General features: G+C 34.7%; 45 protein-coding genes and 10 pseudogenes (2 of these 55 running past the window's edge). 25 read left to right on the top strand and 30 right to left on the bottom strand.

Features of this window, described 5'->3' with window-relative positions:
* The 6 genes from hemH to ACZZ95_RS04845 all read left to right on the top strand — a co-directional run.
* Window positions 1–786: the 3' portion of a ferrochelatase gene (gene hemH / locus ACZZ95_RS04870; RefSeq protein ID WP_463468229.1), read on the top strand. It extends 228 nt beyond the left edge of the window; only the last 786 of its 1,014 coding nucleotides appear in the window; its start codon lies off the left edge, out of view; the stop codon is at window positions 784–786.
* A gap of 80 nt (window positions 787–866) precedes the next feature.
* The gene (locus ACZZ95_RS04865) at window positions 867–1,415 is read left to right on the top strand and encodes a CopD family protein (protein WP_463468228.1); all 549 of its coding nucleotides are present in this window, start codon (window positions 867–869) and stop codon (window positions 1,413–1,415) included.
* A 128-nt stretch (window positions 1,416–1,543) separates the two neighbouring features.
* Window positions 1,544–2,959, top strand: coding sequence for an ATP-binding protein (locus ACZZ95_RS04860; protein WP_463471625.1), 1,416 nt, complete (start codon window positions 1,544–1,546; stop codon window positions 2,957–2,959).
* A gap of 10 nt (window positions 2,960–2,969) precedes the next feature.
* Window positions 2,970–3,752, top strand: a complete 783-nt coding sequence (locus ACZZ95_RS04855) for an enoyl-CoA hydratase/isomerase family protein (protein ID WP_463468227.1) — start codon at window positions 2,970–2,972, stop codon at window positions 3,750–3,752.
* A gap of 116 nt (window positions 3,753–3,868) precedes the next feature.
* The gene (locus tag ACZZ95_RS04850; RefSeq protein WP_463468226.1) at window positions 3,869–4,270 is read left to right on the top strand and encodes a hypothetical protein; all 402 of its coding nucleotides are present in this window, start codon (window positions 3,869–3,871) and stop codon (window positions 4,268–4,270) included.
* A 203-nt stretch (window positions 4,271–4,473) separates the two neighbouring features.
* On the top strand, window positions 4,474–4,824 hold the full coding sequence (locus ACZZ95_RS04845) for a hypothetical protein (RefSeq protein WP_463468225.1): 351 nt from the start codon (window positions 4,474–4,476) through the stop codon (window positions 4,822–4,824).
* A gap of 60 nt (window positions 4,825–4,884) precedes the next feature.
* Here the strand turns inward: ACZZ95_RS04845 and ACZZ95_RS04840 are convergent, their stop codons facing one another.
* The 3 genes and pseudogenes from ACZZ95_RS04840 to ACZZ95_RS04830 form a co-directional block, all read right to left on the bottom strand.
* Entirely contained in the window at window positions 4,885–5,538 is a 654-nt protein-coding gene (locus tag ACZZ95_RS04840) for a metal-dependent transcriptional regulator (protein WP_463468224.1), read from the bottom strand.
* Window positions 5,539–5,631: 93 nt separating this feature from the next.
* A pseudogene (locus ACZZ95_RS04835) lies at window positions 5,632–7,499 on the bottom strand (Nramp family divalent metal transporter).
* Window positions 7,500–7,573: 74 nt separating this feature from the next.
* A complete protein-coding gene (locus ACZZ95_RS04830) occupies window positions 7,574–7,966 on the bottom strand; it encodes a Fur family transcriptional regulator (protein ID WP_463468223.1) in 393 nt (130 codons plus the stop codon).
* 93 nt (window positions 7,967–8,059) lie between these two features.
* On the opposite strand from ACZZ95_RS04830, the gene ACZZ95_RS04825 reads away from it, so the two are divergent.
* The 5 genes from ACZZ95_RS04825 to ACZZ95_RS04805 all read left to right on the top strand — a co-directional run bounded on the left by ACZZ95_RS04825 (window position 8,060) and on the right by ACZZ95_RS04805 (window position 13,914).
* Entirely contained in the window at window positions 8,060–8,413 is a 354-nt protein-coding gene (locus ACZZ95_RS04825; RefSeq protein ID WP_463468222.1) for a MerC domain-containing protein, read from the top strand.
* A gap of 10 nt (window positions 8,414–8,423) precedes the next feature.
* Window positions 8,424–9,329 (top strand): NAD(P)/FAD-dependent oxidoreductase, encoded by a 906-nt coding sequence (locus ACZZ95_RS04820; RefSeq protein WP_463468221.1) that lies wholly within the window; start codon window positions 8,424–8,426, stop codon window positions 9,327–9,329.
* Between the two features lie 259 nt (window positions 9,330–9,588).
* Window positions 9,589–11,850 carry a TonB-dependent receptor gene (locus ACZZ95_RS04815; protein WP_463468220.1) on the top strand — a complete coding sequence of 754 codons (2,262 nt, stop codon included), beginning with the start codon at window positions 9,589–9,591 and terminating at the stop codon, window positions 11,848–11,850.
* Between the two features lie 139 nt (window positions 11,851–11,989).
* Window positions 11,990–12,454: a thioredoxin family protein gene (locus tag ACZZ95_RS04810; RefSeq protein ID WP_463468219.1), complete on the top strand. Its 465-nt coding sequence runs from the start codon at window positions 11,990–11,992 to the stop codon at window positions 12,452–12,454.
* Window positions 12,455–12,771: 317 nt separating this feature from the next.
* Window positions 12,772–13,914, top strand: coding sequence for a glycosyltransferase (locus tag ACZZ95_RS04805; protein ID WP_463468218.1), 1,143 nt, complete (start codon window positions 12,772–12,774; stop codon window positions 13,912–13,914).
* 34 nt (window positions 13,915–13,948) lie between these two features.
* On the opposite strand, the gene ACZZ95_RS04800 is transcribed toward ACZZ95_RS04805, so the two are convergent.
* Genes ACZZ95_RS04800 through ACZZ95_RS04785 form a run of 4 tightly spaced genes read right to left on the bottom strand, consistent with a single transcriptional unit; the run spans window position 13,949 to window position 17,039 of the window.
* Entirely contained in the window at window positions 13,949–14,188 is a 240-nt protein-coding gene (locus tag ACZZ95_RS04800) for a glycosyltransferase (RefSeq protein WP_463471624.1), read from the bottom strand.
* A 31-nt stretch (window positions 14,189–14,219) separates the two neighbouring features.
* Window positions 14,220–15,101: a hypothetical protein gene (locus ACZZ95_RS04795; RefSeq protein WP_463468217.1), complete on the bottom strand. Its 882-nt coding sequence runs from the start codon at window positions 15,099–15,101 to the stop codon at window positions 14,220–14,222.
* A 12-nt stretch (window positions 15,102–15,113) separates the two neighbouring features.
* Window positions 15,114–16,190, bottom strand: a complete 1,077-nt coding sequence (locus tag ACZZ95_RS04790; RefSeq protein WP_463468216.1) for a glycosyltransferase family 4 protein — start codon at window positions 16,188–16,190, stop codon at window positions 15,114–15,116.
* Window positions 16,191–16,214: 24 nt separating this feature from the next.
* A complete protein-coding gene (locus ACZZ95_RS04785) occupies window positions 16,215–17,039 on the bottom strand; it encodes a DUF6492 family protein (RefSeq protein WP_463468215.1) in 825 nt (274 codons plus the stop codon).
* Window positions 17,040–17,163: 124 nt separating this feature from the next.
* Between ACZZ95_RS04785 and ACZZ95_RS04780 the strand changes: the two genes are divergently transcribed.
* Together ACZZ95_RS04780 and ACZZ95_RS04775 are read left to right on the top strand one after the other, a co-directional pair.
* A complete protein-coding gene (locus ACZZ95_RS04780) occupies window positions 17,164–18,330 on the top strand; it encodes a lycopene cyclase family protein (RefSeq protein ID WP_463468214.1) in 1,167 nt (388 codons plus the stop codon).
* A gap of 769 nt (window positions 18,331–19,099) precedes the next feature.
* Window positions 19,100–19,512, top strand: a pseudogene (locus ACZZ95_RS04775) (BrxA/BrxB family bacilliredoxin).
* Between the two features lie 353 nt (window positions 19,513–19,865).
* On the opposite strand, the gene ACZZ95_RS04770 reads toward ACZZ95_RS04775, so the two are convergent.
* The 4 genes and pseudogenes from ACZZ95_RS04770 to ACZZ95_RS04755 form a co-directional block, all read right to left on the bottom strand.
* Window positions 19,866–20,402, bottom strand: coding sequence for a TolC family protein (locus ACZZ95_RS04770; RefSeq protein WP_463468213.1), 537 nt, complete (start codon window positions 20,400–20,402; stop codon window positions 19,866–19,868).
* Window positions 20,362–21,171 carry a TolC family protein gene (locus ACZZ95_RS04765; protein WP_463471623.1) on the bottom strand — a complete coding sequence of 270 codons (810 nt, stop codon included), beginning with the start codon at window positions 21,169–21,171 and terminating at the stop codon, window positions 20,362–20,364. The genes ACZZ95_RS04770 and ACZZ95_RS04765 overlap by 41 nt, the downstream gene beginning before the upstream one ends.
* A gap of 120 nt (window positions 21,172–21,291) precedes the next feature.
* Window positions 21,292–24,374, bottom strand: a pseudogene (locus tag ACZZ95_RS04760) (efflux RND transporter permease subunit); the annotation flags it as partial.
* 3 nt (window positions 24,375–24,377) lie between these two features.
* The gene (locus ACZZ95_RS04755) at window positions 24,378–25,433 is read right to left on the bottom strand and encodes an efflux RND transporter periplasmic adaptor subunit (protein ID WP_463468212.1); all 1,056 of its coding nucleotides are present in this window, start codon (window positions 25,431–25,433) and stop codon (window positions 24,378–24,380) included.
* Window positions 25,434–25,776: 343 nt separating this feature from the next.
* Here ACZZ95_RS04755 and trhO point away from each other — a divergent pair, with 343 nt between their 5' ends.
* The 5 genes and pseudogenes from trhO to ACZZ95_RS04730 all read left to right on the top strand — a co-directional run bounded on the left by trhO (window position 25,777) and on the right by ACZZ95_RS04730 (window position 29,628).
* Window positions 25,777–27,135 carry an oxygen-dependent tRNA uridine(34) hydroxylase TrhO gene (trhO, locus tag ACZZ95_RS04750; protein ID WP_463468211.1) on the top strand — a complete coding sequence of 453 codons (1,359 nt, stop codon included), beginning with the start codon at window positions 25,777–25,779 and terminating at the stop codon, window positions 27,133–27,135.
* 24 nt (window positions 27,136–27,159) lie between these two features.
* Complete coding sequence (gene tnpA / locus ACZZ95_RS04745) at window positions 27,160–27,594, top strand: IS200/IS605 family transposase (RefSeq protein ID WP_463468210.1); 435 nt, start codon at window positions 27,160–27,162, stop codon at window positions 27,592–27,594.
* A gap of 562 nt (window positions 27,595–28,156) precedes the next feature.
* A complete protein-coding gene (locus tag ACZZ95_RS04740; protein WP_463468209.1) occupies window positions 28,157–28,390 on the top strand; it encodes a hypothetical protein in 234 nt (77 codons plus the stop codon).
* Window positions 28,391–28,400: 10 nt separating this feature from the next.
* Window positions 28,401–29,398, top strand: a pseudogene (locus tag ACZZ95_RS04735) (peptidase U32 family protein).
* Window positions 29,398–29,628: a ferredoxin gene (locus ACZZ95_RS04730; RefSeq protein WP_463468208.1), complete on the top strand. Its 231-nt coding sequence runs from the start codon at window positions 29,398–29,400 to the stop codon at window positions 29,626–29,628. The pseudogene ACZZ95_RS04735 and the gene ACZZ95_RS04730 overlap by 1 nt, the downstream one beginning before the upstream one ends.
* Before the next feature lie 76 nt (window positions 29,629–29,704).
* On the opposite strand, the gene ACZZ95_RS04725 is transcribed toward ACZZ95_RS04730, so the two are convergent.
* From ACZZ95_RS04725 to ACZZ95_RS04710, 4 genes are all read right to left on the bottom strand, one after another.
* A complete protein-coding gene (locus ACZZ95_RS04725; RefSeq protein ID WP_463468207.1) occupies window positions 29,705–30,247 on the bottom strand; it encodes a hypothetical protein in 543 nt (180 codons plus the stop codon).
* Window positions 30,248–30,266: 19 nt separating this feature from the next.
* Window positions 30,267–31,604 carry an ankyrin repeat domain-containing protein gene (locus tag ACZZ95_RS04720; RefSeq protein WP_463468206.1) on the bottom strand — a complete coding sequence of 446 codons (1,338 nt, stop codon included), beginning with the start codon at window positions 31,602–31,604 and terminating at the stop codon, window positions 30,267–30,269.
* A 35-nt stretch (window positions 31,605–31,639) separates the two neighbouring features.
* Window positions 31,640–32,821 carry an ankyrin repeat domain-containing protein gene (locus ACZZ95_RS04715; protein WP_463468205.1) on the bottom strand — a complete coding sequence of 394 codons (1,182 nt, stop codon included), beginning with the start codon at window positions 32,819–32,821 and terminating at the stop codon, window positions 31,640–31,642.
* A gap of 283 nt (window positions 32,822–33,104) precedes the next feature.
* Window positions 33,105–33,842 (bottom strand): hypothetical protein, encoded by a 738-nt coding sequence (locus tag ACZZ95_RS04710; RefSeq protein ID WP_463468204.1) that lies wholly within the window; start codon window positions 33,840–33,842, stop codon window positions 33,105–33,107.
* A gap of 344 nt (window positions 33,843–34,186) precedes the next feature.
* Here ACZZ95_RS04710 and ACZZ95_RS04705 point away from each other — a divergent pair.
* The 5 genes and pseudogenes from ACZZ95_RS04705 (at window position 34,187) to ACZZ95_RS04685 (ending at window position 39,989) form a co-directional block, all read left to right on the top strand.
* Window positions 34,187–35,579 (top strand): annotated as a pseudogene (locus tag ACZZ95_RS04705) (PSP1 domain-containing protein).
* On the top strand, window positions 35,563–36,042 hold the full coding sequence (locus ACZZ95_RS04700; protein ID WP_463468203.1) for a gliding motility lipoprotein GldH: 480 nt from the start codon (window positions 35,563–35,565) through the stop codon (window positions 36,040–36,042). The pseudogene ACZZ95_RS04705 and the gene ACZZ95_RS04700 overlap by 17 nt, the downstream one beginning before the upstream one ends.
* Window positions 36,043–36,051: 9 nt before the next feature.
* Window positions 36,052–38,356, top strand: a pseudogene (locus ACZZ95_RS04695) (penicillin-binding protein 1A).
* Window positions 38,357–38,516: 160 nt separating this feature from the next.
* A complete protein-coding gene (locus ACZZ95_RS04690; protein WP_463468202.1) occupies window positions 38,517–39,218 on the top strand; it encodes a CoA transferase subunit A in 702 nt (233 codons plus the stop codon).
* 114 nt (window positions 39,219–39,332) lie between these two features.
* Entirely contained in the window at window positions 39,333–39,989 is a 657-nt protein-coding gene (locus ACZZ95_RS04685) for a 3-oxoacid CoA-transferase subunit B (RefSeq protein ID WP_463468201.1), read from the top strand.
* A 172-nt stretch (window positions 39,990–40,161) separates the two neighbouring features.
* Here the strand turns inward: ACZZ95_RS04685 and ACZZ95_RS04680 are convergent, their stop codons facing one another.
* Both ACZZ95_RS04680 and ACZZ95_RS04675 read right to left on the bottom strand, forming a co-directional pair.
* The gene (locus ACZZ95_RS04680) at window positions 40,162–40,692 is read right to left on the bottom strand and encodes a DUF6646 family protein (protein ID WP_095952950.1); all 531 of its coding nucleotides are present in this window, start codon (window positions 40,690–40,692) and stop codon (window positions 40,162–40,164) included.
* A 51-nt stretch (window positions 40,693–40,743) separates the two neighbouring features.
* Window positions 40,744–41,478, bottom strand: a complete 735-nt coding sequence (locus ACZZ95_RS04675; RefSeq protein ID WP_463468200.1) for a metallophosphoesterase family protein — start codon at window positions 41,476–41,478, stop codon at window positions 40,744–40,746.
* Window positions 41,479–41,617: 139 nt separating this feature from the next.
* Between ACZZ95_RS04675 and dinB the strand changes: the two are divergent.
* Together dinB and ACZZ95_RS04665 are read left to right on the top strand one after the other, a co-directional pair.
* Window positions 41,618–42,700, top strand: a pseudogene (gene dinB / locus ACZZ95_RS04670) (DNA polymerase IV).
* Window positions 42,701–42,799: 99 nt separating this feature from the next.
* A complete protein-coding gene (locus ACZZ95_RS04665) occupies window positions 42,800–43,300 on the top strand; it encodes a PAS domain-containing protein (RefSeq protein WP_463468199.1) in 501 nt (166 codons plus the stop codon).
* A gap of 143 nt (window positions 43,301–43,443) precedes the next feature.
* Here ACZZ95_RS04665 and ACZZ95_RS04660 read toward each other — a convergent pair.
* From ACZZ95_RS04660 to ACZZ95_RS04600, 13 genes and pseudogenes are all read right to left on the bottom strand, one after another.
* Window positions 43,444–45,046 (bottom strand): annotated as a pseudogene (locus tag ACZZ95_RS04660) (fumarate hydratase).
* Window positions 45,047–45,122: 76 nt separating this feature from the next.
* Window positions 45,123–45,794, bottom strand: a complete 672-nt coding sequence (locus ACZZ95_RS04655; protein WP_463468198.1) for a hypothetical protein — start codon at window positions 45,792–45,794, stop codon at window positions 45,123–45,125.
* Between the two features lie 72 nt (window positions 45,795–45,866).
* The gene (locus tag ACZZ95_RS04650) at window positions 45,867–46,565 is read right to left on the bottom strand and encodes a hypothetical protein (RefSeq protein ID WP_463468197.1); all 699 of its coding nucleotides are present in this window, start codon (window positions 46,563–46,565) and stop codon (window positions 45,867–45,869) included.
* Between the two features lie 154 nt (window positions 46,566–46,719).
* Window positions 46,720–48,161 (bottom strand): annotated as a pseudogene (locus ACZZ95_RS04645) (nucleoside recognition domain-containing protein).
* Window positions 48,162–48,415: 254 nt separating this feature from the next.
* Window positions 48,416–49,489, bottom strand: a complete 1,074-nt coding sequence (locus ACZZ95_RS04640; protein WP_463468196.1) for a winged helix DNA-binding domain-containing protein — start codon at window positions 49,487–49,489, stop codon at window positions 48,416–48,418.
* Between the two features lie 72 nt (window positions 49,490–49,561).
* Window positions 49,562–50,275, bottom strand: a complete 714-nt coding sequence (locus tag ACZZ95_RS04635) for a 3'-5' exonuclease (protein ID WP_463468195.1) — start codon at window positions 50,273–50,275, stop codon at window positions 49,562–49,564.
* A gap of 153 nt (window positions 50,276–50,428) precedes the next feature.
* Window positions 50,429–50,944 (bottom strand): methylated-DNA--[protein]-cysteine S-methyltransferase, encoded by a 516-nt coding sequence (locus ACZZ95_RS04630; protein ID WP_463468194.1) that lies wholly within the window; start codon window positions 50,942–50,944, stop codon window positions 50,429–50,431.
* Window positions 50,945–51,049: 105 nt separating this feature from the next.
* Entirely contained in the window at window positions 51,050–52,942 is a 1,893-nt protein-coding gene (locus ACZZ95_RS04625; protein ID WP_463468193.1) for a DUF2207 domain-containing protein, read from the bottom strand.
* 110 nt (window positions 52,943–53,052) lie between these two features.
* Window positions 53,053–53,868 carry an NAD-dependent epimerase/dehydratase family protein gene (locus ACZZ95_RS04620; protein ID WP_463468192.1) on the bottom strand — a complete coding sequence of 272 codons (816 nt, stop codon included), beginning with the start codon at window positions 53,866–53,868 and terminating at the stop codon, window positions 53,053–53,055.
* Between the two features lie 129 nt (window positions 53,869–53,997).
* Window positions 53,998–56,316 (bottom strand): M28 family peptidase, encoded by a 2,319-nt coding sequence (locus ACZZ95_RS04615; RefSeq protein ID WP_463468191.1) that lies wholly within the window; start codon window positions 56,314–56,316, stop codon window positions 53,998–54,000.
* A gap of 88 nt (window positions 56,317–56,404) precedes the next feature.
* Entirely contained in the window at window positions 56,405–56,752 is a 348-nt protein-coding gene (locus tag ACZZ95_RS04610) for a hypothetical protein (RefSeq protein ID WP_095952963.1), read from the bottom strand.
* 18 nt (window positions 56,753–56,770) lie between these two features.
* Window positions 56,771–57,106 carry a hypothetical protein gene (locus ACZZ95_RS04605; protein WP_463468190.1) on the bottom strand — a complete coding sequence of 112 codons (336 nt, stop codon included), beginning with the start codon at window positions 57,104–57,106 and terminating at the stop codon, window positions 56,771–56,773.
* Window positions 57,107–57,129: 23 nt separating this feature from the next.
* A pseudogene (locus ACZZ95_RS04600) lies at window positions 57,130–57,671 on the bottom strand (GNAT family N-acetyltransferase); it runs 989 nt beyond the window's last position.

Genomic DNA, 57,671 nt, shown 5'->3' with positions numbered 1-57,671 from the left:
GAAAGAATGCAGAAAAAAGTGCGACCTTTGGTAAATATTCCAGTTGCATTAGCAATGCGTTATGGAAGCATGACCATCGAAAAAGGACTTCAGGAATTACACGATAAAGGGGTTACAGAAGTAATGCTTTTTCCATTATATCCGCAATATGCAATGGCTTCGACTTTGACAATCTTGGTTAAAGCAGAAGAAATCCGTAAAAAGAAATTTCCTCAAATGACTTTTACAGATGTTCCGGCGTTTTACAACAAACCAGATTATATTAAGAATCTGGCAGATTCGATCCAAAAACACTTAGTTGGGTTTGATTACGATCATTTATTGTTTTCGTATCACGGAATTCCAGAACGTCACATTCGCAAGACCGATGTAACGAAATCTCACTGTAAAATTGACGGTTCTTGTTGTAACACACCTTCAGCGGCGCATGATTTCTGTTACCGTCACCAATGTTACGAAACAACAAAACAAGTCATTAAATTATTAGGACTTCCAGAAGATAAATACAGTCTGACTTTTCAATCGCGTTTAGCGGGAGACAAATGGTTAGAACCTTATACCGATGTTGAAATTGACAACATGCCGGCAAAAGGAATCAAAAAATTAGCAGTTGTAACACCAGCTTTCGTTTCGGATTGTCTTGAAACTCTTGAAGAAATCGCTATGCGCGCCAAAGAAGATTTTGAAGCGAATGGAGGAGAGGAGTTCCTTGCAATTCCGTGTTTGAATGATGACGATGAATGGTGTCAAACTGTTGGGAATTGGATTAATGATTGGGCTAAGTAGAAAATAGAGGCAAGAGTAAAGAGGAAAGATAGTTGGGTGAAAATCAACTTTAAGAGAACCTGAAACCTGAAACAAAAAGAATGGAATATTATAACTACCTAAAATCACTGCATCTTATATTTGTAATCACTTGGTTTGCGGGTTTGTTTTATATTGTGCGTTTGTTTGTATACCAAATTGAAGCCAATGAAAAATCATCTCCTGAAAAGGAAATTCTGCAGACACAATACAAAATTATGGCCTATCGTTTGTGGTATATAATAACATGGCCATCGGCGGTTTTGGCCAGCATTTTTGCTTTTTGGATGTTGTTTTTTACCGATGCAGGAAGTGTTTGGATCAAAATGCCTTGGATGCACGTAAAATTATGTTTCGTTTTTCTTTTATATTTATATCACGGAAAATGCCATCAAATTTTTAAACAACTCCAAAATGATGAGGTAAAATATACTAATAATTTTATGCGTTTATGGAATGAAGGCGCAACGATTATTTTATTCGCCGTTGTTTTTTTAGTTGTTTTAAAAAGCGCCATCAACTGGATTTTCGGCGTAATCGGGATTGTTTTATTCTCGGTTTTAATCATGCTGGGATTCCGATTTTACAAACGAATAAGAGAAAAAAAGTAATTAGTAAAAAGTGATTAGTAATTAGTTTCAAGCTTTTACTATTCACTAATTACTATTCACTAATCACTAAAAACATGCTAAACTTCAAAATGTCAATGCTTTCACTTCGAACAAGGATTTTCCTGTCGATGATTGTATTGATTGTTGTGGCATCTTTTTTACTAGCTTCGATTTCGATTATTCAGTTTAAAACTGAGGCCAAAGAGTACCATCAGGAACGTTTAGAAAGAAAAGAAAACGCCGTAAAAGAACACATTAATTACGTTCTGGCAACAACCACTTATCCGCTGAAAACAGGAAATTTAGATTTAATTTTTAAAGATAAAATTCACGAGTTAGCGCAGATTCATAAAATCGAAATCAATATTTACAGTCTTGACGGAAAACTGTTGAAATCGTCTAAAGAATCTTTTGCAGTCGACAAAATCGCTCCGCCAATTCCAGAATACATTCTAAAACTCGTTCGTTCTTCGATAGAAAAACGTTTTGTAGACATTAAAACCATCGACGGAGTCAAAAACAGATCTTCGTATAGTTTAATAAAAGACGAAAAGTTTAAACCGCTCGGAATTTTAAATCTTCCATACCTGGAAGACGACGGTTATTATGATAATGAGTTAAATACTTTCTTGATTCGATTAAGTCAAGTATATTCTTTTATGCTGATTGTGGCTTTTGCATTGGCGTATTTCCTTTCTACTTACATCACAAAATCATTAAAAACCATTTCTGATAGATTGGAAGAAACCAATTTAGATCAGAAAAACGAGAAAATTGTTTTAGAAGCCAACAGCAAAGAAGTCAACTTCCTGATTAAAGCGTATAACGGAATGGTGGATAAACTCGAAACCAGTGCCATAAAACTAGCGCAAAGCGAAAGGGAAGAAGCATGGCGCGAAATGGCCAAACAAGTGGCACACGAAATTAAAAATCCGCTTACGCCGATGCGATTAACGGTACAGAGTTTTCAGCGAAAGTTCGATCCAAATGATCCTGATGTGAAGCAGAAAATGAACGATTACTCTGAAACCTTAATTCAGCAGATTGATACCATGACCGCAGTGGCTTCGGCATTTTCGAATTTTGCTTCGATGCCGGCGCGACAAAACGAAACCTTAAATGTAGTTGAGGTTGTCGAATTGGCTTTGGATATTTTCAATGAAGAATATATTGTTTTTGAGAAACATGAAGAAGAAATCATTTCGAAAATGGATCGTACGCAATTGATTCGTGTGATTACCAACTTGGTTAAAAATGCAACGCAGGCGATTCCCGAAAATCAGTTTCAAAAATCGATTGTGGTTACGGTAAAGCGAAGAAATAATAATGTCGAGATTGCGGTGAAAGACAACGGAATAGGAATACAGAAACAAGATACCGGCCGAATCTTCGAACCAAAATTCACCACCAAAACCAGCGGAATGGGACTTGGACTCGGAATTATCAAAAACATTATAGAAAATTACAAAGGAACAATTACCTTTGAATCAACTTACGGAAAAGGAACCACATTTAGAGTTTCTTTACCTATTACAAACTCTTAAATTCAGCGTCATGGACTACGAAAATATCTTAATTTCTATCGAAGAGAAAGTTGCTACGGTCACTATTAACAGACCTGCAAAACTGAATGCATTAAACAAAGCAACTATCAGTGATTTGAGTAATGCGATTAAATTATTAAGTAAAAATGATGATGTTCGTGTTATTATTTTAACGGGAAGTGGCGAAAAAGCTTTTGTAGCTGGAGCAGATATATCTGAGTTTGCAAATTATACTGTTGTTGAAGGTGCACAATTGGCGGCAGAAGGTCAGGAATCCTTATTTGATTATATCGAAAATCTGAAAAAACCGGTTATTGCGGCCGTTAACGGTTTTGCTTTAGGCGGTGGTTTAGAATTAGCAATGGCATGTCATTTTAGAGTAGCTTCAGACAATGCAAAAATGGGATTGCCGGAAGTAACATTAGGATTGATTCCGGGTTACGGAGGAACACAGCGTTTGCCACAATTAGTGGGAAAAGGCCGAGCTATGGAAATGATCATGAGCGCGACAATGATTTCTGCAGAAGAAGCAAAACAATACGGTTTAGTAAATCATATTGTATCACAGGCTGAACTTTTATCGTTTACCAATGTAATTGCTCATAAAATCATTAAAAATGCCCCGTTTGCCATTAGTAAAGCTATCAAAGCTATTAATGCCAACTTTACAGACGGCAAAAACGGATTTGATACGGAAATAAAATCTTTCGGAAAATGTTTCGGAACTGAGGATTTTAAAGAAGGAACAACCGCTTTTTTAGAAAAACGTAAAGCAGAATTTACAGGAAAATAATTTTCTTAACCGCAAACATCGCAAGGGATTACGCAAAGCACACAAGGAAATCAAAAACTTAGCAAACCTTGCGTAAATCTTTGTGACCTTTGTGGTTAAATTATAATACAAACATCATGTCCTACGAACCAATATTTGCCCTTTTTTGTGAACGAGTTAAAGAAAGTATCCAAGCTGGAAGTTTCGCAAAATTGACTTTAGCCAAAACAATAGGCGATACCGAACTTAAAAACATCTATTTTCGTTTAGTTTTGAATGAAGATAATACTTTCTCCATTTCACTAACTTCTCGTTTTAAAACCGAAGAAATTGAAAGCATTCACACTTTAGATGAAGCTTTAGTGGTTTTGGGTTCTTACATCAAAAATCCATTTCTGACAGCACTTTTGTTTACTACAGATAACGACGTTACTTTCAAAGTAAATAAAAAGAACGCGGGAAGTATTATCGAACAGCCTCCAACGTTTAAAAATGCTTCACCGGTTATGCTGGAAATGATTGAGAAAGGGATTGTTTAATACCCCAAAACGTAACACCTAAAATCTTTATATGAATAGAATAATTACACTTTTTGCAATTGCTTTACTATCTTCTTCGATTGCTGCCCAAACAAAAATGAAAGAATATAAGGCAGGTCATACTTTTGATATTAGTCTGCCAGATTATATGAATAAAACGGCTGGATTTAATACCTCTGCTTGCTATTCAATATAAAAGCGAGGTGAAAGAGGTTTACGGTTGTGTTATATATGATACCAAAGAAGAATTGCAGTATGTTGATATGAATTACGCATCAATAAAAGAATTCTATGATGATTTTATAAAAGATTTTTTGGCAGATGAAGAAAAGAAAAGCTTCTCTAAACCTGTTTCAAAAAAAATAGGTGAAATTAATTTTATAGAGGCTGATGCTGTTTATTTTGATAAAGAAGAAAATATAGAAATCTATTATTTAATTGGAATTGTTGAAACTAAAAAATCATTTTATAAAGTTATGTCTTGGACATCTAAAGACAAGAAAGATGCTTTTAAAGCCGATTTTCAAAAAATACTTTATAGTTTAAAAGACTAATTGCAAAAGCCCAAAAAGAAAATTTCCTTTTGGGCTTTTTAATTGATATACTGATCTGTTCTAAACCAGCTTCACAAACAAATTAGAAGCAATTTTATTTGAAATAGATAATTCTCTTTCATCAACTTTAATTCTTACTGATAAATCGAAAGATTCTTTTGATAAAAATTCAATTTTAGAACCTAAAGCAATTTCTTGCTTATCTAAATATTTTAAGAATTCAGAAGAAGTATCTTTTACGCCAACACAAACTCCAATCTGGTTTTCTGATAATTCAGAAAGCAATTGTTTTTCAATTTTAATAATTCGGCCGTTTGCATCTGGAATTGGATCTCCATGCGGATCTTCTGTCGGGTTACCCAAAAAATCATCCAAACGATTAATCAATTGTTCCGATTTAATGTGCTCTAACTGCTCTGCAATATCGTGAACTTCATCCCAGCTGAAATTTAATTTCTCTACCAAAAAAACTTCCCATAAACGATGTTTTCTAACAATCATTTTAGTCGCCAGTTTTCCGTTTTCAGTCAAAGAAACACCTTGGTATTTTTTATAATTTACTAAATCTTTATCTGCCAGTTTTTTAAGCATATCCGTAACCGAAGATGCTTTGGTTTCCATTATTTCTGCAATAGCATTTGTGCTCACTTCAGTCTCTAAAGCGACAGTTAAGTGATAGATAGATTTAAGGTAATTTTCTTCTGAAAAGGTCATTCTTTTTTCTTTTTGAGGGTCAAAGCGACAAAGGGACAAAGGTTCAAAGTACAAACCTTTGTCCCTTTGGAGCTCTGAAACTTTGAGCCTGTTTTATTTAACAATCAACAAAGGTATTGAAATTTTATGTCTCAACTTGTCTACGGTTGTGCCAAAAAGAATATCTTTTAATCCAGTGTGGCCGTGGGTTCCCATAACTAAGATGTCGAAATTTCCTTCGTTTATAATTTTCGGAATTACTTTGTTTGGTTTTCCGAAACCAAGTTCCGTTTTAATTTTAAATCCTTTTTCTGAAAGCATTTCTTGGTACTCTTGTAATAACTTTTCGTCAATAGTGGTTTCATGATCATGAACATGAACTCCGTACATTAAGGCACCAACGGTTTCTACAATGTGAATGAGGGTGTATTCCGTGTCAATGCCGCCCAATTCGAAGGCTTTATTTAAAGCGGCTTCATCAGCATGAGAGAAATCTACAGAAACAGCTATGTTTTTAATGCTTTGCGTTTGTCTCGGCGAAAAATGAAGTTTAAGATTATGAGGGGAATGATTTATAGTTTTGTTTTTTGCTTTAGTTATAAAAGGTTTAAAAACGATGTACAACAATAAAGCTGAAAATCCGAAAGCGAGAGGCACTACCGTAACCCAAAGAATTATGGGATGATTCGAACTCTCCAGCCAAGAACTGATTTCATCATAAACTAATTTGGCATTCAATGAAACGATTATTGTAGCAATAATCCAGGAAACGACCTGAGTAAGTTTAGAAATATGAAAACCATTCATTTTTGATTTATCGCTCACAAAGTGAATCAGCGGAATAATCGCAAACCCTAATTGAAGACTCAAAATAACCTGACTCAAAATCAAAAGTTTTCCAGTGACACTTTCGCCATAAATAAGAATCACGATTACGGCAGGAATAATGGCAATTAAGCGCGTAATAATGCGGCGTACCCAAGGCTGAATTCTGAAATGCAGATATCCTTCCATTACAATTTGTCCCGCAAGAGTTCCCGTTACGGTCGAACTTTGTCCGGCGACTATAAGCGCAACCGCAAATAGAATTGGCGCCCATTTTGTTCCCAATAATGGTTCTAGAAACTGATGCGCATCCTGAATCTCTGCAACTTCAAACATTCCGTTTTTATGAAAAGTTGTCGCGCAAGAATTAAGATTGCCGCATTTACAAAAAAGGCAAGATTTAACGCAATGGTTGAATCAATCATATTGTATTTTAATGCTTGCTTGATTCCGGCAGGAGTTCGGTCAAATTTTCGGGTCTGAACCAAAGAAGAATGCAGATAAAGGTTGTGAGGCATTACTGTTGCTCCAATAATTCCGATGGCGATATACAAAGCGACCGAATTTGGAATTGAAGGTATAAGTCCTTGTAAGACTTTGCCCATTTCTGGTTCGGCAAAAATCATCTCAAAAATAAAAGAGAATCCGATTATAGCCACCAAAGCGATGATAAAAGCTTCCATCTTACGAATTCCTTTATTGATCAGGAAAAGCAGTAAAAAGGTGTCTAAAACCGTAATTAAGACCGCTTCAAGTAACGGAATTCCAAAAAGAAGATTAATTCCAATCGCCATTCCTAAAACTTCTGCTAAATCGCAGGCGACAATAGCAATTTCAGCCAAAAAATATAAAATGTAATTGATGTATTTCGAATAGGTTTCTCGCGAAGCCTGCGCAAGATCGCGCTGTGTTACAATTCCGAGACGGGCACTTAGACTCTGCAAAAGCAAAGCCATTAAATTACTCATTAACAAAACCCAAACTAAAGTGTAGCCAAACTGGCTTCCGCCGGCAATATCTGTGGCCCAGTTTCCAGGATCCATATAACCGACACTTACTAAATATGCTGGTCCTAAAAAGGCTAATATTTTCCTGAAACCTGTTTTTTTATGTTGGGTAGCAACCGATTCGTTTACTTCTTCTAAAGATTTAGTCATTGTAAAAGTATTGTTTTCACAAATATATAGAAAAATTACATTCGCGAAACAATATTTTTAGACGAGTCTAAATGTTAAATGTTAGAATTTAAACATTTTGGACATAATCCTGATAAAGTGAAATTTATCTCGTTGACTTTATAATTGTGCGGCATAATATAACTTGGCTTTACATTTTCAAGGCAAGTAATCTCGCGACAGTTTTCACAGCTAAAATGCGCGTGATTATGAATATGCACCCGATTATGCGCATGATTGCATTTTGCATATTTTACTGTTCCGTCGAGATTTGAAATTTTATGGATAATATCGTCGTTTACCAAGCGGTCTAGAATTCTGTAAATAGTAACGCGATCGCATACATCGTTCAATTGTTTTTGAATTTCTGTGTGCGAAAGTGCTGTTTTTGATTTCTCAAAAACCTCTAATACAGCTGTTTTTGCTGTGGTAGTGCGTGTAGTCTTCATTATTTAATGCATTAAAAATTAAACGCAACAATGTTGCAATTGAATTAAAATTGTATATTTGCAACAAAATTGCATTAAGCAAATTTACAAGAAATGAAGAAAACTACCTCATCCTTTTACGATATTTTAGGAATTTCAAGTGCGACTATTTGTCTCGTTCATTGTTTGATTTTTCCACTTTTAACGATTCTGCCTTTGGGGCTGAGTCACAATCCAATTATCGATTTACTATTTGCTTCAATCGGTTTATTTGCAATCCTCAAAATTACGAAAAAATCGAGTCTTTTGGTTTCGTCAATTTTGATTGTTTCAATGAGCCTCATTTGGATCAGTATTTTGGTCGATTTATTCTTAGAGATTCATCTCGATTTAATTTATTTCGGAAGTATCGGAATGATTACTGGGCATTTGATTAATTACAAATTACACAAAAAACAAAATCATTAAAAATATAATTATGAAACAAACGAATTTTGAAGTGATTATTATTGGCGGAAGTTACAGCGGATTGTCTGCGGCTATGAGTTTAGGACGTTCTTTGCGACAGGTTTTGGTTATTGACAGCGGTCTGCCTTGTAACAAACAAACACCGCATTCTCATAATTTTATTACGCAGGACGGGGAGAAGCCCGCTGTTATTTCGGCGAAAGCCAAATTGCAAGTGGAGCTTTATAAAACAGTTCATTTTTACAACGGACTTGCCGTTAAAGCGGTCAAAAATGAAAATGGTTTTGAAATCTCTACGGCATCTGGCGCTGTTTTCACTTCCAGAAAAGTTTTATTTGCAACCGGCGTAAAAGATTTAATTCCAGAAATTAAAGGTTTTGCAGAATGCTGGGGAATTTCAGTTTTACATTGTCCGTATTGTCATGGTTATGAAGTTAAAAATGAAAAAACAGCCATTATTGCCAATGGCGAAATGGCATTTGACTTCGCAAAACTCATTTCGAATTGGACTAAAGATCTGAGATTATGTACAAATGGAAAATCGACTTTGACATTGGAACAAACTAAAACACTTCAGAAAAAAGGAGTTCTGATTTTCGAAGAAGAAATAGATTCTTTTGAACATAAAGAAGGATATATCCAAAATATCATCTTCAAAAACCAGGAAAAAGCTGCAGTAAAAGCTATCTATGCCAGACCTCCATTTGAACAGCATTGTAATCTGCCAAAAGATTTGGGCTGTGAAATTAACGAACAAGGTTTGCTAAAAGTCGACTTTATGCAAAACACAAATATTTCTGGCATTTACGCAAGCGGCGATTGTACAACTCAAATGCGATCTGTTGCCATTGCGGTTTCTACAGGTTCTTTTGCAGGAGCAGTGATTAATAAAGATCTTATTGAAGAGGATTTTTAGGACTGTAATTTCAAATATTATAAACACATAGGCACATAGTATTTGTTGTGGTTAAAGGCGTTTCACTTTCATTAATACACATAGCTATGTGTTAAAAGCTAGCTTTTTTTAATATCCTTATTCTCTAATAATTCTATGAATCTATGTGTTTGGAAAAAAATATAACATATTGACATAAATAAAGTTATAAATTTATAAATTTTAATTCATTGTTTATCAAATTTAATTTTTAGTTTTGTCTAAATTTAATTTTACCACGATGAAAAATTCAATTTGGATATTGATATTATTTACTTTACAATTTTCTTTTGCTCAGGAAACAACCAAAATATCAGGTTTTATTTCTAGAGAAGGAAGAAAAATACAAGCCGCAAATGTTCATTTACTGGGAACAAACCAAAAAACAATTTCAGATAGTTTAGGATATTATGTTTTTGAAAATGCGGCAGTAGAAAATGGCAGAATTCAAGTGACCTCAACTGGACTCAAATCTGTTACCCAAAGATTTTCAATTATAAAAGGACAAAATCTAAATCTTGATTTTGATTTAGAAGACAATGACAATCAATTGAACGAAGTTGTGGTTTCCGGAACTTTAAAAGCAGTCAAGCGCTTGGAGAGTGCCGTTCCTGTTGAGGTTTATTCTCCCACTTTTTTCAAAAAGAATCCAACTGCCAGTATTTACGATGCACTTCAAAACATAAACGGCGTTCGGCCACAGCTCAATTGCGGGGTTTGCAACACTGGCGACATTCATATAAATGGTTTGGAAGGTCCGTATACTTTGGTTTTGATTGACGGAATGCCAATTGTGAGCAGTCTTTCGACAGTTTATGGTTTGTCTGGAATTCCCAATTCCTTGGTAGAACGAATTGAAATCGTAAAAGGTCCCGCTTCCTCTCTTTACGGAAGTGAGGCTGTTGGTGGTTTGATTAACATTATCACTAAAAATCCAACAAATGCTCCTGTTTTTTCTGCAGATTATTTTACGACTTCTTATTTTGAAAGTAATCTTGATTTGGGAATGAAGTTTAATGTCGGCAAAAAAGCAACCTCTCTTTTAGGCGTAAATTATTTCAATTACGATCAGGTTATTGATAAAGACAATGACAATTTTACCGATGTAACGCTTTCTGAAAGAATTTCGGTTTTTAATAAATGGAATTTTCAGCGAAACAATAACCGTCTTTTTACGATTGCGACTCGCGGAATGTATGAAGATCGCTGGGGCGGAGATGTGCGCTGGGAGAAAAAATACCGCGGAGGTGACGAAATTTATGGAGAAAGTATTTATACCAAAAGAGGAGAATTAATTGGAAGTTATCAATTGCCGTTTGAAGAAAAACTAATGCTTTCGTTCTCTGGAAATGTACATTACCAAGACAGCCGTTACGGAACGACATCTTATATTGCGAATCAAAAAATTGGTTTTTTACAGCTGACTTGGGATAAAAAAATTGGTCGAAATGATTTACTTGCCGGAATCGCCACTCGATATACGTATTACGATGATAATACGCCAGCAACAAATGAGGCTGAAAGTACTTGGCTTCCGGGGATTTTTGTTCAGGATGAAATTACTTTTTCTCCAAAAAGTCAGGTTTTGCTGGGAGCGCGCTACGATTATAACTCAATTCACGGTTCGATTTTTACACCGAGAGTAGCTTATCGGTTTAAGGCAAGTGAAAATACGATTTTCAGATTAAACGCTGGAACTGGATTTAGGGTTGTGAATCTATTTACCGAAGATCACGTCGCGCTTACAGGTTCGCGAGATGTTGTGATTCAAAATGATTTAAAACCCGAGAAATCTGTAAATGTGAATTTGAATTATATTCAGAAAATCAATTTTGGAGATGGAACTTTTATGGGAATCGAAACAACGGCTTTTTATACCCGATTCAGCAATAAAATCATTTCAGATTACGAAACCGATCCCAACAAAATCATTTATGATAATATTGATGGTTATGCGATAAGTCAAGGAATTAGTACGAATGTCGATTTGAATTTTACAAATGGGTTAAAGTTTATTCTCGGGGCAACAGTTTTAGACAATAAAAATGTTCAGGACGGAATTTCAGAACGACCTTTTCTAACCGAAAGATTTACTGGAACTTGGACCGTTTCTTATAAAATACAGCCTTGGAATTTATTAGTGGATTATACGGGGAATGTTTACAGTCCGATGAAACTGCCTCTGCTTAGCGAAAATGATCCAAGAAACCCGAATTCGCCTTGGTACAGCATTCAGAATATTCAGTTTACGTACACAGGCTGGAAAGATTTTGAAGTGTATGGCGGTGTTAAAAATTTGCTGAACTTTACTCCAAAGCAGAATAATCCGTTTTTGATTTCAAGAACGAATGATCCTTTTGATAAAAATGTGCAATACGATTCGGCTGGAAAAGTAATGGTAACTCCAGACAATCCATACGGATTAACATTTGATACAACTTATGTTTATGGACAAAACCAGACGATTCGCGGGTTTTTAGGATTGCGATATAATTTGAGATAAATTTATGAGACCACAGATTGAAATGATTATAAGGATTTTCTTTTGCCACGAATTTCACGAATTTCCGCTAATTTTTAGATAAAAATTTATTATTCAATTCGTGCTAATTCGTGAAATTCGTGGCAAAAAATGAAAACAAATGAAAAAACTATTTCTCCTAATATTCTTCTTCGGAATAACTTCAACAGGATTTTGCCAGTTAAAAGGCAGAACTTTTGAAGAAGTAGATCGTTTACAGCAAATTCAAAAACGAAAAACAATCGTTTTCATTCATACCGATTGGTGCCAATTTTGCCAGAGAATGAAAACAACGACTTTTAAAAACAAGGAAGTCAACGAGAAACTGAACTCAAATTTCTATTTTATTGATTTTAATGCCGAAGAAAAACGAAATATTACGTTTAATAATCAGACTTTTAAATTCAAACCAACAGGAAATAATGTTGGTGTTCATGAACTTGCCCTGCGACTCGGAACAATGAATAATCAAATTGTATATCCCGCTTTATGTGTTTTGAATGAGAAAAACGAAATTATACTACAGTACAACAACTATTTAAGTCCAAAGGATTTTAAACTTCTTTTAGAAAAATTAAAACAATAAAATTAGATTGTCAAAAAAGACGCATTTTATTGATAGTTAGATAAATAATGCTTTTTACACATCTCTATTGAAAGTTAATTTGTAAATTAGTTATGGTTATTTAAAGTGTAATTTTACTGATAATCAGCAAGATATGTTTATTGCTCTTTGAATTGTCTACTTTTTTAATATTTTTCAGATAATAAAAAAAACAAAAAGTGAGTTTTAGTTAAAAGAAAAGACATTTTTTTTAAAATGAACGCAACCAAATCCATTTTTGGTTATCTATAATTTATAGTCAGGCTTGTAAAAGATAATAGAGACGAAACAGAAATGATATGGGGATATTTAAAAGTATTAAAAGTTACTATAAAAGAAAAGAGATAATCAAGAATCAAGTGGATCAATCTATTCCAAACTACGAGATTTATGATGTGGATAAGAGAACGATTGTTTTTTTTGATATTAATCTACCTTCATTAGATTTAGATTCTGGTTCTAATAGACTCAGAGAGATCATTCTGCTTTTTAAAAATAAAGGTTATAATTGTATTATTTGCTCAAAAAATACATTCCGAGATAACAAATATGTTAAAGGATTTAATGATTTGGGCGCAATTGTTTACGTAGAAACCACTCAGTATGAAAATTATTTTGATTTTGTAAAAAAAATTCCAAAAGTTGATTTTGCATGGTATCACGGAGCGAGAAGTTTAGATTATAATTTTAAGAAAGTAAGAAAGTCTCTTCCAGATGTTATATCCATTTTTGATATGGTTGATATTCATTTTCTACGTTATAAGAGAGCCATTAAAATTGATCCGATGAGAATTTCGCTCAGAAAAAATTATAATAGATTCTTCAATATAGAAACCAAATTAGCTCAAAATGCAGATTATGTAGTTACTATTTCTGATATTGAGAAAGAAATTATGGCAAAATATATTGATAACAAAAAATTGATTACCATTTCGAATATTCATTATCAGAAAATTAAGAAAGAAGAAGCGGCGCCTTTTGAGGATCGTGAAGATATATTATTTATAGGTTCAAAACATGAGCCTAATATTGATGCGGTTAATTATTTATATAATGAAATTATGCCAATTGTCTGGAAACATAATTCAGAAGTAAGAGTTAATATTATTGGTAATGTAAATGAAAAGATCAAGAAAATTTCTGACTCAAGATTTATCTTTCATGGCTACGTTTCGGATATAAATCGTCTTTTTACAGAAAATAAAATAATGATAGCACCTTTGCGCTACGGCGCTGGAGTAAAAGGAAAGATAGGGCAGGCTTTTGAATATTATCTGCCCGTTATAACTTCTTCTGTTGGTGCGGAAGGTATGCAATTAACGCATCAAAAAAATGCTTTGATTTGTGATACGAGAGAAGAATTTGCATCGACTATAATGGATTTGTACAATAATAAAGCTCTTTGGCTAAAATTACAGCAAAATTCTGAAAAAAAGTCTTGAACCATTTTCAATGCAGGTTTTAGAATCTACTTTTTCAAGAATTGACGCCCTCTAGTTCAAATATGTTATCGAGTATTTTGTAATTGGCTTTAAGACTATGGTGATTATTGAAAAAAGAGGCGACTTCTGAACTGATTTTGATATAGAAATCCTCGTCGGTCAGTAGTTTATGAATATCATTAGCAAATTCATTCTCATCATCTGAAACTAGACAGCCGTTATTGGTTTTGTTTACTAAACCATCGACACCTCTTTCATTGCAGACAACCGGAATCCCGAAGGATAAAGCCTCAATGACTTTAATTTTAACGCCAGTGCCAGCTCAGCATGGGACATATTGCTAGTTTAGACTGGCTGTAAACCGAGTTTAAATCCTCGATAAAATTGATCTTTTCGACATTGGTAAAATCATCAATGTACTTGCAAATTTTGCCAATCACCACGATTCGGGTAGATTTGGATAATAAGGGATAAACGGCATTGAAAAACCAATTAGCCGATTTTATATTATGTTCGTTATCGCTGGCAACGTAGATTAAATCGTATTTACTCTCAGTTTTCGAATTGTAATTTTGAGGTAAAGCATGCGTGGCGAGTGCTGTTTCTTTCTTGATAAATTGAGAGAATAGGAATTTTTCTTCAGGAGAAATAACTAAGATTTTATCAAATAAACTTAAAATTTCTATTTCTTTTTCAAAAAAACGTCCTAATTGAAACTCCTTTTTTCCTTGTAATTGAGAAGTCAAAAAATCGTGTGTATCAATCATTAATTTCGCATTTTTAATATTGGGACTGTTCTTAATTAGTTTCGCCCAGTACACGTATGACATCAAGATAACATCATATTCATTCTCTTTTAAAATAGTATTAAAAGCTTCGACATGTCCTATACGTGTTCTATCAAATAACCCTATTTTTCGTCCAATTCTATTGGGAAGAGACTGGTAAAAAAAATACTTCATTTTATTTTTCTTTCGAATAAAAATGGGAAGTAAATGACCGTTAGAAATAAGTTTTTCTTCTTTAAGCTTGTTTATTTCATTAGCTGTAAATTCAGTTGTGGCAACACCAACAAAATCAACAGTTATATTTCTATTTCTAAAATATTCCAATAATGCCAGAGCCCTCGCATTATTTCCCTGCGTTTTGTGTAATGGATTTTCGGGATAGAAGTATAAAATTTTCATATTTAATTCAAATTAATTAGTTTTAAAAAACTGCTTGTCCATTTGTTCAAAAAACGATTCGATTCCAAATTTTTTCATTGTCATTTTATGAATTTCTTCGGGAGTAAAATTTTCAGAATCTTCGATACATTGATCAAAAAAATCAAAGATCGTTTCATCAATTCTTTTCGGCGACAAATAAGCGCCAGGTTGTTTTTCGGCGACTAATTTGGGTAAAATGCCAACAGCATTTCCTGCAATCGGTCTTCCGCAGGCTAGAGCTTCTATCGTTACCATTCCAAAACTTTCGGAATAAGACGGATAAAAAATAATAGACGCTTTAGAATAGGCTCGTTCATTAATGTTATCAATTGTCAGCCCAATTAAAATATCAGTATTGTTCAGGTTTTTAAAAAGTGCGGCATTATAAGAATTATTAGAAGCAATTAGAAGTCTCCAATCCTCTCGCGATTCTACAAGTTTTGCAAGTTCTTGCAATTCTGCTACGCCTTTTCCGTATTCCAATCTTCCTATATAAACGACTGTTTTAAAAGAGTCTGCTGTTTTTTTTATCGGATAAAAATTATTCCTATCAATGCAATTTGGAACAACGCTTATTTTATCCTTATTTATTCCATAATATTGAATTAAATCTTCTTTTACATTCGATTCTACCGCAATTATTTGTTTGGCATTTAGGCACGCTTTCATTTGCAGTTTGGCAATTCTGCCCATTTTGGAATTGTTTTTGCCATAATCCAATTCCATTTTATGATAACAGCCATGAGAAATTACATAATCTGTAGCATAATAAGCAGTTGGTTCGCCATTGCTGATTACGATTTTATTAGAACGATAATTTAACCACAAAAAAGCAGTTGCAAACCTGGCAATGTATTTCGCTCTTCGTTTTTCAAAATGTCTATAGTGGAATAATTTCCAATACAACTTTCCTGTAAAAGTATTTTTTAAAAAATCTTCGTCGATTATCTGAGTTAAAATCTTTCTGCTTGTGAGATATTCATCTAAATAATGAACCATGCGCTCTGCGCCTCCGGCATTCGATTTCCCGTTAAGAAATACCAAATAAGCTTTACTTGTTTTTTTCATCAGAAGTTGTTCTTAATATTTCTGTTATTCATCAAAATAGAAACCACTTTTTTTCTTTTTCTGCCAATTACTTTGATAAATAATGCCCAGATAAATTTTACTTAACTGTTCTACAGTAAGTTGTTTTTTCTCTATTCCATATTGTTTTTTGTAATGATATACTTTGAAAAGGCTTCCAATAGGAAGAATGTCAATCAGTCTGGTTTTAAGTAAATATTCTCCATAAATCACATATTCACTTGGAGAGTAACTTTTTTGGTCTATTTTATTAAAAAAATCATCAAAAGTCAGATTTAATTCTTTTAAGAAGACATCGTTAAAATGTTGCCAGACTTTACAGCTCCAAATATAGGGAGATGGACCGTAATCCCATTTTTTACCTGTATTTCCAAAAAATGGTCTCGTATCTCTCAATGCTCTTTTAAAAAAAATAGTATCTGGATCCATGCCAAGTCTTGCGCTTATTTCCAGTAAATCTTTAGATTCCTGCATTACGGTATAAGGCGTTTGATCATCATACATAAAATCAGAAAAATAAAAATCACGTATAAAAAGGGAATCAGAATCTAGAGAAACATAGTTTTCGCAGATTTTAAGCTTATAAACATTAGATTTTATAATTTGCTGGTACCTCCATCCTTCCGTAATAGTTGTTGTAGTAATTTCAGAATCTCTATAGACCTTATATTTTTTAAAACAATCTGCATTTAAGACATCAAAATGTTCGTCATTTACTGAAATATATACTGGAATATTATCTTTATTAAACTCGTCTATTGATTCTAAAAGTTTGTAAACTCTTTCAAAGTCAGGTTCGTAAGTCTTGATGAAAAGAATTAATTTATGCATATAAAATTTTTGTTATGGAATAATAAAGATAAACTCATTATTTAAAATTAAGGGAAAAATGAAATAATAATTGGCTTGCCGATTTTAAATATTTTCGGAAAAATAAAATTCCTTATTTTTGAAAATGGACTCTTCTCAAATTAAACACTTCGATTACATTTTTACAGGAACAGGACTTGCCTCTTTAATGACCGTTTATAAAATGATGCAGTCAGGAAAATTCGCGACCAAATCGATTTTACTTTTGGATCAAGATTCAAAGAAAAACAACGATAGAACCTGGTGTTTTTGGGAAAAAGAAGAAAGTGTATGGAAATCTGTTATTTCTAAAAAATGGGATCTGGCTTTATTTGCCAATGAAAATTTCAAACGCGATTTGGCGTTGAAGCCTTACCAATACAATCAAATTCGGGGAATTGATTTTTATGATTTTGTTTTCAAAGCACTTTCAGAATATCCCAATATTACGTTTTCCAATGAAAAAGTAACCGATATCAACGAGCTCGAAACACATGTGTATGTAGGAACAGAAGAGAATAGATATACGGGCAATTACTTATTCAACAGCATTTATACAAAGGCTTTCGCCGAAAGTCAAACTAAATATCCCGTTTTGCGACAGCATTTTATAGGTTGGTTTGTCAAGACGGAAACAGCGATATTCAATCCAGAACAAGCCACGTTCATGGATTTTTCTTTAGAACAAAAAGGAAATACAAGATTTATGTATGTTTTGCCGACTTCTACAACCGAAGCTTTGGTGGAATATACTTTGTTCTCAGAAAAACTGCTTGCAAAAGAAGAATATGAAAAAGAGATTCAAAACTATTTAAATAAACTTGGTGTAGACCAATTCGAAATCCGAGAAAAGGAGCAGGGAAGTATTCCAATGACTTGTTTTCCTTTTTGGAAAAAAAATACCAAACGAGTTTTGAATATCGGTACTGCCGGCGGATGGACAAAAGCTAGTACAGGTTACACCTTTAAAAATTCAGATAAAAAATCATCGGAATTAGTAGATTTCCTTCAAAGTGAAAATGTAAAAATGTCATCATTTCATAAAAAAAGACGTTTTTGGTTTTATGATTTATTGCTTTTAGATATTCTATATCGTCATAATGAATTGGGAAGTTCTATTTTTTCTTCGTTATTCAAAAAGGGAAATCCTGCGTTGATTTTTAAATTTTTGGATGAAGAAACAAATTTAATTGAAGATTTAAAAGTTATTTTAAAATGTCCTAAAATGCCGTTTATTAAGGCTTTGTTTCGCGTGCCATTTAAATCTGCATAAAATCTTCCTATCAAAATGAATGAAAATTGTCTTATTCTTTTGTTTTAATAACTTTTTAAGGGAATAAAAAAGTTGTGATAACATTTACTTTGTCTAATATAATCGATTATTTACGATAAGGAATTAATGGGAATTAGAAAGCACTTACAACTTGATATAGAGACAGAAGCGATAAGTAAAATTTGCAAAGCACTCGGACATCCAAGACGAATTCAGATAATGACGCTTTTATGGAAAAGAGATAATAGAACCTGCGGCAGAAATTGTTGAGTTAATTCCATTAGCGCAATCGACAATATCAAAACATTTATTAGAATTAAAAAAAGCAAATCTGATAAATATAAAGAATCAAGGAAAAAAGACGATTTATTCAATAGATCTTGATAACATACAAATCCTTAAAAGATATTTAACCAATTATATTTCCACCATAGAAATTGCCGAACAAAATAAGACAACCGTTTTAACAACACAACATAAAATTAGAAGAGGAAACAGCCATTTGAAGCAGTATAATTATCAATTTCCGCATAAAAAAAGTAAAACTGTTGAGGCTTTAGAATAATTAATCTTCTTTTTTATGATCTTTTCATTTTGTTTCTATTTTGAAATGAGAGTGTTGAAATACAATAATTCTATTAAAACAGTATTCTCCGTATCATTTAAAATTTAATATCGAACTATAACAAAACTTTATACTTCAAATTAAGTAGTTGCGAGTAAACTTTGTAACTTTGCACTTCAAAAGTAAAATTTAAAAGACAAGAATATGTATCCACAAGAAATGGTAAAACCTATGGAAGCTGAATTAACAGTCGCTGGTTTTCAAGATTTACATAGTGCTGATGCTGTTGATAATGCTATCAAAGCTGAGGGTACCACTTTAGTTGTTGTAAATTCAGTTTGCGGGTGCGCACGCAAGAAATGCACGTCCGGGAGCAAAAATGAGTTTAGAAGGAGCTAAAAAACCAGATCACCTTATTACAGTTTTCGCTGGTGTTGACAAAGAAGCTGTTGATGCTCGCAAGACAACATATGTTTCCTTTTCCTCCATCATCGCCATCTATGGCTTTGTTCAAAAACGGAGAATTAGTTCACATGTTAGAGCGTCACCACATCGAAGGCCGTCCAGCTGAATTAATCGCTGAGAATTTGCAAGATGCGTTTAATGAATTTTGTTAACTCCTAAGATGCTAAGGTTCTGAGATACTTACGTTTTAGGTTCAAAGAGGCAAAGGTACAGAGGTACAAAGATTAAAGGGGCTGTTTCATTTTTGAAACAGCCCCCTTTTTATTTTGTTCAGTAGGAACATTTCGTCGGTAGCTTAAAAAATATATTGTTATCAAATTTTGCGTTCCGTGGGAACGTTTGTTTATGCGGCATTTAAAAATAGATAAAATCAAACGTTCCCACGGAACTTAAGGTGTGGCGATCATTGTTTTTTTACCAATGAAACATTCCTACGGAATGATAATGGCTGTTACAAAACCTTTGAACCTTTGCCACTTTGTATCTTTGAGCCTCAAAAAAAAAATCAATTCCACCCTCCCCCTAGAGCTTTATACAATTGAACCATTGAACTCAATTGTTTTTGCGTTAATTGCGAAAGGCTTAACTGAGCTTCAAATAATGATCTTTGGGCATCTAAAACTTCTAGATAAGAAACGTAACCATTATAATATCTGGCATTTGATAGATCATAATTTTTCTGGGCGACAACAACTTGCCTGTTTCTTGCGGTCCATTCTTCTTTATACATTTCGACATTACGAAGCGAATTTTCAACTTCAGATATAGCGGTTAAATACGTTTTCTGAAAAGTAAATTTTACTTCTTCGGCAATTTGTCTGTTGACGTCAACGCGTCTTTTGTTTTTTCCGAAGTTAAAAATTGGACCGGCAACTCCTGCGCCTGCACTTTGTAAATACGACCCATCATTAAATAAATCGCCAACAGCAATACTCGTAAAACCTGCGATAGCCGCAATATTGAATGAAGGATAGCGCATTGCCTGTGCAACGCCAATTCTTTCATAAAGCCGCTTTGTATAAATATTCCTGACGCTTGACATCGGGTCTGTTTTCTAATAAAGCCGATGGAACTGAAGTTGGAAAATTGGTCAAAATTAATAAGTCGCTATTGGTTTTTCCACGCAGAATAGGTCGCGGTACTTGTCCGACTAAAATCGAAATAGAATTTTCTAAAGCCGTAATTTGTCTTTTAATAGCAGGAATATTGGCTTCGGCAATAGCAACCTGCTGTTCAATTTGCACTTTATCCAATTCAGCTACATAACCGCTTAGAAAACGCTCGTTGATAATGTCGTAAGCTTTTTGCCTTGTTTCTAAAGTATGGGTTGTAATTTCTAATTGATTATCGTAATCACGAAGTTCAAAGTAGGAAATGGCAATAGTGCTGACAATATCCGAAAGAACCACTTTTCTGGCTTCATCAGAAGCTAAAAGTTCATTTTGAAGCGCTTTATTTTGATGACGGTATTTTCCCCAAAAATCCAATTCCCAAGACATATTAACTAGTGCTGATGAAGGTCGCATAAAGGTTTCTGCCGTGTTAACCTGACCAGAATATTGAAAAGCTGGATATAAATCGGCTTTTGCAATGCCGAGATTAGCTCTCACTTGTTCCAAACGAGCCAATGCAATTTTAAGATCATAGTTGTTTTGAATTCCTTTTTCAATCAATCCTATCAAGACATCATCGTTAAATATCGATGACCATTTTATCGTTGTTACAGAATTTGTAGTGTCTGTAGTTTTTTCCCTGTAGCGGAAATTATCGGTCTGAGGCTGTTTGGGTTTGACATATTTTGGTCCTACCATGCATCCGTAAGGAAAAACAGCCATCAAAAATAGCACGAAAAGTATTTTTATATTTTTCATTTTTTCTTCCGCTTTAGGTTCATCGATTTCCTCAGATTTTTTCTTTCCGAATGTTTCAATAAATACAAATAACACCGGAATCAGACAAACACCTAAAATGGTGGCGACAAGCATACCGCTAAAAACGGTCATTCCCATTACTTTTCTCGCTTGAGCTCCAGCTCCAGTTGCGGTTAATAACGGAACAACTCCCAAAATGAAAGCAAAAGCAGTCATCAGAATTGGGCGGAAACGTAATTTGGCGGCATATAAAGCGGCTTCTTTTACCGGCATTCCTTTTTCGTATTGTTCTTTGGCAAATTCTATAATCAGAATGGCATTTTTAGCGACTAAACCAATCAGCATTACCAGACCAATTTGTGCGAAGACATTATTAACATAATCGGGACTAAACAATCGGCAGAGATATAATCCCAAAAAGGCGCCAAAAACTGCAAAGGGCGTTCCGAGTAATACGCTGAAAGGAAGTTTCCAGCTTTCGTATTGCGCGGCAAGAATTAGAAATACAAAAACCAAAGCCATTAAAAACACGGTATTCCCTTTTCCTTCGGCTTGTTTTTCCTGAAAACTCATATTCGCCCATTCATAATCCATTGCGGCGGGTAATACTTTTACAGCTGTTTCCTGCAAAGCATTCATAGCTTCGACCGAAGTAAATCCGGGAGCGGGAGTTCCGCCAATTTCTGCGGCACGGAATAAATTAAAGCGGGTAGTAAATTCAGGTCCGCTTTCTTTTCGGATTGTGGCGATACTCGAAATCGGAATCATCTTGTTATCCCGACTTCGAACAAATATCTTATTAATGTCTTCCGGATTTACGGTAAAACTCGGATCAGCCTGAAGCAGAACAATATACTGACGCCCAAATTTATTGAATTCGTTAATATATTGTCCTCCTAAACTGGCTCCAATAGCGAGATTTACATCTGATAAATTAAGACCGAGTTCCGTGACTTTTTCCCGATCAATATCGAGGCTAATTTGCGGAACATTTGGATTGAAAGTCGTTCGGATAGTTCCAATTTCTGGTCGTTTTTTGGCTTCGTCCATAAATCGCTGTGCATTTTCGTAGAGATATTGCGGTGTGTTTCCTTCTTTATCCTGAAGCATCATCGAAAATCCGGTCGCATTTCCGATTCCAGTAATGGGCGGAGGGCCAAAAGCGAAAACGGTGGCTTCGGGAATTCCAAAAACTACTTTTCCGTTTACTTCTTTTAATATTTGAAAAACGTCTTGTTCCCGTTCTTTCCATTCTTTTAAAGCGACAAAGAAAAATCCGTTATTGGTGGCGACTGAGTTTTTAATCAAACTGAATCCGGCGACAGAAGTGTAATATTCAACGCCTTCATTTTTAGATAAAATATGTTCTATTTTCTCAATTACTTTTCCAGTTCTTTCCAGAGATGAAGCGCCGGGTAATTCTATGTTCACAAACATATAACCCTGATCTTCTTCGGGAACAAACCCACCCGGAATTTTTCCTCCTAAGAGAATAATCGCTCCAACGACAATTCCGATAAAAATAAAACTTCGAGCCGTTTTTTTGATTAAATAACCAGAGAAACCTGTGTATTTATCCGTAAAAGCGCCAAACTTTCGATTGAAAGCGACAAAGAATTTTCCAAGCCAGCCTTTTGCCTCTTGATTGGGTTTCAATAAAAGCGAACATAAAGCCGGACTTAAAGTTAAAGCGCTTAAAGCGGAGAAAATCACAGAAATAGCAATTGTAATGGCAAATTGCTGATAGAGTCGTCCAGTTATTCCGGGCGTTAATGCAACAGGAATGAATACGGCTGTTAACACAATCGCAATGGCAATTACGGGTCCGGAAACTTCTTTCATCGCCTGATTAGTGGCTTCTTTTGGTGACATACCTTGTTCAATATGATGCATTACGGCTTCGACGACGACAATGGCATCATCGACCACAATACCAATCGCGAGAACTAATCCTAAAAGTGAAAGTACATTAATTGAAAAACCTAAAAGAGGAAAAAGCATAAAAACCCCAACCAAAGAAACAGGAACGGTCAATAACGGAATTAATGTCGCGCGCCAATTTTGCAAGAAGATAAAAACCACGATGATTACCAGAATAATAGCTTCGACCAAAGTATGTATGATTTCATTTATTCCTTCAGAAATCGCTAAAGTTGTATCTAATGAAACGCGATATTTTAAATCCTGTGGAAAACGTTTGCTTAATTTTTCGATTGTGTTTTTGACATTTTCGGCAACTTCCAAAGCATTAGAACCCGGCATTTGTTTAATTCCGATGGTTCCGGCCGGGCTTCCGTTTAATTTTGCAACAGATGCATAACTTTCTGTTCCCAATGTAACGGTTCCAATATCTTTAAGCCGAACCTGCTGATTGCTAATGTTAGATTTAAGAATGATGTTTTCAAAATCTTCGGGATTAATCAAACGATCTTTTAAGGTTACATTGTATGTAAATTCGTTGTCGTCTGTTGCGGGCGGAGCTCCAAATTTTCCTCCGGGCGAAATGGCATTTTGTTCTTTAATTGACTGAATAATATCGGGAACGGTGAGGTTGTACTTCGCCATTATATCGGGCTTGACCCAAATTCGCATCGCATAATTACTTCCTCCGTAAAGAGTAACTTCTCCAACTCCTTTAATACGTGCCAAGGCATCTACTAGATTGATACTGGCGTAATTGGTCAGGAAATTATTGTCGAATGTTTTATTGGGGAGTACAGCGACAAAATCAGCATCGGCATCGAGAGCGATTTTTTGGTCGTAACCCCGGTTGTTTTTACGTCGTTGGGTAGTTTATTGGTAGCTTCGTTTACTCTGTTTTGGGTAAGCATGGTGGCGATGTCCAAATCAGTTCCCATATCGAAGGTAATGTTTAACGTCATGCTCCCATCACCTGTATTGGTCGACTGCATGTAGAGCATATTTTCAACTCCGTTTACTTTTTGCTCGATTGGCGTTGCAACAGCTTGTTCTACATTTAAAGCATTTGCACCACGGTAACTTGTGGAAACCTGTACCAAAGGCGGTGCAATTTCGGGATATTGCGCAATGGGAGTTCCGAGTATAGAAAGTCCTCCAACAATAACGATAAATATGGATAGTACAATGGCGACTATCGGTCTTCTCACAAAAAAATTATCCATAATTTAGTCGTTTAGAGATGATGCAATCTGCTTCTTGTCTTTGTCGGCAACGTACGGTACGGGAACAACTTGTGAGCCTGGCTGAATAAACTGATTACCAATAATCGCCACTTTTTCGTTGGCTTTTAAACCTTTTGTAATAATCCAGTCAACTCCAATTTTTTGTCCAACTTCGACCATTCGGGTTTGAATGGTGTTTTTCTCATCAATTACAGAAACTGAAAAAAGTCCCTGAATCTCTGTAACTGCTTTTTGCGGCACAACGATGGCATCTTTTTGTGTTCGAAGTAAAACACGAACTTTCGCAAATTGCCCAGAACGTAAAGTACCCTCTGGATTGGGGAATTGGGCTTCAATGGTTACAGTTCCTGTGGTTGGGTCGATTTTGCTATCTGAAAAATTTAAAGATCCTTTTTCGGGATGGGTGCTTCCATCAGAAAGAATTAATTGTAGGTCTGAAATACGTTCTCCGGCTCTGGTTTGTTTTTGATATTTAAGAAAGTCAGATTCACTTACTGTAAATTGTACTCTGACTTTTTCAAGTTTTGAAACCGTGTTTAGTTTTGAGGCATTTCCTATTTTAGTAATATAATCGCCCAATCGTGCATTCGAAAGTCCGATTACACCATCTATTGGTGATTTTATATTAGCATAACTTCTTTCTATCTGTTGATTTTTTAAACTTGCCTGAACACTGGTGTAGTTTGATCGCGCCGCTTTTTCTTTGGCTACAGCCGCATCTAATTCTCTTTTACTAACAGCGTTCATATCTGCCAATGGCCGAATGCGTTTGAGTTCTTCTTCTGCATTAACCAAGCCACTTTGTGCGACTGCGACTTGTCCGCGGGCTTGTTCGACTTTAGTATCATATTCCAGGGGATCAATAGTATATAATAACTGGCCTTTTTTAACGTGTTGTCCTTCCTTGAAGTGAATTCCAGTTAGAATTCCGTCCACTCTTGCGATTAATTCAATGTCTAAATCTCCAAAAGTTTGTCCTGCGAAGTCTTTGTAAATGGGGACATCTTCGCTCTTGACCGTTACAAAAGGAGCCTGCATCGGCGGGGGGCTTTCTTTTCTTCTTTTTTACAAGAGATGAAAAAGGTTAATACTAAAAGAATGGGGAGGAGTGGTTTGGGTAGTTTTAAAGCATTCATAATCATAAATGTTAAAATTGTACCATATAAATGTAATCAATATTTTGTAACACATTGATAAACAGTGCTTATTTTTTATTAATGCAATTTTGTTGCGGATATAAAAAGATTACATACTGCTTCTATATTTTAATGTTCCATGATTTTTATCATTTTTAAAATTGAATTGAAAGACTTACCTTTGCGCCCGAATTCACTCAGAAATTGAATTCAATATATATTCTTAACTTAAAACTGTTTATAGCATGCAACTGTACAACACTTTGAGCGCAGAAGAAAGAGCCATCCTGATTGATGATGCTGGTAAACAACGTCTTACGTTGTCTTTTTATGCGTATGCCAAAATTGAAGATCCCAAAAAATTTCGCGATGATTTATTCCGTGCCTGGAATGCACTTGATGCTTTAGGCCGAATTTATGTTGCCAACGAAGGAATAAATGCTCAGATGAGTATTCCTGAAGAAAATTTGGAGGCTTTTAGAACAACTCTTGAAGTTTATGATTTCATGAAAGGTATTCGTTTGAATGAAGCCGTAGAACATGATGACCATTCATTTTTAAAATTAACCATTAAAGTGCGTCATAAAATCGTTGCCGACGGTTTGAACGACGAAACTTTTGATGTAACCGATATTGGCGTTCACTTGAAAGCCAAAGAATTCAACGCTATTTTAGATGATCCAAATACGATTGTAGTTGATTTTAGAAATCATTATGAAAGTGAAGTAGGACATTTTAAAAATGCCATAACTCCAGATGTTGAAACTTTTAGAGAGAGTTTACCAATCATCAACGAACAGCTTCAAAACCATAAAGAGGATAAAAATCTGGTGATGTATTGTACAGGCGGAATTCGTCGCGAAAAAGCCAGTGCGTATTTTAAACACCAAGGTTTTAAAAATGTGTTTCAATTAGAAGGCGGAATCATCAATTACGCTAAACAAATTGAAGCTGAAGGTTTAGAAAGCAAATTCATTGGAAAAAACTTTGTGTTTGATAATCGTCTAGGCGAAAGAATTACAGACGATATTATTTCGCAATGCCATCAATGCGGCAAACCTTGTGACAATCATACCAACTGCGAAAACGACGGATGTCATTTGTTGTTTATTCAATGTGATGAATGTAAAGCAGCAATGGAAAACTGTTGTTCTACAGAATGTTTAGAGATTATTCATATGCCTTTGGTTGACCAAGTTCGTTTAAGAACCGGAAAGCAAGTTGGAAACAAAGTATTTAGAAAAGGAAAATCGGAAAACTTAAAATTCAAACATTCAGGCGAGCTCCCAAATACTGCTTTAGCAACTTCTGAAAAGCCTGCAGATATCCGTCAGAAAATAAAAGTAAAGAAAGTACTTCTTGGAAAAGCGGAGCATTATTATGTAAAAGCACAAGTGGGACAATTTACTATTGAAAATCAACAGTTAAACGTTGGCGATAAAATCTTAATTTCTGGACCAACAACTGGCGATCAGCAACTGACCTTAGACAAAATGGTCGTTGACGGAGCAGAAACTACAACTGCTAAAATTGGCGACAAGGTTACTTTTGAGGTTCCTTTTCGTATTCGTTTGTCAGATAAATTGTATAAAATTGTAAATTAGCAAAAATTTTATGCTAATTTATTTATGTCACAATCCTTTACCAAATTATGGATTCATGCAATTTGGGCAACAAAACATCGTCAGGAATTAATTGATTATTCAATCGAGAAAAAATTGTACGATTTCATTCATGAAAAGTTAATTCATCTCGGTCGCCCTGTTAGGATCCTAAACGGAATGTCAGATCATGTGCACGTTTTATTTTTACAAAATCCACAAAAAACTATTTCAGACATCATCAAGCAAATAAAAGGAAGTTCTTCTCATTTTATGAATCGAGAAGAGCTTATCCTTGAAAAATTTGCCTGGCAAACAGGCTATGCGGCTTTTTCAGTCAGTGAATCTCAGTTAGAGGTTGTTTACCATTACATAAAAAACCAAAAGCAACATCATCTAAAGAAAAATGGACAAGATGAATTTGATGATTTTGTAAAACTGCATGGATTGGAGAAGAAATGATTGCTAATCGATACGTTTCCGGTGGTTGAAACCATGGGCTATGTTTCGAAAGATGTCGAAAGGAAAACATAGCCTGCGGTTTCAACCGCAGGACGAAATGTATATGCACAACGATGTTACATCATGTAAGGTTGATTGACAATCACACGTTTCCCGTGGTTTAAACCACGGGCTATGTTTCGGAAGATGTCGAAAGGAAAACATAGCCTGCGGTTTCAACCGCAGGAACGCAATGTATATCCGCAACGATTTTGCATCCTGAAATGTTGATTTACAATCACACGTTTCCCGTGGTTTAAACCACGGGCTATATTTAAAAAATACAAAGGAAAACATAGCCTGCGGTTTCAACCGCAGGAACGCAATGCATATCCACAACGATGTTACATCATGTAAGGTTGATTGACAATCATACGTTTCGCGTGGTTGAAACCACGAGCTATATTTAAAAAATACAAAGCAAAATATAGCCTGCGGTTTCAACCGCAGGACGCGATGAATATCCGAAAAAAACAATAAAACAATCAATGGTTTAACATTAGAAAAAAATAATACAAATAAAATGACAACAAATAACAAAATCGAACTTATGGCTCCCGCAGGGAACTTTGAGTCGCTTCAGGTCGCGTTAGATAATGGATGTGATTCTGTTTATTTTGGAGTTGAACAGCTTAACATGCGTGCGCGTTCAACGGTAAATTTTACAATTGAAGATTTAAAAGAAATTGCCAAACAGTCGCGAAGCAAAAAACGTTCGAAGTTATCTGACTTTAAACACCATTATTTACGATCATGATTTATCTGTTGTGAAAACATTGTTGAGTAAAGCCAAAGAAGCCAATATTACAGCTGTAATTGCATCTGATCAGGCAGTAATTGCCATGGCAAGAACAATTGGAATGGAAGTTCATATTTCTACACAGTTGAATGTGACGAATATAGAAACCATCAAATTCTACAGTTTGTTTGCCGATACAATGGTTTTAAGCCGTGAACTGAGTCTGCGTCAGGTTAAGAATATTACGAACCAAATTGAGAAAGAACAAATTAAAGGACCGAACGGAAATTTGGTCGAAATCGAAATTTTTGGACACGGAGCATTGTGTATGGCGGTTTCGGGGAAATGTTATTTGAGTTTACATTCGCATAATTCATCTGCAAATCGTGGAGCGTGTAAACAAAACTGCCGAAAAAATATACCGTTATCGATCAGGAAACTGGTTTTGAAATCGAACTCGATAACGAATACATGATGTCGCCAAAAGATTTGTGTACGCTTGATTTCTTAGATCAGGTTATAGATTCCGGAATTCAAGTTCTTAAAATTGAAGGTCGAGGCCGAGCTCCAGAATATGTGGCAACAGTGATTAAAACCTATCGTGAAGCAATTGATGCGTATTACGGAGGCACTTTTACTAAAGAAAAAACAGCAGTTTGGATGCAGGCTTTAGAAACCGTTTACAATCGGGGATTCTGGTCGGGATATTATCTCGGTCAGGAACTAGGCGAGTGGAGCGATATTCCGGGCTCTCTCGCAACTCAGAAAAAGGTATATGTTGGAAAAGGAACACATTATTTTCCCAAAGCAAATGTGGGGCAATTTAAGATTGAAGCTTACGATATCAAAATTGGAGATAAAATTCTGGTAACTGGACCAAGTACAGGCGCGCAGGAAATGATTGTCGATGAAATGTTTGTGAACAACCTTGAAGCAGAAAAAGCGACAAAAGGTGACGATTGTACTTTTAAACTGCCATTCAGAATTAGAATGTCTGATAAATTATATAAAATTGTTGAAGCATAATGGTTATTGTTACTTTACAAAGAGACAAATGTATCGGCTGTAATTACTGCGTCGAAATGGATCCGGTACATTTTCAAATGTCAAAAAAAGACGGAAAATCGGTTTTGATTCATTCTGTAAATGCAAAAGGATTTTTTACTTTAAAATCTCCGAATCATGCCATTGTTGAAAGTTGTGAATTGGTAGCAAAGGCTTGCCCAGTTAAGATTATTACAGTTAAGGAAACTTAAGAAATAAAAAAGAAACCCTATTTTGTATCATCACAAAATAGGGTTTTTACTTTTTTCTTAAAATGTTATTTAATTACTAAACACCAAAATTGGCATCAATGTTATGCTTTTCAGCATAAGCTTTTGCAACATTCATCAATTTTGTAAACTTAGCTTCAATATCGTTTTGAGTTGAGGCATCAAAATCTGAAATAGCTTTTTGTATTTCTTCAGGTGAAGCTTTTTCATCTTTCATTTTTGCAATGGGCAGATAACCTTCTTTTTGTTTGGCAATTGCGTAGGAGAAAAGATCTTTTGATGCCTGAAGAAGTTCTTTATTGTCATCATTTTCATCAATTTCTTTAATTTTGTTAAACTGAGTTTCTAAATTGGCAATGTCAAATTTAAAATAATCATAATAAGAAGATACAACCATGTTTTTTTTGCTTTCATCATATATTTGAGGTTCAGAATCCAGCTTAAAATTGATGTCTTTACTGCCAAAGCGAGATAGCAAATTCGAATTTAACGCGACTATATCAAAAGTTTTTTCTGGCGAAAGGTTTGTACATGAAGCACTAATTAAACTTACAGCAATTAATACTAATGCGATAAGGGATTTATTTAAGATCTTTTTCATTTTTAAGTTTGTTTATTATTTATCCTTTTAAAATTTTGCTTTTTTCACTTTCAAATTCTTCCGAATTTAAAATTCCGGCATCCAAAAGCTCTTTCAAATCTAATAGAGCCTTTTTCTTGGCTTCCATAGAATTTCCTGAATCAGTTTTTTGTGGTTCCTCTTTCTGAATTGGCGTAACAACAGTTCCTGATGGAGCATATTTCAAAATTAATTCTGTAATTTCATTAAAGCCTTTTACATTCGAATAATCAATGGCTTTTTGCTCTTTTACGTTTACAATCGAAGCATCGGCTTTATTGTCTAGTAAATACTTTACCACATCTTTCTTTCCGTTTGCGGCGCTGTAATGCAAAGGCGTATTCCCAGATTCGTCCTGAATGTTGATATTTGCTCCAGCTTCAATAAGTAGTTTTACCATACTCAAATTGCCTTTTTTAGTAGCAACATGCAAAAGGCTTTCACCGCCGTAAGTATAAGAAGTGTTGAGCGTGAAACTAGATTCGTTAGAAATGTTTGTAGCACTTACAATCCAATCCAGATAATCATTCATTGATGAAGTATCGCTTGCCAAAGGTTTACTGTAGTTTACATCAACTCCGTTTTCTAAAAACAAAGACACGATTTCCTTTTGATTATTCGCGCAAGCGTACCAAATAGGCGAATATCCATTGTTGTTTGAAATGAAAACATCAGCTCCTCTCTCTACTAAAAGTTTAGCAAGCATTCTGTTGGTTTCATAACAGGCAATTAAAAGCGGATTTTCTCCAGCGTGATTGGTATGATTGATTGCGGCGCCATTATCAAGAAGCAACGTCACCATTGGAATCGATTTGGTATAACAGGCGTAAAATAAGGGTGTATTTCCCTGCTTGTCCGTTACATTAATATCGGCGCCCTTATCTAAAAGCAATTGTATTATTTCCCGATTTAGTTTTGCTGAAGCCAATAATAGTGGGGTTTCTGCATTGTTGTTCAGAAGATTAACGTCAATTCCAGCTTCAAGCAACTTTGTTGCAATTTCAATTTGAGCGGTCTGCGAGACTAAATGTAAAAGACTGTTTCCTAATTTATCATTTGTGGTAATTTCAGCGCCATTTTCTAACAAGTACAAAGCAGTTTGCTTTTGTTTTTGAAGGCAGGCAAAGAATAAAGGTGTTTCACCCTGATGATCTTCATAATTAATATCAGCTCCGTCTTCGGTTAGTATTTTTACAATATCCAAATAACCTCTGTGTGCGACATAATGTAATGCTGTTCTTCCTTTTTCGTCTGTATATTTTACATCTACTTCTTTATTTTGAAGCGACAATTCGGCTATTTTTCTGTTGCCGTTTTCACACGCAATTATAAATGACATTGACATATATTCTTTTTTTAAATAAATGATTGTTTTTACTGTTTCATTAAAAGTTCGACCGTTTTAATTTTCAAATTATCACCAGATGCGAGCATTAATGCCGTTTCATCCTTATCATTTGAGATCGAAATATCAGCACCTTGATCCAGCAGTAATTTTACTTTTCTATAAGTTTCTTTTGCCATTTCAGCATCATAATTAACATTGTAGGCACAAACTTTATGCAAAATGGTGTTTCCTTGATTGTCTTGTTCGTTTACATCCAAAGAAACATTCTCCAAAACCGATTTTAAAATATCGGACTTCTTTTCTACAATAAAATCAATTCCAGATTTTGGCTGGCCGTAATGTTGAGCACAGAAATTTACATCGGCACCATCGGCTAACAATCTTTCCAAAAAGGTAATGTCGGTTGACGAACCAGAAACAGAACTAATGAAATTAGTCAATAAAGTTCGGCCGTCTTTGTTTACTATATTAAAATCGGGTGACGAAACAGTTGCCAGAGCATCGTACATATCATACGAAAACTGTTCTGCAACAGCGTAGTAGAAAGCAGTGTTATTGCGGTTGTCGGTTTCGTTTGGATCCGCACCGTTTTCAACCAAGAATGGAATAAGTTCTTTTCTGTTTCTTTGAACAGCACATAAAAGCGGAGTAGTTCCAACGATATTCTTTTCGTTAATGTCAACACCATTTTCGATAAGCGGCGAAATGTAGTCTTTTGCTTTATCGGTTTCCAAACCGTAAGTGTTTATTACAGTGTAAATAAGGTTTTCTCCGGCGTTGTTTTTATATTGTGTATTGGCTCCAGAATTATCGATCAGTGTTTTTATGATTTTTGGGGGCGCCCCTTTTTCAAGGAAATAGCGTAGTAAAGTCTGATCGCTAATTTCATCATTGATATTATCCATTTTTGACATCAATTTCTCGAAAAAAGAAATCGATTCGTCATCGTCTTTTAAATATCGGGTTAAAACAGCAAAAATTGATTTATCAAAACTGTCCAGTTCGTAAATGTCGGTTTCAATAAAACCGGCTTTTATCAATTTTTCAATAAAATCAATTTCTTTGGCTTCAATAATTTTGGCGGCGATTTGAGAAAAATTGTTTTTAAGATACTGTTCGTTAAAGGTTGAACCGTTATTTAGGCATTCTCTGGCCTCGTCAAATTTTCCCTGAAAAAGGAAATTTTCAATCTGGTTTTCTGTTTGCATTTAAGTGGTATTTAAAATGAAAGATTAAGTTTAATGAATGCCAAGCTTGATAAATCCTGACTTCACAAACTATGTTGTAAGATAAAACATAAAATTGGCGATTATATTTCAGGATAAAAAGTAAAAAAGATATTTTTATGCGTAAAATAATAAGAATAACCTTTTCTTAAGAATATGTTTGAAATTGAGGTTGAAAGAGAGAGAATTCGAAATGATTTAGGTGTAAAAATAAAATCCTATTCTGTTTTAGAATAGGATTTTTAATTTTCTTGGATCGATTTTACTATTCTAAAACTTCAAGTTCATCAAAATCTTTAATTTCAGATAACTTCAGCAATTTGCTTTTGTTGATCTTGGTTACTGTTTTCTCAAAAATTTCATCGTCGCCTTCATCGTCCTTGTTCATGTTTTCATTTGTTATTTTTGTTCGGGTTAAGAAATTGATACTTACTTCAGTTTCTACTACAGGACCGCGATTATTACTGGAATCATAACCTATAAGTTCAAAATCATTGTTTTGATTTCTAAAGGTGTACGACCAATATCCATATCTGCCATGACCATAATGTACTTTTAGATTTCCTTTTTCTATTTCGACAGATAATTCGGGAGCAAAATAAACCCCGCCGTCTTCATTTTCAGAAGAAAAACACTCGTAATTTTTAACAGCCAGTTCGTAGCTGTTGTTTTTGTTGAAAAGCACAATAATTCCTCTTCGGTTTCGGTCTAACTCACCTCGATAATCGTCTTTTATAAATTTGCTTTTATCTGTTCCTTTGATGATAAGAATACAGTCTTCCAGATTATCTTTATTCAAATCGCCATATATGGTGTCAAAAGTAACATAGTTTTTTGGTATAAAATCTTCTAGGCTTTTTCTTATTTCAGTTTCTGAAACATTATTTTCAGACACTTCTTCTGGGGAATTTAAAGTTTCTACAGTTGTGGTTTCGCTTTTGTTTTTTGAGTTGTTGCGGCTAAAAAATAGAAGCGTTACTATAATAAACAAATATTTATTCATAATGTTTGAATTTTTAAATTTTGATGTTTTTTATTAATTAGATTTAGTACTAAAATAAAGTTTTACAGCTCTTTTTTGCAAAATTTAATAGAATACTTTTTATAATTATTTAGTATAATTTTTTAAATGCGTACTTCATTTTATTTGGTATTTTTAATTACAATCAAAGAAACGTAAATGAATTCATATGAAAATAAATTTTATAACATAAATAGAATTGACTTTTTTTATTTAACAACCCTTTAGAATTAATCTATAAATAGCCAAATAAAAAAAATACTATCTTTACCGATCAAACGTTTATGAACTTAAGTCTGCGTCTCTGCGGCACTACATATATAATTATGGCATGTACAAGTTGTTCAACCTCAGATGGCGGCGCGCCAAAGGGTTGTAAAAATAATGGGACTTGCGGCACCGATAGTCGCAATAAATTGACGGTTTTTGACTGGCTTTCGAACATGAGCCCGTCTAATGGAGAAGTCGCTTTTGACTGTGTTGAGGTTCGTTTTAAAAACGGACGTAAGGAATTTTTAGAAATTCAGAAAAATTAACTTTAAGTATTGGTGATATTGTTGCAACTGTGGCTTCACCAGGACATGATATTGGAATTGTGACTCTTACAGGCGAATTGGTAAAAATTCAAATGAAGAAAAAAGGGGCCAATCACGAAAGTAATGATGTACCTAAAATCTATAGAAAAGCATCTCAAAAAGATATTGATATTTGGTCTGTAGCACGTGATCGTGAAGAACCAATGAAAGTTCGTGCACGTGAATTGGCAATTCAGCATAAATTAGAAATGAAAATTTCTGATATTGAATTTCAAGGCGACGGGTCTAAAGCGACTTTTTACTACACAGCAAATGACAGAGTCGATTTTAGAATGCTGATTAAGGATTTTGCTAAAGAGTTCAGCACCAGAGTAGAGATGAAACAAGTTGGTTTCCGTCAGGAAGCAACACGTTTAGGCGGAGTTGGTTCTTGCGGACGTGAACTTTGCTGTTCGACTTGGCTGACAGATTTTAGAAGTGTAAATACTTCTGCAAGCACGTTATCAGCAATTATCATTGAATCCGCAGAAATTAGCGGGACAATGCGGTAAATTAAAATGCTGTCTAAACTATGAGTTAGATACTTACATGGACGCATTGAAGGATTTTCCAGATTATGATACTAAACTAGTTACAGAAAAAGGAGATGCAATCTGCCAGAAACAAGATATTTTTAAAGGTTTAATGTGGTTTGCATATACCAACAATTTTGCAAACTGGCACGTTTTAAAAATTGATCAGGTAAAAGAAATTATCGCAGAAAACAGACAAAAAAATAAGGTTTCGTCTTTAGAAGATTTTGCTGTTGAGGTTGTTTCTGAACCAGAAAAAGACTTTAACAATGCGATGGGACAAGAGAGTTTAACTCGTTTTGACCAGCCGAAAAGAAAGAAAAAGCCAAATCGCAAACGCAAAAATACTGAAGTCGCCACTGTAATTGCTCCGCAGAAACCACAGCAGGAAAAAAGCGACAATATTATTAAGCCTGCAAGCAAACAATAATTCGAATAATAATAATCCGAATAAGCAGAGCAAGCCTAATAATAACCCAAATAAGCAAAATCATAAGAATAAGCCAAACCCGAATAAACAAAATAATTCGAATAAGCGACAATCAAATGAAAACAAATCTGCTGAACCTAGAAAACCAATAATTAATGCTAAAAATGAGAATAAAAAATAGCGGAATTCTTCTTTTGGCGACGATACTTCTTTTTTCTTGTGATAAAAAAAGAGTATTCGACGAGTACAAATCTGTTGGAAGTGCCTGGCACAAAGACAGTATTATAAGCTTTGATCTGCCAGTTTTGGATTCTACAAAAAAGTACAATTTATTTGTTAATGTTAGAGACAACAACAATTATCCGTTTAATAATTTGTTTTTGATTGTCGCTATTGAAACACCAAGCGGTTTTACAAAAGTAGATACCTTAGAATATCAAATGGCGACGCCGGACGGAACTTTATTAGGAAATGGATTTACGGATATTAAAGAAAGTAAATTGTATTATAAAGAAGATGTAAAGTTTAAAGGAACTTATAAAGTTCACATCAAGCAAGCCGTAAGACAATCGGGTAAAATTCCGGGTGTTGAGGCTTTAGAAGGTATTACAGACGTTGGTTTTAGAATAGAACAAAAAGATTAGAAAATAGTTATGGTCGCTAAAAAAAACAATCAATCAAAGAGCGTTAAGGATATTAATTATTATAAAAAGAAATTCTGGCGAATTTTTGCGTACTCCTTACTTGGAGTTTTAGCTTTCTTTTTATTCGCCTCTTGGGGTTTATTTGGCTCTATGCCTTCATTTGAAGACTTAGAAAATCCAGATTCTAACCTCGCAACAGAAATTATCTCTTCTGATGGAGTGGTAATTGGTAAGTATTTCAAAACCAACAGATCGCAACTTAAATATTCAGATTTACCTAAAAATCTGGTAGATGCTTTGGTTGCTACAGAAGATGCCCGTTTTTATGAACATTCTGGAATTGACGGTCGTGGAACTTTACGTGCGGCTTTTTCGTTGGGAACCAATGGAGGAGCTAGTACGCTGACACAACAGTTGGCAAAACAGTTATTTCATCGTGGAGGATCTAGCTTTTTACCTTTTAGAATCGTGCAAAAGATAAAAGAATGGATTATTGCTATTCGTTTGGAAAGACAATATACCAAAAATGAGATTTTGGCGATGTACTGCAACGTTTATGATTTCGGAAATTATGCTGTTGGTGTAAGTTCTGCTTGCTCAAACTTATTTTTCAAAAGAACCTAAAGATTTAACTATAGACGAATCGGCGATATTGGTTGGAATGTTTAATAATTCATCTCTTTATAATCCGTTGCGAAATCCTACTGGTGTTAAAAACCGTCGTGATGTAGTGCTTGGTCAGATGGTTAAAGCCAAAATGATTACAGAGTCTCAAAAAGAGAAGTACAAAGCCTTACCAATTGCTTTAAAATTTAAACTGGAAAGCCACCGTGAAGGAATGGCAACTTATTTTAGAGAATATCTTCGTGATTACATGAAAAAATGGATGTCTGAAAATAAAAAACCAGACGGTTCTGATTATGATATCTACAAAGATGGACTTAAAATCTACACTACGATAGATTCTAGAATGCAGATGTATGCTGAAGAAGCTGTTTCTGAACACATGAAAAACCTACAGCAACAATTTTTTATTGAAATGAAAACCAATAAAAATGCTCCTTTCGTAAATATTACACAAGCTGAAACAGAAAGAATTATGATGCAGGCGATGAAAAATTCTGTTCGCTGGGCACAAATGAAAGAAATGGATAAAAGCGAAGATGATATTATTGCTTCATTCAAAGTAAAAACAAAAATGCGTGTGTTTACTTGGAAAGGAGAGCGCGATACCATTATGACGCCTCTTGATTCTATTCGTTATTACAAGCACTTTTTACAATCTGGTTTAATGGCAATGGAGTCGCAGACGGGAGCTATTAAAGCTTGGGTTGGAGGAATCAACTACAAATATTTCCAATACGATCACGTAGGTCAGGGTGCAAGACAGGTTGGTTCTACTTTCAAGCCGTTTGTTTACGCAACCGCAATCGAAGAATTAAATATGTCTCCATGTGATTCTATTTTAGATGGTCCGTTTATGATTCATAAAGGGCGCCACCACGTTACGGCAGATTGGGAGCCAAGAAATTCAGACAACAGATACCGCGGAATGGTAACTTTAAAACAAGGTTTGGCGAATTCGATTAATACAGTTTCTGCTAAATTGATTGATAGAACAGGTCCAGAAGCAGTTGTTGAATTGACTAAAAAATTAGGGGTAAAAACAGAAATTCCGGTACAGCCGTCAATCGCATTAGGTGCGGTAGATATTACGGTTGAAGATATGGTTGCGGCTTACAGTACGTTTGCAAACCAAGGGGTTTATGTTAAACCTCAGTTTTTAAGCAGAATTGAGAATAAAAGCGGAGAGGTTATTTATGAGCCAATTCCAGAATCTCACGACGTTTTAAACAAAGACATTGCTTTTGCGGTAATTAAATTACTTCAAGGAGTTACAGAAACTGGTTCTGGAGCACGTTTACGTACTCAGGGCGGTGGAAGCGGTGATAAGCGCTGGACAGGTTATCCGTATATGTTTAAAAATCCAATTGCGGGTAAAACAGGAACAACACAAAACCAGTCAGATGGTTGGTTTATGGGAATGGTTCCTAATTTAGTAACTGGAGTTTGGGTTGGATGTGAAGATCGTTCTGCCCGTTTTAAAAGCTTAACTTACGGACAGGGTGCAACAGCGGCTCTTCCGGTTTGGGGTTACTTTATGAAGAAATGTTATGAAGATAAAACACTTCAAGTTTCTAAATCTGAATTCGAGCGACCAGCAAACCTTTCTATAAAAGTAGATTGCTACAGCGCACCAAAAGTAAAAGATACAACTGTAACAGAACAAAATACAGACGAATTCGAATTGTAATTTAGATACTGCTTAAAATATAAATATCCTTTTGCAACTTCTCAATTAGAGAAGAACGCAAAAGGATATTTTTTTGGATTTATATTTTTACGAAATCGTTATATTTTAATCTAAAAATCTTATTTTTATCAAAATTATTGGTTAATAAAGACACTTTGTTATGATAACAAAAAAAGTAAATAACGTTCAGGATGCCATTGATGGAATTGAAAATGGCATGACAATCATGTTTGGCGGTTTCGGATTATGCGGTATTCCTGAAAATACAATCGCAGCATTAGTAAACACATCCATTTCAGATTTGACCTGCATCTCAAACAATGCAGGGGTTGATGATTTTGGTTTGGGATTATTGTTGCAGAAAAAGCAGATCAAAAAAATGATTTCTTCGTATGTGGGAGAAAATGCTGAGTTCGAGCGTCAGATGCTTTCTGGAGAATTAGAAGTAGAACTTACGCCTCAAGGAACGTTAGCAGAACGCTGTCGTGCGACTCAGGCTGGAATTCCTGCATTTTTTACACCTGCAGGTTACGGAACTGAAGTTGCCGAAGGAAAAGAAGCCCGAGAATTCAACGGAAAAATGCACATTATGGAAGAAGCTTTCAAAGCTGATTTTGCCATTGTAAAAGCGTGGAAAGGTGATGAAGCGGGAAACTTGATTTTTAAAGGAACTGCTCGAAACTTCAACGCTTGTATGGCCGGAGCTGGAAAAATAACAATTGCAGAAGTAGAAGAGTTAGTTCCAGTTGGTTCACTAGATCCAAATCAAATTCATATTCCGGGAATAATGGTGCGGCGTATTTTTCAAGGAGAAAAATTTGAGAAGAGAATTGAACAGCGAACGGTAAGACAGAGAGCGTAATTAGCTAATTAGGAAATTTGATAATTAGATAATTACTCTAGTTTGTGTACAGCACAGCATTATTTAATTATCAAATTTTCTAATTGCCACATTAAAAAAAAATGACACATTATTATGGCACTTAGTAAAGAAGATATAGCAAAACGAATTGCAAAAGAAGTAAAAGACCGATATTTCGTTAATCTAGGGATCGGGATTCCTACTTTGGTTGCAAATTATGTTAGAGAAGATATTGCAGTAGAATTCCAAAGTGAAAACGGAGTTTTAGGAATGGGGCCTTTTCCATTCGCAGGAGAAGAAGATGCAGATATTATCAATGCAGGAAAACAAACCATTACAACATTAGCGGGAGCAAGTTTCTTTGATTCTGCTTTTAGTTTTGGAATGATTCGAAGCCAGAAAGTCGATTTGACGATTCTTGGTGCGATGGAAGTTTCTGAAAACGGCGATATTGCCAATTGGAAGATTCCTGGCAAAATGGTAAAAGGAATGGGAGGCGCAATGGATTTGGTGGCTTCCGCCGAAAATATAATCGTTGCGATGATGCACGTGAACAAAGCAGGAGAATCAAAAATCTTAAAAAGATGCACTTTGCCATTAACAGGCGTAGGATGCGTTAAAAAGGTTGTAACTGAGCTTGCAGTTCTCGAAGTGACTAAAAATGGTTTTAAGCTCTTAGAACGAGCGCCAGGCGTATCAGTTGAGCACATCGTCGCGTCAACAGAAGCTAATTTGATTATTGAGGGCGAAATTCCTGAAATGGTTATTTAATATTAGGTTCAAAGGTGCAGAGGTTCAAAGGTGCAGAGGTTCAAAGGGACAAAGGTTCAAAGGGACAAAAGGACAAAATTATATAAACAAAAAAACCGCTATCAAGCGGTTTTTTTATGCTAGTAAAAACTCTGAACCTTTGTCCCTTTGAACCTTTGTCCCTAGAAAAAAACTATTGTAAATTAAATGAAGCTCCTAAACTAAAAGTAGCTTGATTATTTAAATGATAAAAAGGATCATTGTTAGTACCATATTTTGCAATTGGGAATCCGATTTCTGTGAAAACGCCAAATCCGTCAGTAAAGAAATAACGGCCTCCAACGTGAGCTCCAAAATTATGCAATCCTAAGCTTAATCCAGGATAAACGTCTAATTGCTCAACACCAATTACACTAGATAAATTTGCATTAATTCTTGCTTTTGCATCAAAACGATCACCAAAATCTGGTTTTGCATCATTATAGGCGGAAGTACTTCCGTGGTAAAAACCGCTAAAGTTGTCAACGCCTAATAAATAGTTGGCTACAAATCCAAAAGAGAAATTTTCTCCTAAACCAAAATCAATAGAACCCTGAATTCCAGAACCACCATCTTGTAAGTTAGCACCAACATTTACTCTAGTGTCACCTTTACCAGTGAAGGCTTGTTGTGCATTAATAAATCCGAATGAAACTAAGAACAAGAGTGTAATAACCTTTTTCATAAAATTTTAAATATTAATTATTTTGAATCGCAAAAATAAATTTTAAATCAATTAATTCCTGCCTTTTTCGTTAAAATACAATTCGTTTAACGGTTCGCTCTGCCAGTATTCCTTGGTGTCGACATTTAAAATCGTAAGCGGGCCTCTAAAGGCGACACCAGTATCAACATTCCAAACGCAGGCTTTGTTTACGGGAACTGTTTTTCCAATTCTTGTTACAGGAGTATGCCCAATGTAAACTTCTTTATAAACGCTAAATCTCTTCGGATAGTTTAAATCATCCTCTTTTAATTTTGGGTCTAGAGAAAGCGCCGTTTCCCAAAGTGTTCTGTCCCAGTAAAATAGTTTAGAAAAATATTCCCATTTTACACCATTTAAATTGGTAAATCCGGCATGAACAAATAAGCGGTTTTCGTCATCAAGATGGTAATCCTGAAGATTTTCTAAGAATTCGATATGCATTCTTTTTTTATCTTCTGAAATTTTAGCGTATCCTTCAACCGTTGCTTTTCCGCCGTGTTTGTACCACATTTCTTCGTCAAAATCATCATGCCTGTTTTCCAGCCAGTCCAATGCCAGCTGATCATGATTTCCTCTTATGCAGATGCAGTTCTGTTTGCTTTTTAAATCAATCAAATAGTCAATTACTTCAACAGACTGACTCCAGCCGTCAACGTAATCGCCCAAAAAAATTAGAGTATCTTCTGTAGTAACCTCGGCTCTTTTCATCACTTGTTCAAGAGCAAGTAATCCGCCGTGAATGTCACCTATAACAAATGTTCGCATTATTTAATTTTTCGAGTAGAAGAACAAAAATAGAAAGAATAATCGGTTTGAACTCATCGAATTTATATTCTTTAAAGATTGATATTATTTATAACTATTTGAAGCACTTTTTTATTGCTTTACTTTTTAAATTTGTGGCATGTCTGAAACACCGTCATATCGCAAAATTATTCACATCGACATGGATGCTTTTTACGCATCTGTAGAGCAGATGGATAATCCTGATCTGCGCGGAAAACCGGTTGCAGTCGGCGGATCAGAAAATAGGGAGTGGTTTCGGCGGCAAGTTATGAGGCGCGAAAATTTGGTGTTCGAAGTGCCATCAGCGGTGTTTTGGCGAAGAGATATTGTCCCGAAATAATCTTTGTCCGTCCGAGATTTGACCGCTACAAAGAGATTTCTTCTAAAATTCATAAAATTTTCCACGATTATACTGATTTAGTTGAGCCTCTTTCGCTTGACGAAGCTTATTTGGATGTTACGCAGAATAAAAAAGGGAACCCGAGTGCGAGTTTATTGGCAGAGGAAATTCGGTTAAGAATTTTTAATGAAGTTGGTTTAACAGCTTCTGCCGGTATTTCTGTAAATAAATTTGTGGCTAAAATTGCCAGCGACTACAACAAACCAAACGGACAGAAAACGGTAAATCCTGATGAAGTAGAATCTTTTTTGGAAGAACTGCCGATTCGTAAATTCTATGGAGTAGGGAAAGTTACCACAGAAAAGATGTATCAGCTCGGAATTTTTACGGGAACAGATTTAAAAAGCAAATCTCTGGAGTTTCTGGAAAAACACTTCGGAAAATCGGGTGCATTTTATTATAATGTTGTTCGGGGCATTCACAATAGTGAAGTAAAATCGTCTAGAATTACTAAATCTGTCGCCGCAGAACATACTTTTGATGTGAATCTTTCTTCTGAAATTTTTATGATGGAACAGTTAGACAGAATTGCGACTTCATTGGAAAAGCGTTTGAAAAAGCACAATATCTCTGGTAAAACGATTACTTTGAAAATTAAATACAGTGATTTTTCGCGAGCAGACAAGAAGTAAAACCCTGCCTTATTTTATTTCAGACAAAAGCTTGATTATGGAAAATGTTGAAGAATTATTATATCAGGAAAAAATGAAAGATTCTGTGAGACTGCTCGGAATTTCGCTGAGTAATTTAAATACTGAAATTAAAAAAGCAGTTGTTGTGCAGTTAAAATTTACTTTTTAAAAATAGATTTAACATTGATATTAACGTATTCCTTAACCAATAACGGGCTTTTTAATTTATCTTTGAATAAAGATTTGTTGACGATCTAAATCATTTAATATGAAAAGTACGGGCTCTGATGATTTATTACAACGAAATTCAGTTCCAATTTTAGCTTGGGATTTTCACTATGAGTATGTAAATGAACTTAAGGCATTAACTGCCGATTTGAAAAAAGTAAATGAGATTGCAAATGAGTTTACTTGGGACGAAACAAAGCTAAATATCGAGGAAAGAATGAAAGAAGAGGTAGTTCTGGTTACGGATTTGGATTTAAAAATAGTTTTCGCTTCCAGCGGTATAAAAAAAATGACGGGATACAAAGCAGAAGAAATCCTTGGCAAAACACCCAAAATGTTTCAAGGTCCCGCAACTTCTAAAAAGGATTTAAAAGAAATAGGTGAAGCTGTAAAAAATAAAATTCCTTTTGAAAAAACGCTGGATAATTATAGAAAAAACGGAAATACGTATAAATGTAAAATAAATGCTTTTCCTGTATTTAATTTAAATGGCGAAGTATCACATTTTATCGCTTTTGAGAAGCAGGATTTAAGTGCTTGATTTTTTTTACCGCAAAGAACGCTAAGATTTACGCAAGGCACGCTAATATATTTTAAACAAAACAACCAAATAGGCGTTTTGTGTTATATAAAACTTTGTGAACTTTGCGTAAATCTTAGCGTTCTTAGCGGTTAAATACTTGCTTATAAATTAGCAAAAAAATCATTTCCCTTATCATCAGTAATAATGAATGCAGGGAAATCTTTTACGGTGATTTTACGAACAGCTTCCATTCCTAATTCTTCAAAATCAACAACTTCTACTTTAAGAATATTATCCTGAGCCAAAATAGCAACTGGCCCTCCAATAGAACCTAGGTAGAATCCGCCGTATTTATGACAGGCATCAGTAACTTGTTTGGTTCGATTTCCTTTTGCCAGCATAATCATGCTCCCGCCATTTTTTTGGAATTCATCAACATAAACGTCCATACGTCCTGCTGTTGTTGGTCCGAAACTTCCAGAAGCCATTCCGTCTGGAGTTTTTGCTGGGCCAGCGTAGTAAACTGGGTGATTTTTGAAATAATCAGGCATTGGTTTTCCAGCGTCTAACAATTCTTTGATTTTTGCGTGAGCTATATCGCGGGCAACAATTACAGTTCCGTTTAGTTTTAAACGCGTTTTAACTGGATATTGAGATAGTTTGGCCAAAATATCCGCCATTGGCTGATCTAAATCAATTTCTACAGGCGCTTCTAAATGCGGTGCTGTTTCGGGTAAAAATTGTTTCGGATTTACCTCTAATTGTTCAACGAAAATTCCGTCTTTGGTAATTTTCCCCTTAATATTTCTATCTGCAGAACAAGAAACCCCTAATCCAACTGGACAAGAAGTCGCGTGACGCGGTAAACGAATTACACGAACATCGTGTGTAAAATATTTTCCTCCAAATTGTGCGCCAATAGCACTTTCCTGACAGATTTTTTGAACACGTTCTTCCCATTGTAAATCACGGAAAGCTTGTCCAGACATATTTCCTGATGTTGGAAGGTGGTCGTAATATCCAGCTGAAGCTTTTTTAACAGCGCTTAGGTTTGCTTCTGCAGAAGTTCCGCCAATAACTAAAGCTAAGTGGTATGGAGGACAGGCAGAAGTTCCTAAATCTTTGATTTTTGTGCGAATGAATTCATCTAACGATTTTTCATTCAATAAAGATTTTGTCTGCTGGTATAAATAAGTTTTATTTGCAGATCCTCCTCCTTTTGCCATAAACAAAAAGTCGTAAGAAGTTCCTTTTTTGGCATAAATATCAATTTGAGCCGGAAGATTTGATCCTGAATTTTTTTCTTCAAACATCGAAATCGGAACAATCTGCGAATAACGTAAGTTTCTTTTTTGGTATGTATTAAAAATCCCTCGGCTCAGCCATTCTGCGTCATCAACACCTGTAAAGATGCTTTCCCCTTTTTTAGCCATTACAATGGCAGTTCCCGTATCCTGGCAGACTTGGAAGTTGTCCTTCGGCGACAACAGAAGCATTTTGAAGTAAATTATACGCCACAAAACGATCATTGTCTGTAGCTTCTGGATCGTCAAGTATTTTTCTTAATTTTTGAAGATGTGTAGTTCTCAGCATGAACGAAACATCTGTTAAAGCTTCTTCTGCTAATAATTCTAAACCTTTTGGGTCAACAGTTAAAACTTCACGTTCTCCAAATTGTTCCACTTTTACAAAATCTGAGGTGATTTTGCGGTACTGCGTGTCATCCTTTAAGATCGGGTAAGGATCTTGGTATATAAAATCAATCATTGTTTTGTTTTTTTACAAATTTAGAAATTATTTACCTAAGAAAGAATTTGAATAAGGTTTTGGAAACAGTTTATTACTGACTGTTAAATTGATCAAATGTCATCTTTTTTTCAAAGTATGATTTGTCTTTTGCAGATAATAATCGCTTACTCCATTGGTTTCCTTTTAACTCAAAAGAAATTGAATCTGAATGCGTTACGATTCCCATATCGGGATTGTCATCTTCGTCTGCCGGCATAAATGCAACAGTTTTGCAATAAAAAGATTTAGGGTCAGAAGTTTTAGATGGGTTTGCTATTTCAAGCCAGCTTCCCCAGCCGCTGTCTGACATCGTTTTCCATTCATGCACCAATTGTAAAGTATTGTTTTTTAAGTAATACAGGTAATTATCGTGTGTATAGCCACAAGCTGGATATCCAACGGAGATTTGTACAAATGGAGAATTTTTAGAAGTTTCAGATGTTAATCCGTAAGAAGCTACCCATTCTGATCCTTTGTCAAAACTGTTAATTGCAATTTTTGAGGATGCCGTTTTCTTTTTATTTTGATAAAAATCCAATCGATATTTTACATAAACAATACTGTCTTCATCTGCTTTCTGCTCCAGTAAATTGGCCAAAATATAATCTTTAGAAGATTGGTCTTCGTTTACATAAATTGCTACTGTATCGGTTTTAATAACTTTTTCGTCTGCCGAATCATCAGTTTCAATCGAAATTTCTTGTGCTTGCAGGCAATTCTGCAATTGTTTCGGCTTCTGTAGTTTTTGCTTTTTGGCATCCGATTATAAGCAGGGAGAAGAAAAGGGTCTGAATTTTCATGATGGTAAAGTGGTATTTATTCTAGGGATAAAACTAAAAGTTTCTTTTTTTGATAAAGTGCTTGCCAGTGATATTTTTTCTCCATTTAAGAAGAAAAGCTGGTCTTCGAATTTGACTTCTTTAGGATCGATTAAAAAGCAGTAATTATCACGGTCATTGAGAACGCCGAGATTGTCATAATTCAATTCTACAATTTTAACGTAATTGATAATATTGAGTTTATGAGCTTCCTCTAAAGTAACAGGAGTTGATTCATCGTATCTGAAAAAGAATTTTTCGCCATCGCCGGGCATTCCAAACCAAGGCATTGCTTTTCCTGAAACCAGATCGATATAATCTGGAGCTTCATTGATAACAAATAGTTTTTGATCCATGGTTTCAAAGAATTCTGGAAGAGATTTGTTTTCAAAAGCTTCTTTCTCCTGCCAAAAATAGATTCCTTGATTTTGCCAGGAAGGATTTTGAAGATCTTTGACAGTCGTTGCATCGGAGTAATGCATATACAATTCACGAGGCATAAAAGTCAAGATAGAATCGTTTATGAGCCAGTCAATTTTATTGGGTTCAAAACTATTTGTCTCAGGTGCAGTATTTTCAACAGGTTGAGCTTCTTCGGTAAATTGAATCGAATTCTCAGGTCGCTTCTGCTCCAAATTTTCAGTTTCCTTTTTTTTATTAAAAAACCATTTAAACATATTGGGGATATTTAATTGTTTTAATATTTGAAGCCCTAAAGTATGAAATTCTCTGAGCTTTTTACAGAAAAAGAAAAAAAGAAGGCTAGAATAATAAACTGAATTATTCTATTACCTTCTTTTTTAAATATTTAAATAGTGATTTTTTTATGTTTTAAAAGAACCAAGTCGCAACAAAAATGGCGGTGATAACACAAATTAAGTCTACCAAAAGCATGGTTCCTAAAGCGTAACGCGTGTTTTTGATGTTGACCGAACCAAAATAGACTGCAATTACATAAAATGTACTTTCGGCGCCGCATTGAAAAATACTGCTTAATCTTGCCGTTAATGAATCTGCTCCAAATGTGTTCATCGAATCAATTAAGAATCCTCTTGAACCGGCCGAACTAAACGGACGAAGCATGGCAACAGGAAGCGCGTTAGTAATTTCTTTGCTTACGCCTAAATTCGAAAATACAAATCCAATTCCGTCACTGATAATTTCAAATAAACCGCTGTTTCTGAACAATGAAATTGCCACTAACATTCCTAAAACATAAGGAAAAATAGTAACTCCGGTTTTAACTCCGTTATTAGCTCCAACAACAAAAGTGTCGAAAACAGTTGTGTTTGCGTCTTTAAATTTTTGTTCATTTAAGAACGAAAAAATCAGCGTAAAAGCAATAATCGCTAATAATATTAATCCAGAAAGGTTAGAAGTGAAGTAATTTTTTCCAATTAAATCCAAATGGTTAACATACATCAATAAACCAACAATTGCCGCAATTAAGACCATTAAACCGATGACCAGTGAAGCGCTTCTAAAATTGATTTTTTGTTTGATTCCAACAATCAGGAAAGCGGCAATTGTACCAATAAACGAAGTAATGATACAAGGCAGACATTACATCGGCAGGATTTGTTGCATTTGCGTACGCGCGATAACCAATAATTGAAGTTGCAATTAAAGTTAAACCAGAAGCGTGAAGACACATGAACATAATCTGTGCATCACTAGCTCTATCTTTGTCGGGGTTTATTTCCTGTAAACTTTCCATGGCTTTAAGCCCAAAAGGTGTTGCGACCGAATCTAATCCCAAGAAATTAGCAGACAAAGTTTAACGTCATGTAGGAAATCGAGGGGTGGTTTTTAGGAATACTAGGAAATACTTTTACGAATACTGGGCTCAAACCTTTAGCTAATTTTCCAGAAGCCCCAGAAATGATTAAAAGTTCCATTAATCCGCAGAAAAAAGCTAAATAGGCGATAAGTGGTAAAATAAGATCAACCAAAGTGCTTTTACAAGTTGGCAGTAAACCATCGGATTTTTGAAGTCCGCTGAAAATTTTTACCGTTTTGTTTTTATAAACGTAAGTCGTGTCCGCATTCAGCGTATCACGATTGATAATCATGGTTTGATCTGGTGCTTTTTGAATACTGTCTTTGATAAAAGCAGGAAGTTCTTCAACGTATTTTTCAGATACTAAAACAGGATCATCTTTCTTTCCATTTAAAACAGAATCAATAGTATAAGTATTGGCAGTAAACAAACTGAATACAATAAAAACAATCGATGAAATAAAAATCGTTAACCAAAATCTGCTTAATACCATAATTGTAATTTTTTGTAAATGTAATTATTTAGCAATAATAAGCATAAATAATTTATTTAGATGCGACCCCAATTGGGCTAAAAACTTGACGGTGATCATGTTTCTATAAATAATGGCGCTATTTGAGTTTACATAATGTCAATTTTTCTTAGACGACTTTACCAATTAAGCCTCAGCGAGGCGAAATGTTTGTAGAAACATGAAAAACGATAGGATTTAAAAGCTCCAGCGGAGCGATATAATAAACTATAGATTTATTCAATAACGATTTTGGTTTGCAGATAATTTTCAAAGCGTTTAATTTCTTTAAACAGAATTGTTTTTTTTGAAGTTTCAGTTTCATTAAAAAACTCCGTTTCTATTTTGGTGAGATCTTTTTTAATGGTTCGTTTCCAAGTTCCAATAACTTTTCCATTTTCTAAAATTACTGGTTTGAAAATACCATTTTTAGTAAAAACTTTCGATTGATCCTCAAGTAAAATGGAAGCCTCACGACTTTTATACGAAATTAAAAACTCATCAAAACCAGCAATAAAATGTACATTTTCGTTGAAGTTATTCTTGTTACCAGTATCTTTTCCGAGCCAGTATTGCTGATTATCAATGGCAATGCATTCAATTTGCAACTTAATTGCATTAATAAGAGGTTTGCAAATTGTAATTGAAAAACCTGACCATTTAGAAAAATCAGCTAAAGTTGCTGGACCACGACTTTCAAAATAAATCTGCATCAGTTTTGCTAAACCTTCTTCTTGGGTTAATGTGGTTTTTGGTTTCGAAATTCTTTCTTCAAGCAGTGCATAGGTATGTTGTTTTCCTTTCATTCTGCCATTGCAGACCAAACCAGCCAATTCAGCATTCATCATAATTACTGCCGTCATATAATCGAGACTGGAAGTTTTTTTAATATGAAGTTCCTGCATGATTTCTTCCCGAGTGAGATGATTCCCTCCTGATAATATTTTTTGAAGATCTGAATTATACGAATCAAGTTTTTTTTGATCAAGCCCATATTTTTCCGCGGCAGGATAAATAAGTTTTTGAACCAATGGACCAGAAAGATCTAACATCCAATAAATATCATCGGCGACAACAAAATGCCATGTCGGACGCAGTATATGAGTTCTAATAATCTTGCCTGAGTTTACAGCTTCTTCAATTTCTTTTTCGGTGGCATGACATCGAGAACCAATTGCCCATTTTACCATCGCATAATCCTGCGCCTGCATAGCACCAAAATGCCTCAAAATTTCTTGGGGTGAACTGTGGCTTACTTCATCAAGTTTATGAGAAACAAGCCGATGCTGTGCAATTTCAGAATGAGTCATGTCAAAAAAATTAAAGATTATTAATTTAAAACCTCTGTCCCTCTGCAACTTTGAACCTTTGTGCCTTAAAAATCAGACATGAATAATTTCATCATCAATCAATAAATCTTCTCGGCGTAAGCGAAGAAAAATCTGCGCTACGGCAATAGTATCTTTTTCGCAATAAGTAATAATTCTATCAATATCTTTTTCAACATAGTAAACATGAGCTACCTGACTTCCATCAATATCACCTTTTGGCGATGGAACCCCAAGGATCTTAGTAAGCAGTTTTAAAGAAGTAAAATGTTTGTAGTCACCAAACTTCCATAATTCTAATGTGTCTAAATGTGGAATTTCCCAAGGCTTTTTTCCGAAAAGGTTTAATTTATCTGGAATTGGCATTTGGTTAATAATCATTCGCCTGGCAATAAACGGAATATCAAATTCTTTTGAATTATGTCCGCATAAAAGATGTTGCGGCTGATTGAAATGATTGTTGATCAAATTCGAAAAATCTTTCAGGATTTTCTTTTCTTCACCAAAAAATGAAGTTACTCTAAAGTTTCTTATATCGCCTTTGATGGTAAAATAACCAACCGAAATACAAATGATTTTCCCAAATTCTGCCCAGATTCCGGCGCGTTCGTAAAATTCTTCTGGAGAAAAATCATCTTTACGCTGATATTGTGTTTTTAAATCCCAAAGTGACTGCATTTCCGCGTCAAGTGAATTGAAGTTTTCCTCTTCTGGAACGGTTTCTATATCAAGAAATAAAATGTTATTTAGGTTTACTTTTTCAATCATATTCTTTTGTCGCGTATGTTTTTGCCACGAATGAATGTATTTTTACTAATTCGTTGTGGATATAAATGTACACAATTTTGATTTTAATATAAGAAATATAGTATAATTTTGATTCTGTTTAGGGTTTTGTTCGTAAAATTTTTAAAGCAAAAATTAAATTCGCAAAAATTTGTGCAGTTCGAGGCTAAAAACTAAAACAAACTTTGCTCGCGTAGATGGACATTCGTGTTCTAAAAGCCATTTTTTGCGGGACAATCCGCCTGCATATCCTGTTAATGATCCGTTTGTTCCGATAACTCGGTGACATGGAACAACGATCCACAAAGGATTTTTTCCATTGGCGGAAGCTACAGCGCGAATGGCTTTTACATCGCCTAGTTTTTTGGTCTGATCCATGTAACTTACTGTTTTTCCAAATGGAATTTCCAATAGTGATTTCCAGACTTTCTGCTGAAATTCGGTTCCCTGCGGATTTAGTTTGAGATCAAAATCGGTTCTTCTGCCTTCAAAATATTCATTTAACTGCGAAACGGCATCTAGTAAAACTTCTGGAATTTCGGGAGAAACTTCATTTGACCCAGCGTCAGAAACAGAAATTACGGCAATACCATTTTCGTCTCCAATTATTTTGGTGATTCCTAAAGGCGAATTGATGTAAACTGTTTCCATTTGTGACCGTATTTTTTTATCGCAAAGGCGCTGAGATGTATGGCAAAGTTCGCAAAGTTTTTTTAAATCCTATAAGTTTGGAAGTAATTTAGCTTTTGAAGTCTCTTACCAGCCACCGCCGCCACCGCCGCCACCTCCACCGCCAGAGCTTCCGCCACCAGAGCTTCCACTGCTGGAACTGCTTGAGAAAGTATTATAAGTAGTTCTAAAATTTGTAACTGTTCTTAGAGTAAATCCAGAAGAAGTGCTGGTTGTTTTTATCCAGTTATTTTTGTAATTCAACCTTTTTAAGATGTCTATAAATTTTAAATTCCACTCTTCCTCAATTCCTATTGCAAAGGCGTAGGGAAGAATTTCTTCGTAAATTGAAATAGTTTGATCGTTTTCTTCAGGTTTATAATCAAGTAATTCCTGTTTCCATCTTTCAATTTGAAATTTAGTCTCGGCTCCTAACTTAGTATATTTGCCAATGAGGCTTAAATAAAGAAAAAATCCTGAGATGATTAAAAAGATTACCGATAAATCTAAAACCGAGTAAATTTGATCTTTACTAGGTATAAAAACTAGTCCGAAAAAAAAGGCACCTATAAATAAGAATAGAAACAAGCATCCAGCTGTTGTAAAAAAATCTCTTTTACGGAGACTTTTGACAAAACCTCTAAGAAGTAAAACCAAAAAAATAAAAAATAGGCAGGAGAAGATACCAGACCACAAAATGATCCCTTTTGCAAAGTGAGAGTAAACCAAAATAGCAGGAATTGTAATGAGGAAACCAAGTAAAACCTGATTCCAATTTCCTAAATAATAGTCTTTTAAATTATACGTTTTTTGTAATGAATTAGAAAGCGCGAGCGACGCTTTATTGATTATCACATAGGCTTTTGAATCTAGCGGAAAAGAATCATTTTCTAGAAAAAGGGTATTTAAAACGACTTCATTTTCTTTACTTAAGTTTTGAACTTCTTTTCCTCTTTTAATAGAGTACTCAAATCCATCCTGCCAGCTTTCTTTTCCGTTATCACTAATTTCTATTGCGCCTTTTATGGAAAGATCTATAATGCTGGTTAAAACATTTTTTTCGTCAGCAGTGCTGTCTTTAATGTATCTCAATGCTGGTGCAGAATACAGATCTTTTAAAGAAATGATTTTACGGTTCTTTTCAAGCAAAGGATCTTCTCCATATTTTTTCCAAGAGAAATAATAAAAGCCAAAACATATTAACAGAGCCAAAAGAGCATTAAACATCTTTTCGGCAGAAAGGAATTCTTCCATTTTATAATGAGGGCGAAAGAATGGCTGGTTAACAATTCCTTTTGGAAAACCTGCCGCAATGGTGAAACCTTCTTTATGCTTTAAATTTTTTGAAGTGAAATAGACAAAATTATCAACGATTTTAGCATTGCAGTCAGTTGCTTTTGATCCAAAAACACCTGTATAGCAATAGGTTTGTAATGCTTTCGCCGATTTTGGCAGAATAACTTTTGCAGTGACGTTTTCAATATCAAATTCCCAATAATTTCCGGTTACATTCCAGTAGACTTCATCAAATTCATCATACGAATGTATTTGGGCTTCTACTTCGTAAGTTATTTTGTAAGTGTAAATTCCATTTGGCAGGTACACTTTTTTACTGCCAATATAAATGCTCATAGATTCGCCATCTCCAGAAAGAGCAACATGATACGGTTCCTTAAAACCATTTTTAGTAATATCTAAAATAGTGTAGTAATTGTTTTTAGATGCCTTCGGAGAAGTACTTCTCATCGGAAGTTGTCTATATATTCCATGATTTATTTTTAAACCAGCGGCATAGACTTTAATGATTTCGGTAACAATAAGATTTCCGTTTTCTTTGATTAGAATATCAGAGTGAAATTGCTTTATTTTTTCGACACGTTCCTTTTCATTAGCAGGAATAGAATCGTTTTGGCAATAACCTTGGGAAAAAGAAAGTAATAAGATGCTGGTGAAGAATAGAAAATGTAATTTTTTTATCATATAAGCATCTGTTTTTGGAATCGAAAAGTAGTAATTTTTTGGTTTAAACCATATCAGTTCTCTAAAGTAATTTAAGGTTTTATATGGTTTGTTGTTTTTGAAATGATGATTTAGTAATTTCCTAAATCAAATTTATAGTTTAAAATGTTTTCAGTTTTTACGCCGGAAATCACTTTTTTGATATTTGATTTTTCAGAGGTGAATTTTGGTACAGCCAAGTTCCTTTCAAGAGCTTTTTGGGTGTAATAGTCTTCTCTTGTTGGATGAAAAGGTGCAACGGCATTAAAGACTTCATTCCATTTTGATTGATTCATGATTTCTTCAATAATGGCTACGCAGTCGTTTTGGTGAATTAAGTTTACTGGCGCGTCTGGATTTTCAAGGTTTTCTTTTCCGGCTAAAAACTTAACGGGATGACGGTCTTCACCAATTAACCCGCCGAAACGCAGAATTGTGGTTTCAAAGTTTTGATTTGCCTGAAGAATTGCTTCAGTCAAAAGTAATTGTTTGCCGCTTTCAGTTTCTGGATTAGGGTTGGTTTCTTCTGTAACGATGCCATTTTCATCACCATACACTGAAGTTGAACTTACAAAAAGCACTTTCTCTACGCTTGATTTCTCTATAAACGGAATAATATTATTGATTTTTTCTACAAAAACCTTCTTTTCGGGATCAGTATTTTCATTGCGTAGTTTAGGTGGAATATCGATAATCAGAATTTTGCTTTCGGCTAAAAAGCCATTTATGTTTTCGGAAATTCCTTCGCTTTCAAGCGCCAATAAAAAAGGCTTTATTCCAGCATTTTCTAAAATAGAAAGTTTGTTTTCAGAAGTTGTAGATCCCTTAACCGAATTTCCGTTTTCAATTAATTTTTTAGCTAAAGGAAGTCCAAGCCATCCACAGCCTAATATGCTTATTTGTTTCATTTTTTTTAGGTTCAGAGATACAAAGGTTCAGAGGTGTAAAGGTACAGAGTTGCAAAGTTTTTTATTTCAGGATTATTTAGAAATTTGTATGAAACAAAAAAGGCAGATTCTAAATCTGCCTTTACTATTTTATTCTGGTGCTACAACTGGTTTTATACTGTCCTTTGAGACCGCTAAACTGTCTTTAACCACTACAGGTTCAATAGGCGCAACAGGCGCAACATATCGTTTTATTTTCTGATGTATTAAAATTGCATCATTTAATACAAAAGGAGTCGGCATCATCCAGTTTTCTCTCGGTTTAACATTTAGTAATGGATTGCTCATTAAATCAAATGAACTTTCGATTAAATCCATGTCAAAAACAGACGATTTATTGATGTAGAATTCCATTTCAAGTGGTTCATTGCCTACAACATAGTAACATAGAATTTTACTGTCTTCTGTTTGTAAACGGTTTCCTTTTTCTCCCGAAGTAGAAACGCCGTTTGCTTTAAAGCTGTAAAAAGTCATTTTTGGATTGGCGTAAATGTCGTAACGATTTACTTTTCTATTTGGAGTAATTTTGATTTTCAAATATCTATTATTTCCAATAACACTGTCTCTTAAAAATTGAATAGTTGGTTTTGGCAAGTCAACAACCGGCGCAATTGCGCTGTAAGTAAACGTTGTATTGTATTTACTTGAAAGTGGAAGCGTATTTAAACCAACCGCTTTTTGATTTTTATCGCCCAAGTATGATTTCGTCCATTCGTCTAAATTTTTATCATAAGTGCTCCAAACGGCAGAATTACTATCTGCATTGTAAACGTATAATAAGCTGTTAGATTTGGCTTTTCCATATTCGTAATCAGAGTGATATCCTGCATAAATGAAAAATGAGATAGATGCCAGGAAGAAAACTACTGTCCAAATCCCTTTTCTTGCAAAATCTCCAAATATTGGCAGTAACAAACCGAATAGTAAAACAGTTAAAATCGCACTTCCAAATAAAATTTTAAGCCCTAAACCAATTGGAAACATTACAATAAATGGTGCAATGATTGCTAAAGCAGGAATGCTGAAAATTAAATTTACGCCTAAACTATAATGCTGTGTAAAAATAAATATTCCGAATAAAAGTATTCCGAAATAAACTGGAATGATTAGGAAACCTGCGCCAGTCAGGCTGTTTGCCAAATAAGCATTAATGATAATCCAAAGCGACAATGGAGCCACAAAATGATTCATTGTAATTTTAGCCTCAGAAAAATGATGGTAGAAAGCAAAACATATTGCAATGCTTAGAGTTACAAATGCTCCAATGTATGCATGTCCGTTGTAGGTAAAACCATTTAAAAGATCAGAATATTGAGGATAAATTTCTATGATAAGTTTCCATCCTAAAAACGTAACTAATCCTGAAATAATTAGTGCACCCAAAAGCGGTACAAATCCTCTGAATATTTCTCTAAAGGTGATTATTCTTTTTACTTTTCCGATGAAAATGAATAAAGCCAATAAACCAAAAGCAATTAATGTCATTGGCATTACCCAGTCAAATGGATAACTGATAAATGAAAAAGGAGCACTGAAGTAAACATTATCTTGAGTAGATTCTGTCTTAGTTAAATCAATGTTTGAAAGGTATTTTATCAAAGGCATTATATAAGTGCCTTGATGTGCTAAGGTGGTTTTGCTTAAGTGCTGTATATCGTCTTGCTGGGTGTGATAGTTGAAATGACCATCAATAAAAGCAAAATTGAAACCTTGAATATTTCCCTGTTCTCTAAAAACAGTTAAATCTGTATCGTTTGGAAGCATTTTGTAAATGCTGTACATCAATGAGTTTGAAACAGGATGAGAAGTTTTGGCTTTAGTAAATTCTTCGACCAAAGCTTGGTTTCCTTTATTGGTTTCCATTAACATATAACTTGGACCAGAAGTTCCACGAGCTTCAAAATTTAAGACCAAACCAACGTCTTTTGCCCAAGGATGCTGATTTACGAATAAAGCCGCGCCGTTCAATCCTAATTCTTCTGCATCAGAGAATAATATAATTATATCATTTTTCTGAGGATGTTTAGAGTATAAAAAAGCTCGAATTCCTTCTAAAATTGTGGCAACACCAGAAGCATCGTCACTTGCACCTTTTGAGAAAGAATGCGGAGCACTGTCATAATGGGAAAGAAGTAAAAGTGCTTTTGTATTGTTTGTTCCTTTAATTCGGGCCAAAATATTTTTTGACTTTACTAAAAGACCTTTATCATTTAGAGTAAAACCTTCCTGAACACTCGTTTCTAAGCCAATCCTATTTAGTTCGAGTTTAAGATAATTGGCAACCAACTCATGATTTGTGGATCCGACATAATGTGGTTTCTGTGCAATAATTTCGACCTGGTTTAAAGCTCTTTCGGTTGAGAATTCCGCAAGCGCTTCGTCGTCTTTAGAAATTCCTTGTGGCATCATTGTGACGTATATAATGCCTAATAAAACTAAGACACAGGCTATGGCTAGAATTGAGGTTTGGTTTTTTCTCATGGTCAATAGATACTAACTATATTTCTTTTTTAACAAGCATAAAATAATCATTGTCCAAGGAGCGATAGCCTTGGTCGTACAAGAAATAATATGTATTTCCTGTTTTGGTTTGTAAAATATTGGTAAAGAACTCAAAATCAAAGCCTTTGTTTAACATTTTGTCACGCGTTGCTTTCGATTTTCCCTCCGTATTTAACTCTGCCAAAATACGGTAATTTTTACGTAACTTGTTGTTTATATTTCGCATGAAATTCGTACTATCTTTATTTATTTTATTATTGTACGCATTACGGCAACTGTCTGAGCAGAATTTCTTGTCTTCGCGACCAACAATTTTAGCTGAACATTCAGGACATGTTTTCATTTAACAATTTTATTTTGTTTAAAAATCAGAATTTTTACTATTTTTTTTACTAATTGCTTGATTAATTTCGTAGACTAAAAGTTCGACCTTTTCAATGTTACAGTCGGTTAGCACAATATCCTTAAATCCGTTTTCCATATTAATTCTAAGTTCGCTGGATTTTGCGGGAACATTTAGTCCAAATGTTATTTCAATAATTTTATTAAATAATGATAAATTTCTTATTAACTCTACATCTAAAATATTTTCAATTTCAAATATTCCATTATCCTTATCGAAATCTGTATTGTTAATTACTAGATAATCATTCTGAATGTAGATTTCGAATAATGGATTTTTTCTAATGGCAGTCATTGATTATTGCTTTACTAAGTGCATTACGAATTAATTTTTTTAATTTCGTAAAGATCTGTTCTTCGGTCTTTTAATATTTTAACAGCCGCCATGTTCATGGAGCTCTTTCAGGAGATTAAGATCAACATCTACAATTAAAGTCATCTCGGTGTTTGGAGTTGCTTCTGCTTTAATTCCGTTACTTGGAAAAGCAAAATCTGATGGTGTGAAGACCGAAGCCTGCGCATATTGTATATCCATATTATTTACTTTTGGAAGATTTCCAACACATCCCGCTATAGCTACATAACATTCGTTTTCTATTGCTCGCGCCTGTGAACAATGTTTTACTCGAGTGTAACCATTTTGTGTGTCTGTTAAAAACGGAACAAATAATATATTCATTCCTTCATCTGCCAAAAGTCTCGAAAGCTCTGGAAACTCAACATCATAACAGATCAAAATCCCGATTTTACCGCAATCTGTATCGAAGGTTTTAAATTGAGAACCGCCTTTCATTCCCCAATGAATAACTTCGTTTGGCGTAATGTGAATTTTGGTATACATTTCCGAAGTTCCATCTCTT

Source organism: Flavobacterium sp. AC267, assembly GCF_979258715.1.
This window is presented reverse-complemented; position numbering and strand designations above follow the sequence as displayed.

Bases quoted from the DNA above. Each gene is read 5' to 3' on its own strand.
- ACZZ95_RS04620 (WP_463468192.1), bottom strand. From the start codon at position 53,868: ATGAAACAAATAAGCATATTAGGCTGTGGATGGCTTGGACTTCCTTTA.
- ACZZ95_RS04740 (WP_463468209.1), top strand. From the start codon at position 28,157: ATGACAACAAATAACAAAATCGAACTTATGGCTCCCGCAGGGAACTTT.
- ACZZ95_RS04790 (WP_463468216.1), bottom strand. From the start codon at position 16,190: ATGAAAAAAACAAGTAAAGCTTATTTGGTATTTCTTAACGGGAAATCG.
- ACZZ95_RS04665 (WP_463468199.1), top strand. From the start codon at position 42,800: ATGAAAAGTACGGGCTCTGATGATTTATTACAACGAAATTCAGTTCCA.
- ACZZ95_RS04650 (WP_463468197.1), bottom strand. From the start codon at position 46,565: ATGTTTAAATGGTTTTTTAATAAAAAAAAGGAAACTGAAAATTTGGAG.
- ACZZ95_RS04720 (WP_463468206.1), bottom strand. From the start codon at position 31,604: ATGTCATTTATAATTGCGTGTGAAAACGGCAACAGAAAAATAGCCGAA.
- trhO (WP_463468211.1), top strand. From the start codon at position 25,777: ATGCAACTGTACAACACTTTGAGCGCAGAAGAAAGAGCCATCCTGATT.
- ACZZ95_RS04860 (WP_463471625.1), top strand. From the start codon at position 1,544: ATGATTGTATTGATTGTTGTGGCATCTTTTTTACTAGCTTCGATTTCG.
- ACZZ95_RS04700 (WP_463468203.1), top strand. From the start codon at position 35,563: ATGAGAATAAAAAATAGCGGAATTCTTCTTTTGGCGACGATACTTCTT.
- ACZZ95_RS04840 (WP_463468224.1), bottom strand. From the start codon at position 5,538: ATGACCTTTTCAGAAGAAAATTACCTTAAATCTATCTATCACTTAACT.
- ACZZ95_RS04710 (WP_463468204.1), bottom strand. From the start codon at position 33,842: ATGAATAAATATTTGTTTATTATAGTAACGCTTCTATTTTTTAGCCGC.
- ACZZ95_RS04725 (WP_463468207.1), bottom strand. From the start codon at position 30,247: ATGAAAAAGATCTTAAATAAATCCCTTATCGCATTAGTATTAATTGCT.
- ACZZ95_RS04850 (WP_463468226.1), top strand. From the start codon at position 3,869: ATGTCCTACGAACCAATATTTGCCCTTTTTTGTGAACGAGTTAAAGAA.
- ACZZ95_RS04625 (WP_463468193.1), bottom strand. From the start codon at position 52,942: ATGATAAAAAAATTACATTTTCTATTCTTCACCAGCATCTTATTACTT.
- ACZZ95_RS04765 (WP_463471623.1), bottom strand. From the start codon at position 21,171: ATGGTAGGACCAAAATATGTCAAACCCAAACAGCCTCAGACCGATAAT.
- ACZZ95_RS04690 (WP_463468202.1), top strand. From the start codon at position 38,517: ATGATAACAAAAAAAGTAAATAACGTTCAGGATGCCATTGATGGAATT.
- ACZZ95_RS04605 (WP_463468190.1), bottom strand. From the start codon at position 57,106: ATGACTGCCATTAGAAAAAATCCATTATTCGAAATCTACATTCAGAAT.
- tnpA (WP_463468210.1), top strand. From the start codon at position 27,160: ATGTCACAATCCTTTACCAAATTATGGATTCATGCAATTTGGGCAACA.
- ACZZ95_RS04825 (WP_463468222.1), top strand. From the start codon at position 8,060: ATGAAGAAAACTACCTCATCCTTTTACGATATTTTAGGAATTTCAAGT.
- ACZZ95_RS04730 (WP_463468208.1), top strand. From the start codon at position 29,398: ATGGTTATTGTTACTTTACAAAGAGACAAATGTATCGGCTGTAATTAC.
- ACZZ95_RS04675 (WP_463468200.1), bottom strand. From the start codon at position 41,478: ATGCGAACATTTGTTATAGGTGACATTCACGGCGGATTACTTGCTCTT.
- ACZZ95_RS04785 (WP_463468215.1), bottom strand. From the start codon at position 17,039: ATGCATAAATTAATTCTTTTCATCAAGACTTACGAACCTGACTTTGAA.
- ACZZ95_RS04755 (WP_463468212.1), bottom strand. From the start codon at position 25,433: ATGCAGGCTCCTTTTGTAACGGTCAAGAGCGAAGATGTCCCCATTTAC.
- ACZZ95_RS04630 (WP_463468194.1), bottom strand. From the start codon at position 50,944: ATGGAAACAGTTTACATCAATTCGCCTTTAGGAATCACCAAAATAATT.
- ACZZ95_RS04685 (WP_463468201.1), top strand. From the start codon at position 39,333: ATGGCACTTAGTAAAGAAGATATAGCAAAACGAATTGCAAAAGAAGTA.
- ACZZ95_RS04810 (WP_463468219.1), top strand. From the start codon at position 11,990: ATGAAAAAACTATTTCTCCTAATATTCTTCTTCGGAATAACTTCAACA.
- ACZZ95_RS04770 (WP_463468213.1), bottom strand. From the start codon at position 20,402: ATGTCAAGCGTCAGGAATATTTATACAAAGCGGCTTTATGAAAGAATT.
- ACZZ95_RS04865 (WP_463468228.1), top strand. From the start codon at position 867: ATGGAATATTATAACTACCTAAAATCACTGCATCTTATATTTGTAATC.
- ACZZ95_RS04780 (WP_463468214.1), top strand. From the start codon at position 17,164: ATGGACTCTTCTCAAATTAAACACTTCGATTACATTTTTACAGGAACA.
- ACZZ95_RS04815 (WP_463468220.1), top strand. From the start codon at position 9,589: ATGAAAAATTCAATTTGGATATTGATATTATTTACTTTACAATTTTCT.
- ACZZ95_RS04680 (WP_095952950.1), bottom strand. From the start codon at position 40,692: ATGAAAAAGGTTATTACACTCTTGTTCTTAGTTTCATTCGGATTTATT.
- ACZZ95_RS04640 (WP_463468196.1), bottom strand. From the start codon at position 49,489: ATGACTCATTCTGAAATTGCACAGCATCGGCTTGTTTCTCATAAACTT.
- ACZZ95_RS04615 (WP_463468191.1), bottom strand. From the start codon at position 56,316: ATGATGCCACAAGGAATTTCTAAAGACGACGAAGCGCTTGCGGAATTC.
- ACZZ95_RS04805 (WP_463468218.1), top strand. From the start codon at position 12,772: ATGGGGATATTTAAAAGTATTAAAAGTTACTATAAAAGAAAAGAGATA.
- ACZZ95_RS04820 (WP_463468221.1), top strand. From the start codon at position 8,424: ATGAAACAAACGAATTTTGAAGTGATTATTATTGGCGGAAGTTACAGC.
- ACZZ95_RS04610 (WP_095952963.1), bottom strand. From the start codon at position 56,752: ATGAAAACATGTCCTGAATGTTCAGCTAAAATTGTTGGTCGCGAAGAC.
- ACZZ95_RS04635 (WP_463468195.1), bottom strand. From the start codon at position 50,275: ATGATTGAAAAAGTAAACCTAAATAACATTTTATTTCTTGATATAGAA.
- ACZZ95_RS04855 (WP_463468227.1), top strand. From the start codon at position 2,970: ATGGACTACGAAAATATCTTAATTTCTATCGAAGAGAAAGTTGCTACG.
- ACZZ95_RS04830 (WP_463468223.1), bottom strand. From the start codon at position 7,966: ATGAAGACTACACGCACTACCACAGCAAAAACAGCTGTATTAGAGGTT.
- ACZZ95_RS04715 (WP_463468205.1), bottom strand. From the start codon at position 32,821: ATGCAAACAGAAAACCAGATTGAAAATTTCCTTTTTCAGGGAAAATTT.
- ACZZ95_RS04795 (WP_463468217.1), bottom strand. From the start codon at position 15,101: ATGAAAATTTTATACTTCTATCCCGAAAATCCATTACACAAAACGCAG.